Raw genomic sequence first — 55,421 nt, 5'->3', positions numbered from 1 at the left:
GGATTACGCACAGATCAGACAGGAACTCGAAGGTATCTCGCTGGAGGACAATCCGGCTCTGGTACGGCAGAAAAGCCGCGATTTCTACTGGTATTCGCCGATCCTGAAAGAGGAGCTCGACAACGTCACCGCCGACCTCGTCGTCTCGCCGAAGACCGAGGAAGAGGTGATCCGGGCGCTGAAGGTTGCCTTCGCGCATGGCGTGCCGGTTACCCCGCGTGGCGCCGGCACCGGCAATTACGGCCAGGCCATGCCGCTTTCCGGCGGCATCGTGCTGAACCTTATCAACATGAACAGGGTCAAGGAAATCCATCCGGGCCGCGTCATCGCCGAGCCCGGCGTCGTGATCGCTGAACTCGATCGCCAGACCAAAGCCCATTCCGGCCAGGAACTGCGCTTCCACCCCTCGACCGCCCAGACCGCGACGATCGGCGGCTTCGTCGCCGGCGGCTCCGGCGGCGTCGGCTCCATCCACTGGGGCGGCCTGCGCGACCTTGGCAACATCTTGCGCCTGCGCGTCGTCACCATGGAGGCCGAGCCGCGCGTGCTCGATCTCACCGCCTGGGATCTGCAGAAGGTAACCCACGCCTACGGCACCAACGGCATCATCGTCGAGGTCGAGATGCCGCTGGCGCCCGCCTATGACTGGGTGGACGTGCTGGTCGGTTACGACGACTTCATGGACGCGGTGCGTTTCGGCGATGCGATCGCCCACAAGAACGGCATCCTCGTCAAGGAGATCGCCCCGATCGCCGCGCCGATCCCCCACGACTACTTTCCGCGCCACAAGCCCTTCATCCGCCATCGCGGCCAGTCGATCTGCGTGCTGATGGTGGCGCCGCATTCCATGGATGCCTTCACCGCCTTCACCGAACGCCAGAAGGGCGAGATCCTCTTCCGCTCCGACAAGGTGGAAAGCATGAAAGGCATCCCGCACGCCTATGAGCTTGCCTGGAACCACACGACGCTGCGCGCACTGAAGGTCGACCCGAACTTCACCTATCTGCAGGTCCAGTATCCGGGACCGGACCATGTCGCCAAGGTCGGGAAGATGGTGAAACTCTTCGGCGACGAAGTGCCGGGCCATCTGGAATTCATCAGGTTCGACGGCCGCATGCAATGCTCCGGGCTCCCGCTGGTGCGGTATACGACCCGCGAACGGCTGGAGGAGATCATCAAGATCCACCAGGACAACGGCTGCCCGATCTTCAACCCGCACCGCTACACGCTGGAGGAAGGCGGCATGAAGCAGACGGACGTGGTGCAGCTCGCCTTCAAGAAGGAAACGGACCCGAAGGGCCTCTTGAATCCCGGCAAGATGATCGCCTGGGACAACCCGGACTTCGATTTCTCGGCCGGCAAGAACTATCTCTTCCCCGGGCTTGCAGCGGCAGGCGGCTGATGAAGGTCCTGCTCATCCACTCCCACCCGGTCGAGGAAAGTTTCGGCGCCGCCCTGCACCGCCAGACGCGTGAAAGCCTGCGGAAGGCCGGGCACGAGGTGGATGACTGCAACCTCTATGCCGAAGGTTTCGATCCGGTCATGTCCCGCCATGACCGGATGATCTACCACACCTATCCCGACAACCTCGAACTCGTCCGCCCCTATGTCGACCGCCTCCAGCGGGCGGAAGGTCTCGTCATCGTCACGCCCGTCTGGAATTTCGGCTGGCCGGCCATGCTGAAGGGTTATTTCGACCGCGTCTGGCTGCCGGGCGTCACGTTCGAGCTGAAGGACGGCGTGCTGACCCGCAAGCTGCATATCGAGAAAGTGGCGGTGGTGCTGACCTACGGCGCCACCCGCTGGCGGGCGTTCCTCGCCGGCGACCCGCCGAAGAAACTCGCCAGGCGCGTGCTGCGCGCCCAGACCAACCCTGCCCGGTCCGTCAGGTTCCTGGCGCATTACGACATGAACAACTGCACGCCCGAAACCCGTGCGGCCTTCCTCGCCAAGGTCAAACGCGAGATGGAGCGTTTCTGAAGAGGACGCGCGGGGACGCCCCCTCACCCGACGTGGTCGTCCTGATGCTTTTTCCGGATGCGCCCGACCATGAACCACACCACCACGACGACGACGGGAACCGCGGCGCCCGTCAGCGTCTCGGGCGCGATGTCGACGCCGACATTGTGGGCGAGCTTGGCGAGATAACCCGCAAGGCCGATGACATAGTAGGAGATGGCCGCGACCGACAGCCCCTCCACCGTCTGCTGCAGGCGGAGCTGCAGATGGGCGCGCTGGTTCATGGAATCGAGAAGCTTCGTGTTGAACTTCTGGAGATCCACGTCGATCCAGCTTCGAAGCAACGCGGTGGCGCGTGCGAGCTTGCTGGAAAGGTTGGCCTGCCGCTCCTCGACCGACTGGCAGGTCCGCATCGCCGGCGCCAGGCGCCGCTGGAGGAAGACCCCAAGCGTTTCGCTGCCCGGCAAAGCCCTTTCCGCCAGCACGGCCACCCGTTCCAGGACGATGTTGTAGTAGGCGCGGCTCGCGCCGAACCGGTAGAGGCTGGACGCCGCGTTCGCCTCAAGCTCGGCCCCCAGCCGCGTGATCTCGGTGAGCATCGCATCCGCCTCGGCGCTGGCATGCTGCTTCATACGCTGCGTCACGGCCGTCAGGCTGTTTTCGATCCGGCGGATTTCCGGCGAAAGCGTCTGGGCGAGCGGCAGCCCCATCATCGCCAGCGTCCTGTAGGTCTCGATGTCGAGGATACGCTGCACCAATGCGCCGCGCGCGCCGTCGGTCAGGCCGTGGTCGAGAATGAGGAACTTGGTGAGCCCGTCGCCATCCTGGCGGAAATCGGTCGTCACCGTCGCCTGGCCATCGGCGACCATGCTCTGACAGAGGCTGGTCGGATTGAAGTTGGGAATGACCTTGCTCATATCCTCGCTGGCGGGCCGGATCTCGATCCGGACGCCGGAGATGAAGAGGCCCGGCGCCTTGAAGCTGGCGCCGAAGGGATTGACCGGAATATCCCCGCCGAACAGGGCCGGAGCGGGCGCATCCCAGAAATAGGTCGAGAACTCCGTGTGCTTCTCCCACCGAAGCGTCCCGTTGCCCCAGTTCATCGTATGATGGCTTGTGTCGGGCGCCGGCGGGGCGACACCCTGGCCCAGCGACATCTCGGCCAGGATCGACTGGTCGGCGGCAAAATTCGCCTCGGTCAGGAAGGCGACCTGGAAGATCACCCGCGGCAGGGAGACAAGGGTATAGGGACGCGAATGAACTTCACCGAGCGCGCGCGCCCGTATGTCTGCGACAGGAAACGAAAAGCTGCGTTTCGTCATTCATTGCTCCCCGCCAAAACGTGTCGCGAACCTTTCAGATTCGCCCGTCACGCTCCAGGACCTTGTTCTCACATACGTCGTTGCCGCAAACCGCAGCGCACTTTCGCGCAACAATGCTTCAAGCGCCATTGGCATTTTGGCTACTATCAAATGACCGCCCGCATACGAAGCGACCGTTTGACGCAGAAGAGCCGCTTTCCTCGAAGTATTCCGCACAATATTCGTCGGCTTCCGGGAGGACTGACGGCACTGTCGGCATGCCGCTAAACTTTTCCTTAAATTTTACCGGTTATTAATCTCTCGAATACGAGAGAACGAGCGATGCGTATTGCGTTTTTCATCGCCCTCATGGCCCTGACCTTGACCGCCTGCGCGTCCGCGCCGAGCCGGATCACCAACGCGTGCGCGATCTTCGAACAGCGCGACGGGCTGTTCAACAACTGGAGCCGTCAGGCCAAGGCCGTCGAACGGGAATACGGCGTGTCCGTGCCGATCCTGATGGCCACGATCTACGTCGAATCCGGTTTCCGGCCTTATGCCAAGCCGCCGCGCAAATACGTGCTCGGCATCATCCCGTGGGGACGCGTCTCCTCGGCCTACGGTTATGCGCAGGCGCTCGACGGGACATGGTCGACCTACAAGAAGGATACGGGCCGCTGGGGCGCGAGCCGCAGCGATTTCGGCGACGCGATCCATTTCGTCGGCTGGTATCACAACCAGAGCCACGTCAAGAACGGCATCCCGCTCAGCGACAGCTACAATCTCTACCTTGCCTATTATTCCGGCCAGGCGGGATATGAGCGCGGCCAGTTCTCGTCCGGCACGCGGCAGGCTGCCCAGAAATCCGCCGGCATGGCCGCACGATACGAAGCCCAGCTGAGGCGCTGCGGATATTAGCCCTTCAGGGTTCAATCGAAGCGCCGGGGGGCGGCCGTTCAAAACACCCTGGCCGCCGTCACCTCCACCTCGACCAGGAATTCCGCGCGGGTAAACCCGCCCACGACGATCAGGGTCGAGACGGGCTTCGGGTCCAGCGTGTAGCGGTCGCGCACCGCCATATAGGCCGGGAAATCCTCGCGGCTCGTCACGAAGCCGGAAATGCGGATGACATCCGCATAGGTCATGCCCGCCTCTTCGAGGATGGACCCGATCGCCTTGAAGCAGAATTCGGCCTGGCTTGTCACATCCGGCGGAATCCTGTCATCCGGCGAGATACCGAGCTGGCCGGACGTGACGAGCAGGCTGGCGCCCGGCGGCACGAGCAGGCCGTGATTGTAGGCGCCGAACGGTCTGCGGACGGAGGGAGGATTGAACGTCTTAACTGCCATAACCGACGATGCCCTTGATTTCGAGGAAGTCATGAATGGCCCAGTCAGCATATTCACGACCGTTGCCGGACTGCTTGTAGCCGCCGAAAGGCGCAAAAAGATCCCATTCCGGATAGTTGATATAGACGGAACCGGCGCGCAGGCGTGACGCCACCTTGCGGGCATGGCCGATATCTGACGACTGGACATAGGCGGCAAGCCCGTAGGGCGTGTCGTTGGCGATCTCGATCGCCTGTTCTTCGCTCTCGTAGGGAAGGATCGACAGCACGGGTCCGAAGATTTCCTCCCGCGCGATCGTCATGTCGTTGGTGACATGGCCGAAGACGGTCGGACGGATGTAATATCCGCGATTGAGATTTTCCGGGCGGCCCGGCCCGCCGGTCACGAGCGTCGCCCCTTCGCCGATGCCGGCCCGGATGAGCCGCTGGATCTTGTCGAACTGCGTCTGGCTGACGACCGGACCGAGATCGGTGCCTTCGGCGCGCGGATCGCCGGTCTTCAATTTCTCCGCGGCAGTCCTGGCGATCCCAAGCGCCTCGTCGTGACGTCCTGCCGGCACCAGCATGCGGGTCGGCGCATCGCAGGACTGACCGGAATTGCCGAAGCAGGCCGTGACGCCATCCGCCACCGCCTTCTCGAAATCCGCATCGGGCAGGATGATGTTGGGCGACTTGCCGCCGAGTTCCTGCGCCACGCGCTTCACCGTATCGGCGGCGGTCTTTGCCACGATGATGCCGGCGCGGGTGGAACCCGTGAAGGAAACCATGTCGACGTCCGGATGGCCGGCCATCACCTGCCCCACATCCGGGCCGGTACCGTTGACGAGGTTGAAAACGCCTTTCGGGGTTCCGGCGGCCTCCATGACTTCCGCGAATACGATCCCCGAAACCGGCGCGATCTCGGAAGGTTTCAGGACCATCGTGCAGCCGGCGGCAATCGCCGGCGCGACCTTGCAGACGATCTGGTTGAGCGGCCAGTTCCAGGGCGTGATCAGGGCGCAGACACCGATCGCCTCCCTGACGACCATCGTCGAGCCCCGCGCCTCGGTGAATTCATATGTCTCCAGCGCCTCTATGGTCGCGGCGAGATGCCCCCTGCCGGCTGCGGCCTGGGCGTCGCGGGCAAATGCCAGCGGCGCGCCCATCTCCTGCGAGACGGCCTGAGCTATGTCCTCGTAGCGTTTGTCGTATTCGACGAGGATGCGCTTCAGAAGTGCAAGACGCTCCGCTTTCGGCCATTGCGAAAAAGCCGGGAACGCCGCCCGGGCGGCGGCGACCGCCTTGTCCACATCCGCCGTGGAACCGAGCGCGATCTGCGTATAAGCCTCTTCGGTCGAAGGGTCGACGACATCGAGCGCGACGGGAATCTCGGGCTTCACCCAGGCCCCGTCAATGAAGAATTTCAGGTGGTTGCTCATGGAAAGCCTCCCGGGCTGCCAGGGAAATGGTGATCACTATCGGCCATGCCCGGTTCCCCGGCAAGCCCGGGAGGCGATGTCGGCGACGGCTCGATCGGGAGCACGCGGCCAAACGGTTTGACGACCGGCCGAACCGGCAGGATCGGCTGCCCGCCGCCCCCGAAGAGGTTCCGGCGGATCGGGCAGCCGGCATTCGCGGTCTTCACGCCCCGTAGGGCGCGAAGAACTTCTTGGCGGCTTCGATCTCGTTGGCGCGGATCTCATGGCCGCCGATATGCCAGTCGAGCGTCACCTTGTCGCCCTGCCGCTTGTAGTAGTCGGCAAGCTCGACGGTCTGCGGCACGGGGCAGATCGGGTCGTTCTGCCCCGCGGTGATCAGCACATGGGCCGTTTCTTTGGCCTTGCGGTCCTTCGGCCTGAACGGGATCAGCGGATGCATCAGCACGCCCGCCTCGAAGAGGCCCGGTTTCTCGATCATGACATTGGCGAGAATGTTCGCGCCGTTCGAAAAGCCAAGGCCGAGAACGGTCGAGGATTCGTAGCGGTCGCGGTTCGCGGCGACGAATTCGCCCATCCTTTCGGTTGCCCTCGCAAGGTCGTCGCAGTCGTAGACGCCCTCCGCCTTGCGCCGGAAGAAGCGCGCCGCCCCGTGTTCGGACACGTCGCCGCGCGGCGAGATCACCGTAGCGTTCGGCAACAGCCTTCCGCCGAAATCGAAGAACTGGTTTTCATCGCCGCCGGTGCCATGGAAAACGAACAGAATCGGGGTTCCCGGCGCACCGGGCCTCGCCCGATGCACATAGCTGTCGTAGCTCATTTTCTTGTCTCCTGAAACTTTGTCCGGGCGGCGGGCCGAAAACCGGTTCCACGCTTTTCGACCCGCCGCCGACCGGTTACTCGATCGGTTCGAGATGCTGTTCGAGGACTTCTCTCAAATGCGCATGCTGCCTGGGCAGCTTCAGCGCCTCACCGAGGTGAGCGGTATCTTCGTCACGGTTGAAACCAGGTTCGTTCGTGGCGACCTCGAACAGCACGCCGCCCGGCGTGCGGAAGTAGATCGCCCAGAAATAGTCGCGGTCGATGACCGGAGTGACCTGGTAGCCGGTATCCATCAGCGCCTTGCGGACTTCGAGCTGCTTTTCGCGGTTCTCGACCGCAAAGGCGATGTGATGGACCGAACCCGCGCCGAGATGCGCATGGGCGATGTTCGGCATGGTTTCGATATCGATGAAATCCGCGCCGTTGCCGCCGGGAATGCCGAGACGGATCACGCCATCCCTGGCGTCGATCTGCTGGTAACCCATGTATTTCAGCAACTCGGCCGTAGCCCCCTCGTCACGAAGCCTGAGCGACGCGGAGTGGAAACCACGGATCGCATTGTCCTCGCCAACACCGTTGCCGGTCCAGGGCGCACGCGCGTCGTCCTTGACTTCGACGAGCGCGAAGCCGTCGCCGTCCGGACCCGCGAAATGCAGGCGGTTTTCACCGAAGGCGCTGTCGCTCTTGAGACCGTCGACGCCGGCCTTGGTCAGCCGGTCCGTCCAGTAGCCGAGAGAGCCCTCGGGAACGGAAAAGAGCGTCGTGCCGACTTCACCGGTGCCGGGACGGCCACGGGCGATATGCGGGAACGGGAAATAGGTCATCACCGAACCAGGCGTGCCGACTTCGTCACCGTAATAGAGATGATAGACATCCGGAGCGTCGAAATTGACGGTCTTCTTCACCCGGCGCAGGCCGAGCGTATCGGTGAAGAACCTGTTGTTGGTGCCGGCGCTCGCAGCCATCGATGTGACGTGGTGGAGGCCTTTGATCTGGTCGAGCATTTCAAACCCCTTTCTGGCTCAGCGAGCCTTTGTTCTGGGGCAATATTTGGTCCGGCGGGGCCGGATTGGATAGACGGCCTCGCCCGAACGCATTGTTCACTTCATGTAGACGATGAAGGGTTAATTGTTCACAGAAACCCGTTCCGGCAATTGCCAGTCGATCGGCTCCTTGCCGCGGGAGACGAGGAAATCGTTGGCCTTGGAAAAGTGCCGGCAGCCGAAGAAGCCGTTATGGGCCGAAAGCGGCGACGGATGCGGCGACTTCAGCACAAGATGCCTTTTCGTATCGACGAAAGCGGCTTTCTTCTGGGCATAGGAACCCCAGAGCATGAAGACGACGCCATCGCAATCTTCGTTGACGGCGCGGATCACCGCATCGGTGAAACGTTCCCATCCCCGCCCCTGATGCGAGGCCGCCCTTGCCTCCTCCACCGTCAGCACGCTGTTCAGGAGCAGCACGCCCTGTTCCGCCCAATGCTCCAGGAAACCGTGCTTGGCCGGCGGAATGCCGAGATCGCTCTGGAGTTCCTGATAGATGTTGACGAGCGACGGCGGAATGCGCACCCCGGGCCTGACGCTGAAGCAGAGCCCGTGCGCCTGGCCGAAGCCGTGATAGGGGTCCTGCCCGAGGATGACGACCTTCACCTTGTCGAGCGGCGTGAGGTCGAGCGCGCGGAAATATTCGGAGCCCTTGGGAAAGATGCGCTTGCCGGATTCCCTTTCGGCAACCAGAAAACGCCTGAGTTCGCTCATATAGGGGTTCTCGAATTCCGGCCCGAGCACATGCTTCCAGCTTTCCTCGAGCCTGATCTCGCCCTCTGCCATCGCTTGTCTCCTATTGGAACCGGCCGCCTCTTTGCAGGACTTCGATCTTATAGCCATCAGGATCGGTGACGAAGAAGAACCGCGCGAACGGCGCGCCGTCACGCTGCATGTCCACAAGTTTGCCGACCGTCAGGCCGAGATCGGCGAAGCGCCTGTATTCGGCGTCGATATCCGCGACCGATACGGCGAGATGGCCATAACCGTTGCCGGGATCGTATGCCTCCTTGCGGCCGGCATTGACCGTCAGCTCCAGTTCGAACCCCGTTTTCGGATTGGAGAGATAGATCAGCGTGAATCCGTCGAACGGCACCCGCTCGGCGACCTTCAGGCCGAAGGCCTTCCCGTAGAAGTCGATCGAACGCGCTTCATCGAGCACCCGGATCATCGAGTGGATCATCTTCGCCATGGTCATTCCTTATTGGGTGATGTGGTTGCTGCGCGAATGCCAGCTCCAGGCGGAGCGGATGATATCGCCCAGCCCATATTGCGGTTCCCAGCCAAGCACCGCTCTCGCCTTGTCGTTGTTGGCGACGAGCGACGTGGAATCCCCCTCGCGCCGCCCGACATATTCCACGGGGAAAGGCTTTCCGGAAACCTCCGAAATCGCCGCCAGCAATTCCTTCACCGTCGTGCCGGTTCCAGTGCCGAGGTTCAATTCCACCGTCTCACCGCCAGCAAGTAGGTAATCGACGGCGCGCACATGCGCATCCGCAAGGTCGAGAACGTGGATATAATCGCGCACGCAGGTGCCGTCACGCGTGTCGTAGTCGTCGCCGAACACCTTGAAACCCTGGCGGCGGCCGAGCGCCGCCTCGATCGCGAGCGGGATAGCATGCGTCTCCGGCGTATGCCATTCGCCGATCCGGCCTTCGAAATCGGCGCCGGCCGCGTTGAAATAACGCAGCATGACGGATTTCAGGTTTTTGTACTGGCCATAGTCCTTGAGCGCCTGCTCGATGATGAACTTGGTGCGGCCGTAAGGATTGATCGGCGCCTGGCTGTGCGTCTCATCCATCGGAACGCGGTCCGGCAGGCCATAGGTGGCGCAGGTGGAGGAGAAGACGAAGGCCTCCACGCCGGCATCGATTGCCGCCGAAAGCAGGGTAAGAGCGCCGATGACGTTGTTGTCGTAGAAGCCGACCGGGTTCTTGACCGATTCCCCGACCTCGATCAGCGCCGCGAAATGCAGGACCGCGTCCGGCTTGTACCTTGCGAAAACCTCGTCGAGCCGCACGCGGTCGCGGATATCGCCCTGTTCGAGAGGCCCCCAGCGCACGAATTCCGCATGACCGTTGGAGAGATTATCGAAAACGATCGGCTCATAGCCCCGCTCCGCCAGCACCAGACACGTATGGGAACCGATATAGCCGGCCCCGCCGACGACGAGTACTTTCTTCCGCGACATCATTTTCCCTACCGGTTGTTGAAGCCGGCGGCACTATAACGGGCATATGGCGAAAAGCCAGCCGGGCAACAACTCGCTTGCCATATATAGCACTTGGTGCTACACAAGCGGAAATGGTCCATCGCGTATTCAAGACTGCATGGTTCGCCCGAGCGGCGTGTAAAGCGCGGATATCGGATCGCGAACTCTGCAAGGCGATCTCACAGGTTGCCCTGGGCCAGGCGGATGACCTCGGGGCGGCGTCTTCAAGAAACGCCTGAACGACAATCGGCACCGGTCGATCATTCTGGCAAAGGCGGGAGAATTCTGGGTCTATACCTATCTCTTCGCCAAGCAGGATCGAGCCAATATCGATGACGACGAATTGGCCGCATTCAGAAAACTGGCGGAACTCTACCGCAGGAAAACGGCCGACGCTTTGGCCGCCGAATTGAGAAACGGAGCATTGGTGGAGATTTGCAATGGCGACTAAACGGAAATTCAAAAGCGACGCCTTCGAGGCGATCCATAGCGCCGTGGAAGGCATGTATGAAGCCGGGACCATCGACAAGGAAACGATGCGGACCTTCGATGAAACCTGCCTGCCAGCGCCCATGGAGCTTTCGCCTTATGAAATCAAGGCCTTGCGCGAGGACAATCATGTCAGTCAGCCGGTCTTCGCCCGTTACCTCAACACCAGCGAGTCGACGATCCAGAAGTGGGAAACCGGCGCGAAGCGCCCAAGCGGGCCGGCCCTGAAATTGCTGGATATCGTTCGTAGACATGGACTTCAGGTGCTCTCCTGATTCATTTCATCAAAGAGTATTCATGCGTCTCCTTTTTCTCGGTCTCGGCTGGCTTTTTGTGGCGATCGGCGTTGCCGGCGCTTTTCTGCCGGTTCTGCCCACCACGCCCTTCCTGCTCCTTGCGGTTGCCTGCTTTGCGCGCTCCTCGCCGAGGCTCGAAGCCTGGCTGCTCGAACATCCGAAATTCGGCCCGCCGCTCAGGGACTGGCGTGAGAAGGGCGCGATCCCGCGCAAGGCCAAGATTGCCGCAGTCGTCATGATGACCCTGAGCTATGCGATCTTCTGGTTCGGGACATCGCCGCCCTTCTGGCGGGCGGTGCTGGTTGCGGCATTGATGATCGGTCCCGCCATTTTCGTCGTCACCCGCCCGGAACCCGGTGCCTGAGCGTACGAGGCCGGTTACCGATGTCGCGATTGCGGCAGGACGTAGGGAATGTGGGCGGCCGGCAGGCGCCCGACGGCGCCGGCGATGCCGTAAACGCTTGCGATGATCTCGTCGTTGACGGTTTCGGCGCAGGCGCCCTCCGCCACCACCCGGCCGTGGTTTAGCACCACCAGATGATCGGCGAATTCCGCCGCCAGGTTGAGATCGTGCAGGATGGCGAGCACGATGCCGCCGGCGCTCGCGAAATCGCGCGCTATCTCCAGCACCGAAATCTGGTGCCCGAGGTCGAGGCTCGCGGTCGGCTCGTCGAGGAACAACGCCCGCGGCGCGCCGTCGACAACCGGCAACGGCACCTGAGCCAGAGCCCGGGCGAACTGCACCCGCTGTTGCTCGCCGCCGGAGAGCGAAGGATAGGGCCGGCTTTCGAAGCCGCGCAGCCCGACGCGGGCAAGCGCCTTTCGCGCCTCGTCGGCCGGATCGAGGGCCCCTTGCGCCACTGCGCCCATGCGCGCGATTTCGAGCGCCGTGAAGGGAAAGGCGAGCTGCGTCGCCTGCGGCAGCACCGCGCGGCGCCTGGCAAGGTCGGCCGGCCGGCAAAGATCGATGCTCGTTCCATAATAGGAGACGAAACCCGTATCCGGCTTCATCTCGCCGGACAGCACCTTCATCAGCGTCGACTTGCCCGCGCCATTGGGCCCGATGATCACCGTGAACCGGCCGGGCTCGAGATCGATCCCGACATTGTCGATGAGCTTGCGGCCCGCACGGGTCACCGTGATGTGCTCGCCCGAAATCATGGCATGTCCCGCATGTTGACGCCGTTCCTGCCGAGCAGCAGGAACAGGAAGACCGGGGCGCCGAAAAGCGCGGTGATGACGCCGATCGGCAGTTCGGCGGGCGCTGCGGCCGTGCGCGCCACGCTGTCGGCGATCAGGAGCAGCGCCCCGCCTCCGAGCGCCGAACCCGGCAGCAGGAAACGGTGCGACGGCCCCATGGCAAGGCGCAGGAGATGCGGCACGACGATACCGACGAAACCGATCGAGCCTGCAACGGCGACGGTCGATCCACACGCGGCGGCCACGGCGACGATCACGATCTTCTTCAGCCGCTGCACCAGAATGCCCATGTGGAAGGCGGCGGCATCGCCGAGGACCAGCGCATCCAGCCCCCGCGCCACGAAAGGCATGATGACGAACACGGCGGCAATGAAGGGCAGGATCGACATGACGCGGCCGAACGTCGCACCGCCGAGCGAACCGAGGCTCCAGAACGTGATGTCGCGAAGCTGGCGGTCGTCGGCCATGACGATCAGAAGCCCCATGAACGCGGCGGACAGCGCACCGATCGCGATGCCGGAAAGAATGAGCGCCGTGGTCGAGGTCCTGCCGTCCCGCGTGGCGATGAGGTAAAGCATCCAGGTGTTGAAAAGCCCGCCGAAGAAAGCCATCAGCGGCAGGAACTGGTTGCCGAGCAGCATGGCGGCGGGGGCGAGCAATGTGTTGCCGAGCACGATCGCGGCGACCGCCGCAAGCCCTGCCCCCGACGTGACGCCGACAATGCCGGGATCGGCGAGAGGATTGCGGAACAGGCCCTGCATCATGGCGCCGGAAACGGCCAGTCCCGCGCCGACCAGAAGGCCGAGCGCCGTGCGCGGCAGGCGCACCGCTTCAAGGATCACCCTCTCCTGCGTCGAAAGCCCGCCCGCGCCGCCCGTCACATAGGCCCAGAGGTCGCGCAGCCCCACCCCTGTGGGGCCGACGCCGAGCGAAAGCAGGCAGGCGACGAACAGCAGCACGGCCAGAAGACCGAGGACAACCGCCCCCTGCCGTGTCCGGTCGCCGTCGCCAGCGGGGCGCAAGGACATCGCCAGCGTCTTCATCAGTTGATCGCGCCCGGATAGATCTGGGCGGCGAGCGCGCGGGCCGCCTCGGGCGTGCGCGGGCCGAAGCCGAGGAGCAACAGGCCGTCCATCGAAACCAGCGCCTTGCTGGCGGCGGCGGGCGTCGTCTGCATCGAGGGGATTGCGAACACCTGCTCCGGCGTGAGCTGGTGATCGCCCCGCGACATGGAAAGGATGACGTCCGGCTGGGCGGCGATCACCGCCTCGTCGGCGAGAGGCTTGTAGCCGTTGATTGTCGGCGCGGCGTTGACGCCGCCGGCCATCTCGATCACCGCGCCGGCTTCCGTATCGGCCCCACCCGCCATCACGCGGCCGTTGGAAAGCGACAGCACGAAGAGCACCTTCTTCTTCGGCCCGGGGATTTTCGCGACATCGTCGGCAAGCTTCTTGAGACCGTCCTCCGTCCTTGCGGCCAGCGCCTCCGCCTTGTCGGACAATCCGACCGCGGCGCCGACATCGCGGATCTTCTGGCCGATCTTGCCGGCCTCCGGCGGCGTCGGGACGACGACCATGGGCACTTCGCTGGCTTTCAGGATTTCAAGGACCGGCGGCGGACCGGAGCCCTCCTCCATCAGGATCAGGTCGGGCTTCTGGCCGAGAATTCCCTCCGCCGACAGGGCGCGCATGTAACCCACGTCAGGCTTGGAATTGGCCTCGGCGGGGTAGAAACTCGTGGAGTCGCGCGCGACGACACGATCCTGCGCCCCGAGCGCATAGAGGATTTCCGTGATCGTTCCGCCGATCGAAACGATGCGCCCGGCTTCCGGATTGCCTTTTTCGGCGGCCGACGCACCGCCGGCGAAGAGAACGGCGCCGAGGAGAACGGCCGCGAAAAACCCACCGCTCCTGACCCTGCGGAAAACGAAGGAAGACCCCATCATACTCTGCCCTTTCATATCCAGGCGGATAGGCGATATGCCTCGAAATCAGCCGGCTGCCGTCAATAACTTGAGTTGACTACGCAAGTTTTTTGGGCTTTTCAAGGGGAGCGGCCGCAGATATCTTGAGCCGAAAATGACACTTTAGTGAGGGACTGACCAATGTATATCGCCATGAACCGATTCCGCGTGGTGCCGGGTTACGAAGAGGCTTTCGAGAACATCTGGCGCAGCCGCCACGGCCGTCTCGCCGAGCTCCCCGGCTATATCGAATTCCACATGCTGAAGGGCCCGAAGGCGGAGGATCACACCCTCTATGCATCGCACACCGTCTGGGAGAGCTTCGAGCATTTCCAGGCCTGGACGAAGTCCGAGCAGTTCCGTGCCGCCCACGCCAATGCCGGCGATAACCGCGGCAAGGTCGAATACCTCTCCGGCCCCCACTTCGAAGGTTTCGAAGTGATCATTCACGAAGACAAGAACGGCGCGCGCGCCGACGCCGCCTGAGGTCCGCGATGAACGCCGTTTCCGACATCAAGCCGGACCGCCGCGAACGGGCGCTTGCGGCGCTCGCCGAGAAGCCCGACGGCGTCGTCGAGGCGATCGCCTCCAAGGCCGACGTGACGCCGGCCGAGATCCTGGAAATCCTGCCGAAAGGTGCCGCCGTCGTCGCCGGCAAGGAGCATTTCCTGGATATCTGGTCCGCGATGAGCACCTGGGGCGACGTCCTCTTCATCGTCCATACCGAAGATATCGTGCTGGAAGCCGAAGGCAGCCTGCCCGCGGGCTCAGAGGCGCAGGGCTGGTTCAACATCCATGGCGACAGCCCGATCGGCGGACATATCAGGAAGGACAATTGCGCCTCGCTGACCTTTGTCGACCGTGCCTTTCACGGTCGCCGTTCCTGTTCCGTCTGGTTCATGAACGGGAAGGGCGCGGCCATGTTCAAGGTTTTCGTCCGGCGCGACGCGAATCGCGAACTGATCGCCGAACAGCTCGTAAAATTTGAAACGCTGCGAAATCACTACGCTGCATTGTGAATTTTGGTGATTCGGGCATAAAAATCACTGTCCGAATCACTTTTCATGGAACCCTTGGCGATTTCTGGCATTATGTGCTTGTGGCAGGCCCTGTGGAGGAGTTGGCGGCTGACCTTGTGATCGTTTCAGCCAGATGTCGCCCTTCCGGTCATTGTCATTGAGCGAGCCCCGCCGCGCTGTCAGGCGGACCGGTCGATCTCTTCCGGGAGGAAGCGACCAGATGGCGCGGCGAGTCTCTGCAGTGTTTTGGAAGCCCTCACAGGGCCGGTACCCATTTCCAGAAAACGCCCTCCATTCTCTCCGGATAGTATTTGAACTCGCATTCGAACCGGAGACCATAGGCCTCGGCGGCCTTCAGCGCGACATCGCTTGCCGGGTTCATGCCGGTGCCGGACGCAAACCAGTCTTCCAGAAGATCATCGGGAATATAAAGCCCGATCCGGAGCGGCATGGCTGTCAACGCCGCGCCGAGTTCTTCGGGCGGCGCGGCCTCCTCTTGACCGGGACCTTGCGGACGGTTCGACGGCTCCCGTCGCCCGGGCGAGGTCCGACCCGTGCCGGAGGCTCCGGATCGGACGCCGTCAGTGATGCGCGGCATGTTCGGGCTTGCCCTTGCGCTTCGTCGAAGCCATGTTGCGCAATTCCTTCTCGCTCATGGATTTCTCCATGCCCCGCGAAGCGCCCTTGAGCTCGTCCTTCTTGATCTCGCCGCGCTTGGCGGCAAGGGCCGCCCCTGCGGCCTTCTGCTGTGATTTCGATTTCGCCGGCATGTCTTTCTCCTCACGTTGATACAAGACGTTGATACAAGGCACCGAACCTCCGCCGCTCTATTTGGTTCCAGATCCCCGCCATTCGGAACCTGTTCCGGACACGAGGGTTGTCATCACTGAACCGCAAGGCTCCCAACGAGGAAGGAACGACCATGAACGCCGAACACGACAAGATCGGCAGCAACCAGCCCCGGAAGAATGGCGAGGCCGCAGGCCGCATCGAGGACGAACTGCGCGAGCAGCTGGACACGACCAATCCGGAAGCCATCCGGGAAGCATCCCGGCTTGGGACCGAGGATGCCTATCTCGTCGCGGCCGATCTGGAAGACAGTGACCAGCGGGAGGATGACGACCAGCCCGACGGCCGCGCCAGCCCCATGGCGAATGCGGACAACCCGGAGCGCTGAAAACCAGCCCGGACGGAACCTTCGGGCCGTCCCGGGTGTTCCCCTGCGCCGGACAAGATTCGGAGCCGGACGAGATCGGAGCCGGACGAGATCGGAGCCGGACGAGATCGGAGAATGTCGATGAACGCCGATGTCAACGCCGCGCAGAACCTGCCCCGCGAGAAGGCCGCCCACCCCGTCGACACCATGCCCGACATGGAGGTCAAGGCCGCCCCGACGCTGACCGACGCCGAGGCCGAGGCTTTTGTCGCCGAGGCCCTGGAGGACCTTGTCAACTGCCATATCCCGTTCCTGCTGGCGGGCACCTTCGCGATCAGCGCCTATACGGGCATCACCCGCCAGACGAAGGACCTCGACATCTTCTGCAAGGCCGGCGACTACCCCCGCATTCTCGCCCATTTCAAGGAGAAGGGTTACGAGATCGAGGTGGAGGACGACCGCTGGCTGGGCAAGGTGAAGAGAGGCCGCAACTTTTTCGACGTCATCTTCGCCGCCTCGAACGGCACCATGCCCATCAGCGATGCCTGGTTCGAAAACGCCCGGCAGATCGACATGAACGGCCACAAGGTGCGCATCATCGCGCCGACCGAGCTCATCTGGTCGAAATGTTTCGTACAGCTCCGCCATCGCTACGACGGCGGCGACATCGTTCACATGATCCTGCGCGCCCATGGCGAGATCGACTGGGAACGCCTGCTGAACCACATGGAGGTGCACTGGGAAGTGCTGCTGATCCACCTCCTGAACTTCCGCTGGATCTACCCGACCGAGCGCGACAAGGTGCCGGACTGGCTGCTGGACGAACTGCTCGACCGCCTGAAGGCGCAGCGCGAACTGCCCCTGCCGCAGATGAAGGTCTGCCGCGGCCGCATGTTCAGCCGCGTGGATTTCGAAATCGACGTCAAGGAATGGGGTTTCGCCGACGTGGGAGGCGAAGGCGACCTGCGCGAGGAACTGCAAGGAGCATCGACGTGACCGCCAGAGCGACGGACGCAAGGAGCGAGACCGCGGGAGCCGCGAGGAAGACGAACGGCAAGGCGCGGATCGCCGCCATGGGCGATCTGCATGTGAAGGAGAACGGCGGCACGTCCTACAAGGAACTGTTCGGCGAGATCTCGCAGGCCGCCGACATCCTCGTGCTGACGGGCGACCTGACCGACCTTGGCAAACCCCGGGAAGCGGAAATCCTGGCCTCGGAACTGCGTTCCTGCTCCATTCCCGTCGTCGGGGTCCTCGGCAATCACGATTACGAATGCGGCCATGTGGAGGACGTGAAGGCGATCGTCAAGGACGCCGGCATGCAGCTTCTCGAAGGCCAGGCGGTCGAGATCGCCGGCATCGGCTTTGCGGGCGTCAAGGGGTTTGCCGGCGGCTTCGGCCGCTACATGCTCGGCTCCTTCGGCGAGCCGGCGATCAAGGCCATGGTCGCCGAAAGCGTCGAGGAGACGATGCGGCTCGAAAACGCGCTCCGGCAGGTGCGCTCCGAACGGGCGGTGGTCGTCCTGCATTATGCGCCGATCGTGGAAACCGTCGAAGGCGAGCCGATGGAGATCTATCCCTTCCTTGGCTCCTCGCGCCTTGCGGAAACGATCGACCGTTTTCCGGTAAAGGCCGTCGTCCATGGCCACGCGCACCGCGGCAGATATGCCGGCAAGACGCCGGGCGGAGCACCCGTCTACAACGTCGCCTCGCATGTCGAGAAACCGACGGGGAAACCCTATGCGCTGCTGGAGTTGTGAGGGAAGCGGGCCATCGGGAAACATCCGGCCCTCCGGGCCACCTTCTCCCCGTTGGGTGGAATGGGTTACGTGGCGACGCTTCGCCTGCCAATTCGAGGTCGCTGAGTGAACGACGCAATGCGACCATTGCCCTTCTCCCCACCGGGGAAGGTGCCGGCAGGCGGATGAGGGGACCTCGGGGTATCAACTCAATCGTCATCACACATGCAGCGCATGCCCCAGCGCCTTCATCGCAGCCTCCGCAAGACCCTCCGACTGCGTCGGATGGGCATGGATCGTTCCTGCGATATCCTCCAGCCGCGCTCCCATCTCCACGGCAAGCGAAAAGGCCGCGGACAGTTCCGACACCCCTGCCCCGACCGCCTGAATGCCGAGCACGAGATGATTGTCGGCCCGCGCCACGATACGGACAAAGCCTTCCTCCGACGACAGCGTCATCGCCCGGCCATTCGCCGTGAACGGGAACTGGCCGATCTTGACCTCCCGGCCACCCGCCCGCGCCTCGTCCGGCGAGAGGCCGACCGAAACGATTTCCGGGTCGGTGAAGCAGACGGCGGGAATGGCGCGCCTGTCCCAGCTCCGGCGTTTCCCCGAGACGATTTCCGCCACCATCTCGCCCTGCGCCATCGCGCGGTGCGCCAGCATCGGCTCGCCGGTCACGTCGCCGACCGCATGGATGCCGCGCATCGAGGTACGGCACTGCTCATCGATGCGGAGATACCGGCCGTCCATGTCGAGTTCCAGTTCCTCGCACCCCCAGCCTTCGGTCACCGGCCTGCGTCCGACCGTGACGAGCACCTTGTCGGCGGCGATACGCCGCTCCTCGCCATCGCCGGTTTCGGCGAGCAGCGCCTCGCCATTCGAGGACATGCCCTTCACCTGCGTCCCCGGAAGCACGTCGACGCCGAGCACCGACAGCCGCTTCGCCACCGGCTGGGTGAGCTGCGCGTCGTAGAGCGGCAGGATGCGGCCGAGCGCTTCCACGATCGTCACCTTCGACCCGAGCTTGGCGAAGGCGATGCCGAGTTCGAGGCCGATATAGCCTGCCCCCACCACCGCCAGCCTTTGCGGCACGTCGGTGAGCGACAGGGCGCCCGTGGAGGAAATCACCTTGCCGCCGAAGGGCAGCACGGGCAGCTCGACCGGTGCGGAGCCCGTGGCAATGACGATATTCTCCGCCCGGATGACCTGCTCGCCGGTCTCCGTCTCCACTGCCACGGTCTTGCCGTCGCGGAATTTCGCGCGTCCGACGACGATCTTGACGCCGGCCTTCTTCAGAAGCCCCGACACGCCCATGGTCAGCCGGCCGGTGATGCCGTCCTTCCAGGCCATGGTCTTCGCCAGGTCGATCGCGGGGCTCCCCGCCCGGATGCCCATCGCATTGCGGCCCGCCGCCATCGCCATGGCCTTGTGGAAATCGTCGGCCGCGTGGATCAGCGCCTTGGAGGGGATGCAGCCGATATTGAGGCAGGTGCCGCCGGGCTTCGCCATCTCGACGATGACCGTATCCACTCCGAGCTGGCCGGCCCGGATGGCGCAGACATAGCCCCCCGGACCGGCTCCCAAGACGAGAAGCTTGCAGGTGATTTCCTTCATCGTTCTTCTTCCACCTCACTCGCATCCTCCGGATGCACAGGAACGCTCCAGGTCTTTGCGTCCGCGAATTGTGCCTTTTCGAAAACCGGAACCGGTCTCCGGGCCTATTCGCTGACGAATATCAGCGCGGGCGTTTCCAGAAGCGCCTTCAGCCGCTGCACGAAAGTTGCCGCATCCCAGCCGTCGATCACCCTGTGGTCGAAGCTGGAGGACAGGTTCATCATCTTGCGCGGCGTAAATTGCGTCCCGTCCCAATGCGGCCGGATCGCCAGCTTGTTGACGCCGACGATCGCCACCTCCGGATGATTGATGACCGGCGTCGACACGATGCCGCCCATCGCGCCCAGCGAACTGATGGTGATGGTCGAGCCGGTCAGTTCCTCGCGCTGGGCCGTTCCGTTCTTCGCAGCCTCGCTCAGACGCACCACCTCGCGGGCGCAGTCGAATACGTCGCGGGCCTCGGCATGCTTGACCACCGGCACGACAAGGCCCGCCGGCGTCTGCGCCGCAATGCCGATATGCACGCCGCCGAACTGGCGGACGACACCCGCCTCGTCATCGAAATGCGCGTTGATGCCGGGTTGTTCGGCGATCGCCTTCACCATCGCGCGCATCAGGAAAGGCAGGATGGTGAGCTTCGGTCTGCCGGGCTTCAGGTTGCCGTTCAGCCGGCCGCGCAACTCCTCCAGCGCCGTCATGTCCACTTCCTCCACATAGGTGATGTGGGGAATGCGCGACGCCGCAAGCGCCATCTTCTCCGCGATGCGCCGGCGCAGGCCGACGATCCTGATCTCCTGCACGCTCTTGTCCGGTACAAGGCCGGTTGCCGCGCCCGCGCCGCTTTCACGGTTCAGGAAGGCATCGAGGTCCTCATGCGTGATGCGCCCGGCCGGACCGGTTCCGGTGACTTGCCGGAGGTCGACGCCCGTCTCCTTCGCCCGCAGGCGCACGGCCGGCGGCGCAAGCGGCCTTTCGCCCCCGGCGCGCGGCGCTCCATAAGCGGCGGCGCCGGCCTTCGGCGCGGATGCCGCGACCGGCTTCGGTGCGGCAAGCTCCTGCGGCGGTTTCGGCGGCTCGGCGGCTGGCGCCGGCTTCGGCTCGCTCGCGGGCTGTCGCGGCCGTTCCGCCGGCAGCTCGATCTCCGGCTCCTCCCCGCCGCCCTCGCCCGATGTCCTGATCTTGAGGATCGTCGTTCCCACGGGGATCATGTCGCCGATCCCGCCATGCCTCCAGGTGACTTCGCCCTCGACGGGCGAAGGAATCTCGACCGTCGCCTTGTCGGTCATCACGGCGGCGAGCACCATGTCTTCCCGCACGATATCGCCGATATCGACATGCCATTCGACAAGCTCCGCCTGCGCGACGCCTTCGCCGACATCCGGCAGCTTGATGATCTTCTCGCTCATCTCAAGCCTCCATCATTTCGCGCAGCGCGCGGCCGACGCGGGCCGGCCCCGGGAAATAGTCCCATTCCTGCGCATGCGGATAAGGCGTGTCCCAGCCGGCGACGCGCACGATCGGCGCTTCGAGATGATAGAAGCAGTGCTCCTGCACCAGCGCCGCCAGCTCCGCCCCGAAACCGGAGGTCAGCGTCGCCTCGTGCACCACCAGGCAGCGGCCGGTCTTCCTGACCGAGGCGACGATGGTTTCGAGATCGAGCGGCAGCAGCGTGCGCAGGTCGATCACCTCCGCGTCTATGCCGGTCTCCTCCGCCGTCGCCTCGGCCACATGCACCATCGTGCCGTAGGCGAGCACGGTGATCGCGGAGCCGGGACGGCGCACGACCGCCTTGCCGAGCGGCACGGTGTAGTGCTCTGTCGGAACCTCGCCCAGCGGATGCGCAGTCCAGGACGTCACGGGCCGGTCGTGGTGTCCGTCGAACGGGCCGTTATAGAGCCGTTTCGGCTCCAGGAAGATCACCGGGTCCGGGTTCTCGATCGAGGAGATCAACAGGCCTTTTGCATCGTAGGGATTGGACGGCACCACGACCTGCAGCCCGCAGACATGGGTGAACAGCGCCTCGGGGCTCTGGCTGTGCGTCTGCCCGCCGAAAATGCCGCCGCCGGTCGGCATGCGGATCGTCACGGGGCAGGTGAAATCGCCGTTCGAGCGGTAGCGCAGCCGCGCCGCTTCCTGGGTAAGCTGGTCGTAGGCCGGGTACATGTAATCGGCGAACTGGATCTCGACACAGGGCTTCAGCCCGTAGGCCGCCATCCCGATCGCCGCGCCGACGATACCGGATTCGTTGATCGGCACGTCGAAGCAACGCGTCTTGCCGTATTTCTGCTGCAGCCCCTGCGTGCAGCGGAAGACGCCGCCGAAATAGCCGACGTCCTCGCCGAACACGACCACGTCGCCGTCGCGTTCCATCGAGACGTCCATGGCGCTGCGGATCGCCTCGATCATCGTCATGCGTGCCATGGGTAGGCCTCCGATACGGTTGGGCTGGAAAGGGCGGCCCCCTCACCCGGCCTACGCTTCGCTCGGCCACCCTCTCCCCGAGCGGAGAGGAGAATCGAGATGACGCGGCACACTTCCTCTTTTCCAAATTTCCGGGGGGACTGGAGAGGTTGCCGCGTCATCCCTTCTCCCCGGCGGGGAGAAGGTGCCGGCAGGCGGTTGAGAGGGCTCCGGCTAGCAACGTTCAACGAAACCATCCTCACACTCCCGCCTGCTGGCGCTGGCGTTTCAGGTGCGGCGGCATTTCCGCATAGACACCCTCGAACATGTCCCGCATCGAGGGCCGTCCGCCGGAATGGAGCGTGCCGTGGCGCTCCGCCTCCTTCTGCGCCGCAACGACCGTGTCGCGGATTTCCGCCTCCATCTGCGTGTGACGCTCCTCGCTCCAGGCGCCGATGCGGATGAGATGGTTCTTCAGCCGGATGACCGGATCGCCAAGCGGCCAGGCCTCGGACTCCTCCTTGGGACGGTAGGCCGAAGGATCGTCGGAGGTGGAATGGGCGCCCACGCGATAGGTGACGTATTCGATCAGCGTCGGGCCGACGTTGCGCCGCGCCCGCTCCGCCGCCCATTTTGCGACCGCATGCACGGCCAGATAATCGTTGCCGTCGACGCGCAGCGACGGCAGGCCGTAACCGAGCCCGCGGGCGGCGAACGTTCCCGACCCGCCTCGGGCAACCCCCTGGAAGGTGGAGATCGCCCATTGATTGTTGACGACGTTGAGGATGACCGGCGCGCGATAGGTGGAGGCGAAGACGAGCGCCGCGTGGAAATCGTTTTCCGCCGTCGCCCCGTCGCCGATCCAGCCGGCGGCGATCTTCGTGTCGTTCCTGATCGCGGACGCCATCGCCCAGCCGACCGCCTGGATATACTGGGTCGCCAGGTTGCCGGAGACCGTGAAGAAACCGTATTCTTTGGAGGAATAGAGAACGGGAAGCTGGCGGCCCTTCAGCGGGTCGGCGTCGTTCGAATAGATCTCGTTCATCATGTCGACCATCGGATAGCCGCCGGCGATCAGCAGGCCCGCCTGCCGATAGGTCGGAAAATTCATGTCGCCTGGAAGAAGCGCCTTGCGGAAGGCGCAGGAGACCGCCTCCTCGCCGAGATGCTGCATGTAGAACGAGGTCTTGCCCTGCCGCTGCGCCATCAGCATGCGGCTATCGAAGGCGCGCAGCAGCATCATGTGCCGCAGGCCCTCCATCAGCTCCTCGCTGGTCAGCGACCCGGCCCAGGGACCGACGGCCTCCCCTTCCCGGTTCAGGACGCGGATGATCGAGAAGGCGAGATCACGCATCGCTTCGGGGTTCTCGTTCACCTCCGGCCGGCGCACCGAGCCCGCCTTGGGGATCGTCACGTTGGAGAAATCCGGCTTGCCGCCCGGCCTCACCTCCGGTTCCGGCACATGCAGGCTGAGCCTGCCCGTCGGGTTGGAAATCTGTCCGTCCGTCATTCGCTTCTCCTCCCAAAGAACCGAGTGTTTCAGCGCGTCGACGCAGAGCCATTCAACGCAGGGCCATTCAACGCGCAGCCATGCGCAACGCTCCGTCGAGGCGGATCACTTCACCGTTGAGCATCGGGTTTTCGATGATGTCGCGGACGAGGCGCGCGAATTCCGGAGGCCTTCCGAGCCGCGGCGGAAACGGCACCGACTTGCCGAGCGAGGCGCGCACCTCGTCTGAAAAACCCGCCATCATCGGCGTCTCGAAAATGCCGGGCGCGATCGTCATCATGCGGATGCCGTCGCGGGCAAGCTCGCGGGCGATCGGCAGCGTCATGCCGGCCACCGCCGCCTTGGAGGCGGAATAGGCGGCCTGGCCGATCTGCCCGTCGTAAGCAGCAACCGAGGCGGTGGCGACCAGCACGCCGCGCTCGCCCTCCCCGTTCGGCTCTGTCCTCGCAATGGCCTGCGCCGCCAGCCGGATTACGTTGAACGTGCCGATCGTGTTGATTTCCAGCGCACGGGCGAAACTTGCAAGCGCATGCACGCCCTGTTTGCCGAGCACCTTTTCCGAGGGCGCCACACCGGCGCAGCAGATGGCGCCACGGAGCGGCCCGCTGGCGGCCTCGGCGCGGGCGATCGCCCATTCGACCGCCTCCCCGCTGCGCACGTCGGTCCGAACGAAGATCGCGCCGCTGCCGAGTTCATCAGCGCTTGCCTGGCCGTTCGCCTCGTCGAGATCGAGCAGCGCGACGTTGCCACCGGCTTCGACAAGCATTGCAGCGGTCGCAAGCCCCAGGCCCGAGGCGGCGCCCGTGACGAGAAAGTTTCCACCTTCTATCCGCATCCCCACCCTCCTAGTTCGCAAAGCCGCGGGCGATGATGATCTTCTGGATGTCGGACGTGCCTTCGTAGATCTGGCAGACGCGGACATCGCGATAGATGCGCTCGACCGGGAAATCGGAAATGTAACCGTAACCGCCGAGCGTCTGGATCGCCGCGGAACAGACCTGCTCGGCCATCTCGGACGCGAAGAGTTTTGCCATGCAGGCTTCGGAAAGGCAGGGTTCGTCGCGATCCTTCAGCCGCGCGGCATGCAGCACGAGCTGCCGCGCCGCCTCGATCTGGGTCTTCGCCTCCGCAAGCCGGAAGGCGATCGCCTGATGGTCCAGCAGTATCTTGCCGAAGGTCTTGCGCTCCCGGGCATAGGTGAGCGCCACGTCGAAGGCGGCCTCGGCCATGCCGACGCATTGGGCGGCGATGCCGATGCGACCCGCCTCCAGCCCGGAAAGCGCGATCTTCAGCCCCGCGCCTTCCGGCCCGATCCGCTGGCTTTCGGGGATGCGCAGGTTGTCGAACATCAGCGCCGCGGTGTCCGAGGCCCGCTGGCCAAGCTTGTCCTCGATCTTCGAGATCGAAAAGCCGGGCGCGTCGGTGGACGTCACGAAAGCGGAAATGCCACGCTTGCCGGCGGCGGGATCGGTCACCGCAAAGATGATGATCGTGCCGGCGATCTTGCCGGACGTGATGAACATCTTGGAACCGTTGACGACGTAGTCGCTGCCGTCCTTCGCAGCGCGGGTGCGGATCGCGGCCGCATCCGAACCCGTATCGGCCTCGGTCAGCGCGAAAGCGCCGATATGCCGGCCTTCGGCAAGCGGCCGCAGGAACCTTTCCTTCTGGGCATCGGAAGCATGCGCATCGAGCAACGAACAGACGGGAGAGTTGTGGACGCTGACAAGCGTCGAGACGGCGCCGTCGCCGGCGGCGATTTCCATCAGGGCGCTCGCGTAAGCGACGTAGGAACAGCCGACACCGCCCCATTCCTCGCTGGTGCGCATGCCGAGAAAGCCAAGTTCGCCGAGCTGTCTCAGCACGCCCGGCTCGATCGCGTGCGACCTGTCGCGCCGGGCGGCCCCGGGCTTCAGCACCTCGCGGGAAAACTCCGCGGCCGTCGAACGGATGAGCTCCTCCTCATCGGTCAGCATGCAAAGATCTCCTCCTCGAAACCGTCTGCATGACATCTAATCTAGAGCTGGAATCAGCGGCGGACCACTCCCGTGAACTTGTTATTTGTTGCACGTTTCAGCAATTTTATTGCGCGATTGCCGTGCTGTGGAATCACGATGGAACCGAGTGCTCCTTCGGCCGTTTGCCGGTCTCCTCCAACCGGGAACGATCGCTATGTCGGAACTGGACGCCATCGCCGAATTCCGCGCTTTTCCGAAGACATGGGGCGCTGACTATGTCGCGGCCGGCGAGGTCCGCTTCCGTCTGTGGGCGCCGGGACAGAAGACCGTCGCATTGCGCCTCGACGGCGAAGACACCGGGATGAGCCGCAGCGACGACGACTGGTTCGAGCTTTTGGCGACCGGCGTCGCGCCGGGCGCCGAATACAGCTACGTGCTGGCCGACGGCACGGTCGTTCCCGACCCGGCCTCCCGTGGCCAGAAAGACGATGTGAGCGGCCCCTCCCTCGTCATCGACCCCACCAGCTATGCCTGGCAGGACACCGGCTGGAAGGGACGCCCCTGGGAAGAAACGGTCGTCTACGAACTCCATGTCGGCACCTTCACGAAGGAGGGCACGTTCCGTGCCGCGACGGGCAGGCTGGCCCACCTGGCGGAGCTCGGCGTCACGATGGTCGAGATCATGCCGGTCGCGCATTTCGGGGGCAATCGCGGCTGGGGTTATGACGGCGCGCTGCTCTACGCCCCCCATGCGGCCTACGGGCCGCCGGAGGATTTCAAGGCCTTCGTCGATGCCGCCCACGGCCATGGCCTGTCGGTCGTGCTCGATATCGTGCTCAACCATTTCGGCCCGGAAGGCAATTACCTGCCGCTGCTCGCCCCGTCCTTCTTCCACCGGGAAAAGATGACGCCCTGGGGCGCGGCGATCGCCTATGATGTCGATCCGGTGCGGCGCTACATCGTCGAATGCGCGCTTTACTGGCTGGAGGAATTCCATCTCGACGGACTGCGCTTCGATGCGGTCGACGTGATCGAGGACAGGTCCGGAAAGCATGTTCTGGTCGAAATCGCCGAGCGTATCCGGGCCGAGATCACCGACCGGCCGGTCCACCTGACGACGGAGGACAACCGCAACATAATCTCTCTGCACCCCCGTGACGGGAACGGCGGGACGCCCCTCTTCACCGCGGAATGGAACGACGATTTTCACAACGCCGCCCATGTCCTCGCGACCGGCGAGACGCATGCCTACTATCAGGATTTCGGGCATGAGCCTGAAAAGCTGCTCGCCCGCGCACTGGCGGAGGGCTTTGCCTATCAGGGCGATATTTCGCCTCGGACCGGGCAGAGGCGCGGAGCGACAAGCATCGACCAGCCGCCGGCCGCCTTCGTGGATTTCATCCAGAACCACGACCAGGTCGGCAACCGGGCACAGGGCGAAAGGCTGATCTCGCTTGCCGGCGCGGACAGGACGAGGGTCCTGCTGGCCGCCCTGCTCCTCTCGCCCCATGTCCCGCTCCTCTTCATGGGCGAGGAATATGGCGAGACCGATCCGTTCCTGTTCTTCACGGATTTCCACGGCGATCTGGCCGAGGCCGTGCGCGACGGCCGCCGCAAGGAATTCGAAGGCCATGCGGGCCACGAAGACGGCACAGCGGTGCCGGACCCGAATGCGAAGACGACCTTCGATTTCTCCACGCTCGACTGGAACAAGCTTCAGTCGCCCGACGGCAGGGAATGGTACGGGTTCACCAGGGCGCTGCTGGAACTGCGCAGGCAATATGTCGTGCCGCTGCTGGGCGCGGCGCGAGGCCGCTGCGGCAAGGTGGTGAAGACCGACAGGGGCTTCGTCGCGATCGCGTGGAATGTCCCGAAAGCCACGCTCTCGATGGCGTTCAACATCGGAGAAACGGCGCAACCCTTGCCCGATCAGCCCGGCAGGACGATCTTCGCATGGCCGGCACGCACCGAACATCTGCCGCCGAACTCGATCGCGGTACGCCTCGCATCCGCCGGAGAACCGAGATGAAGGTCCCGACCGCCACCTATCGCATCCAGTTCCGCAACGGCATGACCTTCGACCGCGCGGCGGTGCTGGTGCCCTATCTCAAACGGCTTGGGATCAGCCATCTCTACGCATCGCCGGTCTTTGCGGCCACGTCCGGCTCGACGCACGGCTATGACATCGTCGATGCCGGCGAGATCGACCCCGCGATCGGCGGCCGCGAGGGTTTCGACCGTCTGGTCAAGGCGCTCAAGGCCGAAGGCCTCGGCCTGCTCCTCGATATCGTGCCGAACCACATGGCCGCCTCGCTCGAAAACCCCTGGTGGCGCGATGTGATCGAAAACGGCGAGAAAAGCCGCTATGCCCGTCATTTCGACATCGACTGGTCCCGCCGCCTGACACTGCCCTTCCTCCGCGATACGTTCGAAACGGTGCTGAACGCCGGCGAGATTTCGGTGAGGCCCGATCCGAAGACCGGCAAACCGTCCCTCGCCTGTTGCGGGACCTTCTATCCGCTCGCCCCGGCAAGTTATGCTGGCCGCGAAGGCGAAGTCCTCAGGAGCGCCGGCAGCGCCGCAATCGCCCGGCTTCACGACCTGCAGCCCTACCGGCTGATGTCCTGGCGCGAGGCACCGCGCGATCTTTCCTACCGTCGCTTCTTCGAGATCGCCGGCCTCGTGGGCGTCCGGGTCGAAGACGGTTCCGTTTTCGACGACACACACCGGCTCGTCCTCGAACTCGTCCGCACCGGCGCCGTCGATGGGTTGCGCATCGATCATGTCGACGGCCTCGCCGACCCCGGGAGGTATCTCGAACGGCTCCGCCACGAGGCGGGTCCGGACTGCTATATCGTCGTCGAAAAAATCCTCGGCGAGGGAGAGCGCCTCCCGCCCGGCTGGCCGGTTTCCGGCACGACCGGCTACGAGTTCATCGCGACGCTGAGCAATATGCTCGTGGATGGCGGCAACCTCGATACGCTCCGCGAGACCTACAGCAGATGTATCGGCCGGCCCGTCGACATGGAAGCCGGACTTCGCGACGCGAAATTGCTGATGGTGGACAACAACTTCGCAGGTGAAGTTGCAGCGCTCCTGAAGCTTGCCCTGCAGATCGGCCGCGCCGAAGACCGCGAATCCACGCTTTCCGAAGCCGTGGTGCAAGCCGCCTTGAGGGAATTGCTCGTCGCCTTCCCGGTCTATCGCACCTATGGCACGCAGGCCGGTCTGCCGCAGCGCGATCGCGAGATATTGTCGAAGGTCCTCGAAACGGTGCGCAACGGCCCGGATACACCAGACGCCCGGGCACTTGCCTTTCTGGAACGCATCCTGACCGGCGATGTCGAGCAGGCGGCGGCCGGCCGGGCCTCGATCTTCCGCACCCGGTTCCAGCAGCTCACCGGCCCCCTGATGGCAAAATCCGTGGAAGACACGCTCTTCTACCGGCACCATGCGCTGCTCGCGCTGAACGAGGTCGGCGCCGAGCCGCTGGCCCGGTCCCTCTCGCTCGACCGTTTCCATACGGACATGCGGACGCGCCTCGAAAGGGAGCCGGACGCTCTCTCCGGCACGTCGACCCACGATACCAAGCGCGGCGAGGATACCCGCGCCCGGCTCTATGCGATCAGCGAAGCGCCGGAACTCTGGGCCGGTGCGGTAGCCCGCTGGCGCGACATGAACAGGGCGGCCATCACGGCGCTGGACGACGGCCCGGCTCCCGAACCCGCGGTCGAATGGATGCTCTATCAGGCGCTGGCCGGCGCATGGCCGGTGGACCTGCATCCCGGAAACGCGGAAGGTCTGAAGGCGCTGGAAGAGCGCTTCGCGGCATATGTCGAGAAAGCACTTCGGGAAGCCAAGCTGCGCACCAGTTGGGGCAATGTCAACGAAGCCTATGAGACGGCGGTGATTGCCTATGCCCGAAACCTGCTTTCCCCCGCAAACCGGGTTTTCCTGACGGACTTCGCCGACACCCTGCACCCGTTCATCCGCGCCGGTCTGGTGAACGGCATCACCCAGACGATCGTCAAGCTTGCCGCTCCGGGCGTGCCGGATATCTACCAGGGCAGCGAGGGGCTGGACCTCAGCCTCGTCGATCCGGACAACCGCCGGGAACCCGATTTCGAGATGTTGCGGAAACAGCTTTCCGAAAGGGGAGAACTCAGGTCGGCGCCCGAGATGGAATGGCGGAGCGGGCGGCTGAAACAGCATGTCGTCGCCGCCCTGCTGCACCTGCGCCAGGAAGCACCGACGCTGTTCCGGAAGGGCGAATATGTGGCATTGCAGGTGGAAGGCCCGCGTGCGGAACACATCCTCGCTTTTGCCCGCGCCGAATCCGACGACGCGCTGATCGTCATCGCCCCGCGCCTTGTCTTCAGCGCCCTGCAAATGGAGCCAGCGACGCACCGTCCGGAAGGCTGGGCGATGACCGAGGTCGCGCTTTCCGAGAAATTCGCCAACCGACGTTACCGCGACATCTGTACGGGCAAACCGATCGACGTGACGGGCCGGGTAGCGATCGGCGAGGTTTTCGCCGATCATCCCTTCGCGCTTCTCCTGGCCGAATGAATGACAGGCGCATCGGCCGGCGAAGTCAAGGCGCTGCCCGGGGACCGGAGAGCGCCTTGATTCTCTTGAGGAAGTTGAAGTTCCGGCAAAATGCCGAATGAAATCAAGCGAATCCGACGAGATTCAGAATCGCTATGATGATGACGATAGCCCCCACCAACCAGATGATGCTGTTCATCGCATTCTCCTTTCGATCTTGTGGATTGAACGGCGCGAAACGGGAAATGTTCCGGTAAAATACCCCCGGAACAAACCGGTTCCACATGTGTTGAACGAGCGTCATGCGGAGTTTCGATCTCCGTCGAAGGGTGGGGTGAAATGACCGGAGAACCGTCGCGAAACGAAAAGGGGAGCATGCCCCAGGCGAGCATGCCCCAGGCAGGGACGCCGCGCGTGGTCATCGTCGGTGCGGGCTTTGCAGGCCTCGCCGCCGCCCGCGCACTCGGCAATGCCGCGATCGACGTGACGGTTATCGACCGGCGCAACCACAATCTCTTCCAGCCGCTCCTCTATCAGGTCGCGACCGCCGCCCTTTCCCCGGCGGATATTTCCGAGCCGATACGGCGCACGCTCGGGCGCTATCGCAACATCGAGGTCATGCTGGCCGAAGTCACCGGCGTCGACGCCGCGGCAAGGACGGTAAGGCTCAACGGCGGCTCCTCCCTGCCCTACGACCGGCTGGTGATCGCCACCGGCTCGGAATACAACTATTTCGGTCATGACGACTGGCGGACCTGGGCGCCCGGCCTCAAGACCATCCATGAGGCGCGGCTCATCCGCCAGCGCCTGCTCCTGGCCTTCGAGAAGGCCGAGCTCTCCCGGGACCCGGACGAAAAGAAGGCATTGCTGACCAGCGTCATCATCGGCGGCGGCCCCACCGGCGTGGAAATGGCCGGCGCCATCGCCGAACTCGGCCGTTTCATGATCACCCGTGATTTCCGCAAGCTCGAACACGACCAGATGCGGGTGGTCCTCGTCGAGGCAGGCCCCAAGATCCTCGCCGCCTTTCCCGACAACCTCGTGCAATACGCCCTCCGGGAGCTTGAGAAGACGGGCGTGGAGGTGCTGACCAACCTGCCCGTGGTGTCCGTGACCAAGGACGAGGTCGTGGCTGGCTCCACGCGCATCCGCACCGGCTGCGTCATCTGGGGCGCCGGCGTGAAAGCCTCACCGGCCGGCAAGTGGCTCGGCATCGAAGGCAAGGCCGGCGGACGCATTCCGGTCGAGCCGGATCTGTCGATCACCGGTTTCCCGGACATCTTTGCGATCGGCGACACCGCCCTCGGCCTTGCGGAAGACGGCAAGCCGCTGCCGGCGCTTGCCCAGGTCGCCAAGCAGCAGGGCGAATACCTCGGCAAGGCGCTGAAGGAGAAACTGCTGGATGGCAAGGCCGCCGGGCCTTTCCGCTTCCACGATCGCGGCAATACGGCGGTGATCGGCCGGAACGCGGCGATCTTCGACTTCGGCAGATGGACGCTGAAGGGCCACGTCGCCTGGCTGCTGTGGGCGATCGTGCACGTCTACCTGCTCGTCAATTTCGAAAAGCGCCTGCTCGTCAGCATCCAGTGGATCTGGCGCTATCTGACCCGGCAGCGCGGAGCCCGGCTGATCGACGAGAATGCCGCCGCCTTCGTGCCGTCCTCCACGCAAAGGACCGAGACATGAACACAGCCAACCCGCAGCTCGAAGGTCTCTATCTCGCTCTTGCCGCCATCAACAGGCTTCTGGTCGAGAAGGGCCTCTTGTCTAATGTCGAAATCCAGGATGTCCTGCAGACCGCAGAACGTGCGGTGCTGGCCGACGAAAAACAGCTGACCATCTCCAGCTCCCACCAGAAGGCCGTCGCCTTTCCGATCCGCCTCCTCCTCCTGGCAAACGAGGCGCATGAACACGGCGAGACATTCTGTTTCGACGACCTCGCGCGTGAGATAGGCCGGCGAACGTGACCGGCGCGGGGAGCGCGGCCGCTTTCCTGCGTCAGCCGCCTTGCCTGTCGCCCGTCTGGGGATTGCCCGGACCTCTGTCGATCTTGCCCTGCTCGGCCTTGTAGAAATACTGGCTGTTGACGAGCCACCCCTTGAGCGGCCGCAGCGGCAGGACGCAGGTCAGGATCAGCACCGGCAGCGAAATCAGCAAATGCACCCAGAACGGCGGCTGGAACATGACCTCGATCCAGACGGCCAGCGCCACGCTCGGCACGCAGGCGAAACAGATGACGAAGAAGGCCGGACCGTCCGCGGGATCGGCAAAGGAATAGTCGAGGCCGCAGACCTCGCATTTCGGCCTCAGCGTCAGGAAGCCGTTGAAAAGGTGTCCCTGGCCGCAGCGCGGGCAACGGCCGCGAATGCCGGTACTGTAGGGCGAAAGCGGAGCCCAGTTGGCGTCATGTGCCATGACATCTGCCTTTCGTGACAGGATACAATCGGTGGTTCGGCCATACCGTCCAACAGGCTCCCGCAGCAAGACATTCCCTTGACACGCGTCAATTCGCCTCGCCGGGAAGCGGCTTGTGAAAACCGCCCGCGATGGAGCCCCGGCATGAAACTTCTGTGACTGATCTACAGCATCGGCCCGAAAATCGGAATCGATTTTCGGAAAGCACGATGCTTGAATTCAAGAGGGTAGAGCGTCCTTTGTGCGTCCGAAAGGGCGCACGGCGCTTTATGACGGAGGATGCGAAATGCATAGTCTGCCGGCAATCGAATCGTCCCGCAGCTTTTTGACGGAAGCCCATGACATCTGGATTTTCAGGCCTCGGCATCGCCCATCGCGGCCATTTCACCCGGCTCAAATGGCACCGCCTGCGCCGCAGCTTCAACGACCCCCTGTTTTCCGCCGGAGTGATGGCCGAGGGTTTCCGGCTCGGCGCTTCGACCGAACTCGACCTCAGGGTGCGCGCCGATGGCGGCTTCGTCGTGCTGCATGACGAAACGCTCGAAGGCGAAACGAACGGCCACGGCTTCATCGCCGAAACGTCGGCGGACGATATCCGCGGCCTCCGGCTGAAGAGCGGCGGCCATCCCCCGATCCTCAGCGAGGACCTGGCGACGATGCTGGAGACCGCCCATCCGGACGCGCTCCTGCAGTTCGACATGAAGGACACGCTCGCCGTGATCGGCGAACGCGGCTTGGATCACCTCGCCGACCGTTTTGCCGGGGCCGGCGCCTCGGTCATCGTCAGCGGCCACGACCTCAACCTCATCGTCGCGGTCGCGAAACGGCTGCCCGGCCTGAAGCGCGGCATCGACCCGACCGACAAGCTCGGCGAGATCCACGGGGCGGCGGGCTGGGGAGCGGTCGAGAAGGAACTGCTGGCCGACCTGCGCGGCCCCACCGAACCGGACACGATCTATCTTTACTGGCCGATGCTGCTCGATGCCGCCAGGGCCGGGTTCGACATGATCGGCCTCTGCCATGATGCCGGCAAGCTGGTCGACGCCTGGACATTCAACCTCAGGAACCCGGATGCGGGCTTCGACGAGGCCGAAGCCCGCGATTTCGCCGCCCTGATGGCGCTGAAACCGGACCAGATCACCACCGACGAAGCGCCCGCCACCGAACGCGCCTGGTCGAAGATCGCCGGCTGAACCGCTCAATCGTCCCAGAACGGCCCGCGATGGACACGCCGGCTGACCAGCTTCAGGCTGCGGTCGGGCTGGATGATATAGGTCTCCTCGACCCGCTGGCCGAGCTGGTTGCGGAACTCATGCGGCACGATGCTGCCGACAGGCGCCTTGGTGAGGCGGGTCCGCGGCTGGCCCCCGTAGGTGATGCTGCCCGGAATGGGCCGGATTCCCGGCCCCATGTCCAGATAGGCCGTGGTGCCGGAATTGTCGCTGGTACAGCCCGCGAGCAGCATGACGAGCCCGGCGATGGCGATGGTGATTCTCATGGAGTGGTCCTTCCCGGTTTTCCCGCGCGGTGACGGATTTGGCTCAACTCGATGGGCGGACGGAGGTTCCCTTCTTCCGCCCGGCGCATGAATCTTCTACCCATCGCCAAAATATCCGCTACACATTTCAGCCGCCAATGACCGAATGGAGAGGACGAGAACCGTGACGAAATCCTACGGAGCCATGTCGATTGCCGAGCTTTCCGCGCTGATCCAGACGGGAGCGGTCGATCCGCTGGAGGTGACGGAAACGGTGCTCGCCGGTATCGAGGCCCATCCCGACAAGGCGATCTTCGTCTCGCTTCTGAAGGACCGGGCGCTGTCCGAGGCGCGGGCCTCCTCGAAGCGCCTCAGGGAAGGCCGCTCGCTCGGCCTGCTCGACGGCATTCCGATCGCCTGGAAGGACCTCTTCGATATCGAGGGCCTGCCGACCACCGCCGGTTCCAAGGTGTTGAAGACCGCCGCACCGGCCGCAAAGGACGCGGCGATCGTCAATCTGCTGAAGCAGGCGGGCATGGTCGCGGTCGGCCGCACCAACATGAGCGAATTCGCCTTCTCCGGCATCGGCATCAACCCGCATTACGGCACGCCCCGCAACGCGAAGGGCAAGGACGCGCCGCGCATTCCGGGAGGCTCCTCTTCCGGTTCGGGCGTCGCCGTGGCCGCCGGCCTCGTACCGGTCGCCATGGGCACGGATACCGGCGGCTCGATCCGCATTCCCTCGGCGCTGAACGGCATCGTCGGCTACAAGGCGACGCGCGGCCGTTACCGGATGGACGGCGTCTACCCGCTCGCCACCAGCCTCGATTCGCTCGGCCCCCTCTGCCGCACGGTGCAGGATGCGGTCTGGATCGATGCCGCCATGCGCGGGCTTTCCGTGCCGCAGACCGCCCGCAAGCCGACCGCCCCGCTCGATATCGTCATCCCGACCGACATCGTCTTCGACGGCGCCGAGCCGGGTGTGGTGGCCGCCTTCGAAACGGCGATCGGACGCCTGGAAAAAGCCGGCTGCAAGGTAAGCCGCATCGCGTTTCCGGCATTCGGCGAGATCCTGGCGCTGATGGCGAGCCGCGGCGCGCTGGTCAATGCCGAGGCTTTCGCCCTGCATCGCGACCGTCTCCTGGGGCCGGAAGCGGCCGACATGGACCAGCGGGTGGTCGCCCGCACCAGGCTCGGCGAAAAGATCACCCTGCCGGACTATATCGCCATCCGCGAGGCCCGCGCTCGGCTTGTCGCGGAGACGGAGGCGCTGATCGGCGACCGGTTCGTCGCCTTCCCCTCGGTTGCCCATGTCGCGCCGAAGATCGCCGACCTGGCGCAGGACGAGGCTTTCTTCGCCGCGAACGGCAAGACGCTGCGCAACACGCTGCTCGGCAACTTCCTCGACTGGTGCGGCGTTTCGATCCCCTGCGGCACCGGCGATCAGGACATGCCGGTCGGCTTGCTGCTGTCGGCAAACGCCAACCGCGACGAAGCGGTGCTCGAGGCCGCCCTGGCCTATGAGGAAATCGTCAGGGGCTAGGCGATGGCGGCTCTGCCGCCTCCGCTCCTCCCCGCCCCCCGACAGGCACGTCCTCCAATACCCGCCGGGAACGTTTCCCGCCCCGCCCCGTTATCCCGACCGGTCTCGGCGCGGCGATGCGCGGATGCCGTCATGCTCGCTCCTGCGGAAGACAGCCGGCGTGTCGCCTTGGCCGAAAACCGCATGCCGCGAGGGACGGGAGAGAGGGGCGAAAGATGGGAAGGAGCCGGATGAAGAAGCTTTTCACACGCTTCGCGGAAAATACGGCCTATTTCGCCGGGTCCCCGATGACCTTCATCCTTGCCCTTTCCGCCGTCCTCATATGGGGCGTCACCGGACCGTTCTTCGGGTTCTCCGAGGTCTGGCAACTGGTGATCAATACCGGAACCACGATCGTCACCTTCCTGATGGTGTTTCTCGTCCAGAATTCCCAGAACAGGGATGCCGCCGCGATGGAGGCCAAGCTCGACGAACTGCTGCGCGCCGTCGAGCAGGCCCGTTCGGACTTTATCGGGATCGAGCATCTGACCGATGACGAGATCGAGAAGATTCGTGCCCGCCTTGAGAAAAGCTGCGGCCGCCAGGATGACGAGCCGAGACCTCACAGCGCCGTCGGACGCCTGCTTTCCCGCCGATGAACCTCCGGCGCGACGTCACGGGCCAGCCCTCAAGAAGACCTACGCATATGCCCCGGCATCGCCGCGGCGGGCCAGCGCCGAGCCCGATTGGTCGAAGGCGTGAAGATCGGCCGGATCGGCGGTCAGATGAAGGGCCTCCCCTTTCTTCAGATCCTGGGTGCGCTCCAGCTTGACGGTCACGGAGATATCGCCGGGCAGCCGCAGATAGGCGATCGTCACCTCCCCCAGATGCTCGACCAGATCGACCGCTCCGGAAACCAGCGCCTGCCCGGCGGAACCGATCCGCAGATGCTCGGGCCGGATTCCGAGAGTGCCCCGCTCGCGGCCCGCGCGGCCACCGGCGGCGAAACGGGCGAGCGGCAACGGCCTGCCGCCGTGCTCGATACGCGCGGCACCGCCCTCGAAAGCCAGATCGACCGGCAGGAAGTTCATGGCCGGCGAGCCGATGAAACCGGCCACGAACATGTTCCGGGGGGTATCGTAGAGCTCGACGGGCCGGCCGACCTGTTCGATGCGGCCACCGTTCAGGACGACGATCCGGTCCGCCAGCGTCATCGCCTCGACCTGGTCGTGGGTGACGTAGATCATCGTCGTGTCGGGAAGCCGTTCCTTCAGCCTCGCGATCTCGATACGGGTGGCGACCCGCAGCGCCGCGTCGAGATTGGACAGGGGTTCGTCGAACAGGAAGACCTCGGCCTCGCGCACGATGGCCCGGCCGATGGCGACACGCTGGCGCTGGCCGCCGGAGAGCTGGCGCGGGCGGCGCTTGAGATAGGGGCCGAGCTGCAGCATGTCGGCGGCGATGCGGACGCGGCGATCGATCTCCGCCCTGTCGATACGGGCGATCTTCAGGCTGAAGGCGAGATTGTCATAGACATTCATATGCGGATAGAGCGCATAGGACTGGAAGACCATGGCAATGCCGCGCTGCGACGGGGGGATGTCGTTGGCTCGCATGTCCCCGATCAGCAGATCGCCGGAATTGATACCTTCGAGACCCGCAATCATCCGCAGCAGCGTTGACTTGCCGCAGCCGGACGGGCCGACGAAGACGACGAACTCCCCCCGCTCGATATCGAGGTCGATATTGCTGATCACTTCCAGCGAACCGTATGACTTGCGGATGTCCTTGAGGCTGATCGCCGTCATTGTCCTGCTCCAGCATTGTCGTCGCCATCGAGCCAGTACCATCCGTGCTCGGCGACCTTCGGGATGTATTTCGCGCGCGGAAGGCTGTCCTCCGTCCGGATCGTCCAGGACAGCAGCGCCTCCAGCATCTCCGTCCTTTTTGCGGCGTGGCCCGGATCGCCATAGAGATCGTGAAGCTCGCCGGGGTCCCGGCTGAGGTCGAAAAGCCCGCCCCGCCCCATGACGTCGAAGGTCAGCTTGAAATCGCCCTTGCGGACCATCTTCAGGTTCCCGCTCTGTGTCGCGGCATTCAGCTCGTCCAGCTTTCGGCCCTCATAGGGGAAATGCAGCTCCGGCCGCTCTCCCGGCCCGTAGGGCAGGTCGCCTGTTCCCAGTTCGGAATAGATGCTGTCGAATTCGCGCTTCGGATAATCGGCGCCCGTCAGCATCGGCCACAGGCTCCGCCCCTGGACGCCGGCGGGGATCGGCGAGCCGATCATCTCGCAGACGGTCGGGAAGATATCGACAAGCGATACGAAGTCGGTGCCGTTGTCCCGCGCGACGACGCCGGGCCCGGTGAACGACATCGGCACGCGGATCAGGCATTCCGGCAGGCCGGCCCCCTTCCGCTGCAGGCCGTGATCGCCGGCATAGTCGCCGTGATCGGAAACGAAGATCACGACGGTGTCCTCGGAAAGCCCCTTCGCATCGAGGTGATCGAGGAAGCGGGCTATCTGGTCGTCCAGCATGCGGATCATGCCCGCATAGACCGCCCGATAACGCCGCCAGTCGGCGTCGTAACCGGGCCGCTTCCGCTCGAAGAGGTCTGCGAGCCATCGCCATTGGCCTCCACGGGCGATGGTGCTTTCGCGTGAGCCGAGACGGCCGGGCATCTCCCCGGGCGAAAACATCGAAAAATACGGCTCCGGCGCCTGATAGGGATTGTGCGGCTCCGGAAAGGAGAGCCAGAGGAAAAAGGGGGCTTCGCCGTTATCGTCCACGCAGCGTATGGCATCGTCCACGATGCGCGAGCAAAGCTGGGTCGACAGCGGGAATGGCGTCGGCTCCGTCGAGACGTGATGGTCAAGATCGAACAGCCATTGATCGAACTCCCGCTCCAGCGGCGTCGCCCGGTCGGCGGGACCGTCGGTGTGGCTATAGGGGCCGCCGTGGAAATCGAAGTCCTCCGGAGCGAGATGGCTATGGTTCTTGCCGGCCAGGTTGATCGTATAGCCGGCGGCGCGGAGAACCCGGGGCAGGTCGACGGCATAGGTGACGTTCTCTCTGGGCGACCAGTTCTGCTTGACGCGCGTCGCCTTGGGAAAACGCCCCGTCATCAGGCTTGCACGGGCCGGCGTGCAGACCGGTGTCGGCGTATAGGCGTGGCGAAAGCGCATGCCCGACCGGCCGAGCGCCTCGACGCGCGGCATGGTGTCGACGGGAAAGCCTTCGGAGGCGAAGAAGTCCGCCCTTTGCTGGTCGGTCATGACCAGCACGATGTTGGGTTTGCTGTTCATGGAAACATGCTCCATTGATGGGGCGGACGGCGGCCGCCGCCGCCCGCCGTCGTCACGTCACCTGAGGATGGAGACCGCCTGCGAGAAGAAGGTGTCCGCGGCGTCCTTGGGGGTGGTCTGGGCAAAGCCGATCGACTCGTTGAGGCGCTTCAGGAGCGATTCCAGTTCCCCATGGCCGGCGATCCAGCCCGGCGTCTTCTTCGACGCCCGCGGCCGCAGGTCCTTCAGATAGTCGAGGACCAGGCCGCTCGTCTTGTCGACCGATTTCGACAGGATATCGGAGGCCTTGTCCGAGGCCGGTCCGCCGAGCGTCAGCCCCAGAATCCCGATCGCTTCCTCGTCGTTCAGCAGGAAATCGATGAGCTTCGCGGCCTTGTCGATATTCTTCGAACGCGCCGGCACGACCCAGAAATCGAGCGCGCGGATGAGATGGCCATTGTCGGCCGCCCCTGCGGGGCTCGGGCAGGCGCGAATGCCGAGCTCCTGCTTCATCAGCGCCTGGAAGAAGACGAGTTGCTGGCACCAGCCCGTCTGCATGGCCGCCATGTTGCGCACCATGGGTGCGTTCTGGAAACCGGCGCTCTCCGAGGTGATGGCGGGCGGCGGCGCACCTTGTTCGTCCCGCATGGATTGCCAGAAGGCGTACCAGTCGACGAGATCCTGCCGTTCGAAGCCGAGCCCGTCATCCACGTAGAGCGACTTGCCGCGCTGGGTCACGAACAGTTCGAGAAACGCCAGGATGCCGCCGCCGTCATTGGTCCCGTAGTGCTGATTGCCGCCGGCCTTGCCGAGCGCGACGGAAATGTCCCGGAACCCGTCCCATGTCAGGCCGTCGAGCTTGCCGGTGACACCGGCCTTGTCCAGCTTTTCCTTGTTGTAGAAAAGCGCGAACGCGATCTGGTTGTTGCCGATCGCATTGGTCTTGCCGTTCCTCGTTCCGATCTCGACAACGCCGGGATAGAGCTTGGAAATGTCGATCGTCGAGCCGATATGGGGCGTGAGGTCGGCAAGCAATCCGCGCTTGATGTAGCTGTAGAGATAGGTCATCGAGTGCCGGTGCATGTCCGGCGCCCCGCCGCCCGCATATTGTACCGGCAAACGATCCCAGAACTCGTTGAACGGCGCGAATTCGACCGTGGTCGGAATGTCCGGATTCTTCTCGGTGAACAACTTGAGCGCCTTCTGCATGCGCTCATGCGTATCCTGCCCCCCGTACCAGGATACTTTCACCGCGCCGTTCGCGGCAAAGGCCTGGTCGCCCAGCCCCAGCCACAGCGCGGTCGTGCCGCCGATGCCCACCTTCAGCAATTGTCGCCGTTCGAGGGAAAAGCCAGATTTCTTCAAGCGCATTTCACTCCTCCTCCTCATGATGATGCGTTTCGCCGGACCTAGCCCTTGAGGCCGGTCGTCGCGATTCCTTCCGCAAGCTGCCGCTGGAACAGCATGAACAGCACGAAAAGCGGCAGCAGGGTTATCACCGACATCGCAAAGAGCATGCCCCACGCGGACTCCCCGCTCGTTGCGTCGATGAACAGATTGAGAGCCAGAGGCGCCGTGTAGTTTTCAGCGGAGCTCAGGTAGATGAGCTGCGAAAAGAAGTCGTTCCAGGTCCAGAGAAACGAGAAGATCGCGACGAGGACCAGGGCCGGACGGCAGACCGGAAAGATGATGTACCAGAAGATCTGGTACTTGTTGCACCCGTCCATCTCGGCGGCCTGGTCCAGGTCGCGTGGGATGCCGCGGATGAACTGGACAAGCAGGAAGACGAAGAAGGCGTCGACGGCGAAGAACTTCGGCAGGATCAACGGCAGGATCGTATTGACGGCGCCGATGCTCTGGAACGCTATATACTGCGGCAGGATGGTGACATGCATCGGCAGCATCAGGGTCAGCAGCATGACCGTGAAGGCCGCCCTGGAAAAGGGAAAGTGCAGCCGCGCGAAAGCATATGCGGCAAGGGAGCAGGAAAAGAGGTTCCCGATGATCGCAAGAAGGCAGATGAACGCCGAATTCAGCATGAAGACGCCGAACGGCATGCCGAGCTTGTTCCAGCCCTCGACATAGTTCTGAAAGGTGAAATGGCCGGGATCGAGGCCCGCATCGCTGAAGATGATGCTTTCCGGCTTGAACGAACTCGATAGCAGCCAGAGCAGCGGATAGCTCATCAGCAATGCGATGCCGGCAAGCAGGATGATGCGGACGACGCGACGAGCCGGGGTGGAGATGTTGATGTCGGTGATCGTGCTCATCTCTCGTCAACTCTCGTAATGGACCCAGAAACGCGAGGCGTAGAAGGAGATCGCCGTGAAGACGGCGATGATCACGAGCAGCACCCAGGCCATCGCCATGGCATAGCCCATGCGGAAGTTCCGAAACCCTTCGACGTAGAGATAAAGCGTGTAGAAGAGCGTCGAATCGACCGGCCCGCCAGTGCCGTCGCTGATCACGAAGGCCGGGACGAAGGCCTGGAAGGCATTGATCGTCTGCATGACGAGATTGAAAAGGATCAGCGGGCTCAGAAGCGGCAGCGTGATGCGGAAGAACCGCTGCACCGGGCTTGCGCCGTCCATGATGGAGGCATCGACGATCTCCTTGGGAATCTGCCGCACGCCGGCGAGAAAGATCACCATCGGCGCGCCGAACTGCCAGATATGCAGGATGATGAGCGTCCACAGCGCATAGCGCGGATCGCCGATCCAGCTGGTGGTTTGGAAGCCGAGACCGCCGAGCATCATGCTGACGAGGCCGTTGCTGCCGAAGATCTGCCGCCACAGCACGCCGATCGCGACGCTGCCGCCGAGCAGCGAAGGCAGGTAGAAGACGCTGCGGAAGAGGTTGGCGGTGGGAGTCTGGTGCGACAGGGCGACTGCGATCACCAGCGCCACGGCGATGGAAAGCGGGACCGACACCAGCACATATGTCGTCGTCACCTCGAGAGACTTCAGATAGCGAGGGTCCTGCGTGAAAAGCCGCTCGTAGTTTTCCAGCCCGATCCACTCAGGCGGGGAAAGAAGGTCATAGTGGCTGAAACTCAGGACGAAGGAGCCGATCATCGGAAGCGCGGTCAGGAAGACCAGCCCCACCAGCCACGGCAGAAGGAAGACGAATGCGGCGCGCGCCTCCCCGCGGTGAGACGGCGCGAGCGCATCGGCCGGCGCCGGCCGGCGCCTGTAGAACCATCTGGATGTCTTCAACGTCTCCATCCCCTCGCCTCCCGCAACATCCATCGGACTATTCGTGGCCGGCGGCCTTGCGCGCCTGGCGGCGGGCGTTGTCGATCTTCTCCTGCGGCATGATGGCGGCGGGCATCGTCGTGATGTCGCGAATGGTCTCCAGGGGAAGTTTCGGAACGCGGGCGGCGGTCAGCAGCCCGTTCGCCTCCTGCTCCGTATCCGTCACCTGCGTATAGCAGTAGCCGGCCAGATTGGAGCTTGCGGCAATCGCCGAGAACAGGTCGCGCAGGCGGGTTTCGAACTCCTGCGGATCGCTCACGGTGGAATAGCCGTGCCAGTTGTCCCCCTGCTTCGGCATGTAGCTGAGCCCGCCGAATTCGGTCAGCATGACCGGCCGGTCGCCAAGCTCCCGTTCGCCGAGCACAAGGCGGCGGCGTGCCGGCCCCATGCCTTTCAGCATGGCTTCCATGCCCTCCCGGTCATGGAAGCGGCTGCTCAGCCCCTCGCCGTCGGGCGCGTAGTCGTGAACCGACCAGATGTCGCTTTCGACCAGTTCCCAACCGTCGTTGGAGATCGCAGGCCGGCTCGGATCGAGCGCCTTGGTCATATGATAGAGCGCCGATGCAAAATGCGCCTGGTCCTCGCGCACCGCGATATGGGACACGCCCCAGCTCTCGTTCAACGGCACCCAGGCGACGATGCACGGGTGGCTCCTGTCGCGGCGGATCGCCTCCATCCACTCCTGCGACAGGCGCTCCATCATCGAACTGGAGAAGGCGTAGGCGCTCGGCATCTCCTCCCAGACGAGCAGGCCGAGCACGTCGCACCAATGGAGGAAACGCGGATCTTCGATCTTCTGGTGGATGCGAACGCCGTTGAAGCCCATGGATTTGATGAGCTCGACTTCCTTGCGCAAGGCATCCGGACCTGGCGCGGCGAGATGCGATTCCGGCCAGTAGTTCTGGCCGAGCACCATCCGCAGGTAGTAGGGATGTTCGTTCAGCAGGAAGAGGCGATTGCCGATCCCCACGCTGCGCAGCCCGAAATAGCTTTCCACCCGGTCCGGGGTTTCCCCTTCGAGGATGATCTCGGCCGCGACGAGATTGGGCTTCTCCGGCGTCCACAGAAGGTGGTCGCGATAGGTCCCATGCTCGATCTGCGGTATGGAGATATCGAAACGCAGCTCGCTGTCGGCCAGCATGACGCTCTGTTCCGCGAGAGGCTTTCCTTTCGCCCCGAATTTCATCGTCAGCCGGACCGGCCTGGACGGCATGGCGTTGAGGCGGACCTCGCAACGGACCCGGGCGTTCACGAGGTCGGGAGTGAAATGGATATCGGTGAGATGCAGGGCCGGCACGACGCTCAGCCAGACAGGCTGCCAGATCCCGCTGGTGCGGTGATACCAGATGGCATGCGGCTCTTCGAGCCAGTCCTGTTTGCCGCGCGGAATGCGCACGTCGAGCGGCTGATCCTCCGCCCGGACGACCACCGTCTGCTCGCCCTCGCCGCTTAATGCCCCGGTGACGTCGGTGGAAAACGGCACATGCCCGCCGCGATGGGTCGCCACGCACTGGCCGTTGACCCACACGCTCGCGGCATAGTCGACGGCGCCGAAATGGAGGACGAGGCGCTCATCCCGGCCGAGCTTCGGGCTCACGAAGGTGCGGCGATACCAGATCACCGGATGAAAGCCGGAAACGCCGATGCCGGAGAGTTTCGATTCCGGCGGATAAGGCACCGTGATCGTCCTGTCGAAAACGTCGGCGCGTTTCCACCAGCTTTCCAGCATGCCGAGATCGGCGTCGTCGAAGGCAAAGCCCCACTGGCCGCAAAGATCGGCCAGGCCCTCCCGATGGAATTGCGGGTTGGGCGCGAATGCAGCCGTCACGGGTGATTGAATCGTCACGATATGTCCTCCTCCAGCCCCGAGGACGAGCAAAACCCTCCGCGCAAACGTCTGTCTGCGTCGTTCGTTCGCCCAGCGGGAAGATATGAAACCGCCCCTCCAGAGCGGTTGCTAAATTTGTTTAGCAACCTGCTTGACGAAAATCCTGTTGTCAAGGAGGTTATGCAAAACGGGGGGCGGCATGAAAAAACGAGTCAAGATGGTTGATGTGGCGCGGGCGGCGAACGTCTCCCGCACGACCGTATCGCTCGTCCTGAACGGCATTCCAGGCGTGCGGATTGCGGAGACGACGCGTCAGCGCGTCCTGCAGGTTGCGCGCGAACTTGGTTATTCGCCGGGTCCCCTGATCGAAAACCTCGATCCCGGGCGCAAGCGGCTGTTCGGCGTCATGATCAACGAAATCTCCGCCGCCTATCCTATCGACTTGATCTACGGCCTGCAGAACTGGGCGGATGCGCACGGGCTGCAGATCGTTATCCAGGTGACCGACAGCGCCGCCGATCATGAGATCGCGGCACTTGAAAACTTTGCCCGTTTTGGCGTCGAGGGCGTCGTCTATGCCAACACGTTCACCGCCATCGTTTCACCGCCGGTCTCGCTCGGCAACTTCCGTCATGTCCTGCTCAATTGCCGCCGCGAGGACAGCAGCGGTTTCGCCGTCCTGCCCGCCGAAAGGCACGGCGGCATGCTGGCGGCCGATCATCTGATCGAGACCGGCCGCAGGCGCATCGCGACCATCACCGGCGACCCCTGGCAGCTCGCCAGCATCGAGCGCCTGGCCGGCTATCATCGCTCGCTCAACCGGGCCGGCCTCAACCACGGCGCCCGGTTCGAGCGCGTCAGCGATTGGGGTCACGCCAGCGGCCACGCTGCGGCGCGCGAACTGCTTTCTCTTTCCGCGCCGCCGGACGCGCTTTTCTGCCACAACGACATCGTGGCGCGCGGCGCCATGGCGGCGGTCCATGAAATGGGGCTGAAGGTGCCGGAGGATCTCGCGATCATCGGTTATGACGACCGCGAATTCGCGCGCGACCTCGGAATCTCCAGCGTGACGCTGCCCCTCGCCGAGATGGGAGAGCGGGCCTTGTCCGAACTGGCGGGCGAGTCGGTCCCGGCCGACAGGACGGTGACCGTTCAGGGCAGGCTCGTCGCGCGCATGAGCACCGGGGCGTCACGCTAGCGCAATTCCAGCAAAAGTGGGAAAGCGGCTCAGGCGGGGTCCCTTTCCCAGTACCACGCCACATACATGTTCTTCTTGTCATGCCGGCGGCTCTTCAGGAGGGTGCGGATGGAGCGCACGTCTTCCTTTTCGCAGGCGAACCAGACGAAGGTTCCGTCGTCCATTGCCGCGATCGCCTTCCCGGTTTCCTCCGCAAGAATGCTCCTGATGCCCGCCGGATAGTCCTTGCGATGCAGCCAGCGGACATCAAGCGAACCCGGCGAGGGCAAGGGCTGCTCCTCGGCTCCGTCCTGCACCTCGATGATCGCCTGGACCCGCGTACCCGCCCGCACTTCGGCGGCAATGCGGGCGATGGCGGGAAGAGCGCTTTCGTCCCCGGCCAGAAGGATGGACCCCGCTGCCGGCAGGCTGCCGCCTCCCGGCCCGAGCAGCGCGGCCTTCTCCCCGGGCTGCGCATCGCGGGCGAAATCGGCTCCCGGAGTTTGCACGCCGGACATGGGGTGCTGCAGGAAATCGACCCACAGTTCGTTGCGTTCGGTATCGACGGCCCGGATCGTATAAACACGGACCAGGAGTTCGTCCTCGCCCTCCGGCCAGGCGATGCGGCCGTCCTCGCGATACCGCGGCCAGACCGGCGCCCTGCCCTTCGGCGGCACGAGGAGACGGACATGCATGTCGCCTCCGATGAACGGCGTGACATCCGCGCAGGCAAATTTCACCCGCCGCATGTGGGGCGTCACGTCTTCAGCGGAAACGACCGTGACCTCGTGGATATTCGGCAGCACCGACAGCGCCGCCGGCTCGGACCAGGTCAATTCGAGCTTGTCGTCTCCGGCAAAGTAGAACATGTGTTCCGCAATGCTGGTGCGGCTCATCTGAAGCGTCCGCTCCGACGGGCAGTCCAGTTCGATCAGGAGCCTCTGCTCCTCCACGCGAATGCTCGCGGTCCCGAACCTGCTTGTCAGCAGCGCGAAATCCGCGGTCCGCTGCACGTCGGCATGTTCCACGAAGTGCTCGCAGATCTCGTCGAGCATGTGCACCGCGTCCTTTACGAGCGCTATGCCCGAAAGCTTGAATTCCTGAACCGCGTTCATGACTGGTCCTCCTTGACGTCCTGCTGCGTTGCCATGCGATGCCGGCCGATCGGAAGCATGATCGGACGGCCCGAAGTGGGATCGGTGACGATGCGGCTTTCAAGACCGAAGACCTGCCGCACGTTCTCTTCCGTCAGCACCTCCTCCGGCCTGCCGGAGACGTGCACGCGTCCTTCCGCCATCGCGACGAGGTGGTCTGCGTAGCGGGCCGCGAGGTTGAGATCGTGCAGCACCATGACGACGGTGGTGCCGCGCGAATGGTTGAGATCGGTCAGCAGGTCCAGCACCTCGACCTGATGGCTGATGTCGAGAAATGTCGTCGGCTCATCCAGAAGCAGAACCTCGGTCTGTTGAGCCAGCGCCATGGCGATCCAGACCCGCTGGCGTTGCCCGCCGGAAAGCTCGTCCACCGGCCTTTCGGCAAGTTCCGAGGTTCTGGTCGCGGCAAGCGCACCGGCCACGGCTTCGTCGTCCTGCCGCGACCAGCGCGAGAACAGGCCCTGATGCGGGTGTCTCCCCCGGCTGACGAGATCGGCAACCGTGATGCCTTCGGGCGCGGTCGGTGATTGGGGAAGCAGGCCGAGTGTCCGGGCCAGCTCCCTGGGCGGCGTCCGGTGGATCGACCTGCCGTCGAGCAGCACATACCCCCGGCTCGGCGAAAGCAGCCGCGACATCGCGCGCAGCAGCGTGGACTTGCCGCAGGCGTTGGCCCCGACGATTACTGTGATCCTGCCGGGCGGCACGGCGAGATCGAGCCCGTGCAGGATTTCCGCATCGCCGTAACCGGCCGAAAGGCCGCTGGCTGTCAGGGCGTGAACGGTCATAGCGAACCTCCGGTCCGGTTGACGCGGACGATCAGGAAAATCAGGTAGGGAGCGCCGAGCGCGCCGGTCACCACGCCGACGGGATAGCGGCTCGGCAGCAGGAATTGCCCCACGTAATCGCCGGCCAGAACCAGCACCGCGCCGATCAGGGCCGAGGGGACCAGCAGCGACCCGCTGTTTCCCACGATACGGGCGGCGATCGGGCCGGAAAGAAAGGCGACGAAAGCGATCGGGCCGGTCACGGCTGTCGCCGATGCGATGATCCCGACGGCCCCGACGATGGCCATGATTCGCGTCGCCGCGACCCGGACCCCGAGGGCGGCGGCCGTATCGTCCCCCAGCCGCAGCGCCTCAAGGTCGCGCGCGCGGCTCAGCAGAAGCCCGCCGAAGACGGTGAGTGCCACAAGAAGCGGGAGCGCCTGCCCTAGCTGCGCGCCATTGACGCTGCCGGTCAGCCAGCGGATCGCCTCCTGCAGGCTCCAGGCCGGGGCCTGCGAGAGGATATAGGCGACGAAGCTTTCCAGCATCGCCGAAACGCCGATCCCGACAAGGATGAGCCGCGTCCCCGCGACACCGTTCCTGGACGAAAGCGCATAGACGAGGAGCGCAACGCCCAGGCCGGCGACAACCGCAAAGATCGAAACGACCGGCCCTTTCATCGACAGCACGACGATGGCGAACACGGCGGCGGCGCTTGCGCCCGAACTGATGCCGATGATGTCCGGGCTGGCCAGCGGATTGCGCAGCATGATCTGGAAGGCCACGCCACCGAGCCCGAAACTCAGGCCCGCAAGCACCGAAAGCACGGCCCGCGGCAGCCTCAATTGCCCGACGGCAAAGGTCGCCCCCCGGATGTTCTCGCCAAGCAGCACGCGGACGACGTCGCCGGGGGGTGTAAAGGATTGCCCGAGCGACAGGGCCAGGGCGAAAATCGCGGCCACCAGGGCCAGCAGGATGACGACCGCGAGCGCCTGCCTGCGCTGACGGCGGCGGCGACTGCCGACGATGAGAGGAAGCGTGGAGGAGAGCATGGTCACAGTTCACGCACCCGTTGACGCCTGACGATCCAGATGAAGAACGGCGCCCCGACGAGCGCAGTCACGATGCCGACGTCGAGTTCGGCCGGTCTGGCGACGATGCGCCCAACGATGTCGGCGGCCAGAAGCAGGCAGGCACCGCCGAGCGTGGAAAGGGGCAGCAGCCACCGATGATCGACCCCGACCAGCAGGCGGCAGACATGCGGAACGACCAGCCCCAGAAAGCCGATCGGTCCGCAAACCGCGGTGGTCGCACCGCATAACAGGATCGCGCCAAGCGCGGCGACGGCGCGGGCCACCGCGACGCGCTCGCCAAGCCCGGCCGCCAGCTCGTCGCCCAGGGCGAGCGAATTCAGCTTTCGCGCCAACAGAAGGCTGATCGCAAAACCTGCCGCAAGAAACGGCAGCACCGGGAAGATGCGCTCGAAGGTCGCTCCGCCGACGCCGCCGATCTGCCAGGAGCGGATGCCGCCCGCGATATCGGCTCGCGGCAACACCACGGCGATCACCATCGAGGAGAACGCAACCGATGTCGCCGCGCCGGCAAGCGCCAGCTTAAGTGGCGTGGCCCCGCCGCGCCCCAGCGAGCCGATGACGTAAACGAAGACCGCCGAACATCCGGCGCCCAGGATCGCGGTCCAGATATAGGCGTCGGCGGAGGCCATGTCGAACCACGCGACACCCACGACGACGGCAAGCGACGCCCCCATGTTGACGCCCAGTATGCCCGGATCGGCGAGAGGATTGCGCGTCACGCCCTGCATGATCGCCCCGGCAAGCCCCAGTGCCGCCCCGGCGAGCGCGGCAAGCAGGGTGCGGGGAATACGAACATTGACCGCCGCCTGGCCGATGCTGTCGAGCTGGCCGGCCAGTCCCGCCACGATATCGGCCCAACCCACCTCGCGCGTGCCGACCGTGACCGAAAGCCCGCACAGCAGGGCCAGAAGCGCGACCATGCCAATCAGCCAGAAGCTTCGCGTCCGGTTCGACCGCAGGGAGACAGGCCGGCGGGTGGGCGATTTCACGCCGGCGATTGTCATTTGGACTTTCTGGCGGCATCGCCAAGCAAGGCCACATAGTCTTTCAGGACCCACGGGATCGAAAGCGGCGTCGGATTGGCCGCCGTGCCGACCGGGTTTCTGCCCAGCATGACGAGCGCGTCCCTGGAGACGGCCGGCATTCTGGTCATCAGCGGGTTCGCCGCCAGCGCATCGAGCAGCTGCCGGTTGCCATAGGTGACGACGATGTCGACGTCGTCGAATGCGTCGATGCGTTCAGCGCTGATGGAACCGGAGAATTTTCCCGGAGCCGAAGCCTCTACGACGCTTTTCGGCGATTTCAGACCAAGGTCGGCGAAGAATTTCACGCGGGTGTCGTTGGTCGTGTAGAAATTGACGATGCTCAGGTCCGATGCGCTGAGATGGGTGATGAACATCGCCGATTTGCCCTTGAGATCAGGATGTCCGTCGACCGTTGCCGCAATGTCGGCCTCGATCTTCCCGATCAGGGCCTCGCCCTCGGCGGCCATGCCGAGACCGGCGCTGTTGAAGCGGATCATCTCGCGCCAGTCGGTCGACCAGGGTGCCTCGGGATAGGCGACGACGGGCGCGATCTGGCTCAGCGTATCGTAGTCGGATTGGCTGAGGCCGGAATAGGCGGCGAGGATGACATCCGGCCGGGTGGCGGCGACCGCCTCGAAATCGATGCCGTCTCCTTCATCGAAAAGCACCGGCTTGCCGGCATGAAGCTCTGACAGCTTCCCGGCCACCCAGGGCAGCAGCCCGTCGCCGTCATCGTCACCGAAATTGGCTGCGGCAAAGCCAACGGGCACGATGCCGAGCGCCAGTGGCACCTCATGGTTGGCCCATGCAACCGTCGCCACCCGCCCGGGCTTGCCGGGGATGATCGTCGTGCCGAGAGCGTGCTTGATGGTGATCGGATAGGACGTGCTCTCCCCTGCCCGGGCATCGCTGAACGCGATCATCGAAACGCATGCCACCGCCACCTTCACGGCAGAAAGCAAGAACCGTAGCATCGTGGAAACTCCGCCAAACGTTTAAGTGGACTTCCACTTTCAGGTTAATCGACCGGCGTCAACGGCCATGCCGGCGCGGAGAGGCAAGAGCATTGAGATTCCCATAGTATCCTACAAAACTCCGGAAATTTACAATACTGGATAACTGTACTCAAGTTAGTAGCCTCGCGGGGATTATCAAGCCAGACCATTTGCTGCCCGAGGGGCCGGGAACCGATCTCGCCCGTCGGGCCTCCGGGATGCGCTTCGGGATGATGCCCTGCCCGGCGCCGAAATCGCGTTGCCGGTCGAAGCCTTGAACAGTCACGTTAACGGTTGGAATTTGAAAATGGACATCGAAAGAACAAGCGCTCGCCCGGGACAGGCCTCCATCCGCTACCGGAATGCGGTCCTTCTGGCTTGCACGGCGCTTGTCGCCTTCACTCCGACTTTCTCATTCAGTCAGCAAGCCGATGATTCAAGTTCCGATACCACCCTTAAACCGATCGTCATCCAGGGCAGCGGCAACGCCGGCGTTCTCGATACCGGGAATGACTCGAAATCGATCGTTGCGACGGAAACGACGGCCGTCGGCAAGATGCCGTCCGATATTCTGGAAACGCCCGCCTCGGTCTCCGTCATCACATCCAGGGAGATCGAGGAGCGCGGCGCAAACAGCATCGAGCAGGTGGTGCAATATACCGCCGGCGTGGTCACCGACTATTACGGCTCGGATGACCGTTACGACTACTTCAAGATCCGCGGTTTCGCGCCCTTTACCTATCGCGATGGCTTGGCCATGGGCAGAAGTTGGGGCGGGATTCTGGAAGAGCCCTATGGCTACGAGCGCGTCGAGGTCCTGAAAGGCGCCAATTCCACGGGCTTCGGAGTTTCCGATCCCGGCGGTTCGGTGAACTATGTGACAAAGCTGCCGAAAAGCGAGCGTTTCGGCGAGGTGTATGGTACGGGTGGTTCGTTTGCGCACAAGGAAGCGGGTTTCGATTTCGGCGACAACATCACCGAGGACGGCGCCCTTTCCTATCGCCTGACGGGCAAGCTCCAGCGATCAGACGCCGAATACGACTATTCCCGGGATGACGAAAACTTCATCATGGGCGGCATTACCTGGAGACCCACGGATGCGACCAGCCTTTCGTTCGTCTTCGATCATCTCGACCGGGATGGCACGCCGAGCGGCGGCGGCCACCCCAGATTCACGGATTTTGACAGGGACAAGTTCTTCGGCGAGCCGGACTATAACTACGACAAGACGAACAGGAACACCTACAGCGTCCTGTTCAATCACGATTTCGAAAACGGCCTGACCTTCAATTCGAGCGCGCGATACAGCAAGTCGTCGAACAGGTTCGGCTATGCCTATATCTATGATGCGCTGGGCGCCAGCGATCCGGCTGACACGACGGTGGACCGCATTTTCTTCGGAGGCGACGGCAAGGACGAGCAATTCGTCATCGACGCACATCTGCTCTATGAGGCGAACTTCGATCAGGTGGAAAGCCGCACGCTTTTCGGCGTCGACTACAAAACGATCGAGTCCGTCAGCAACACATATGTTCTGTATCCGCCGGTCTGGGGCGGGACGGCGCCCGGCATCGATTGGCGGAATCCGGTTTATTCCGGGTTGCCCGGTCCCATTCCGCTCGCTGAAAGCAAGACAAACGACCAGAAGACGAAAGCGATCTACCTTCAGGAGGATCTGGTCTTCTTCGACAAGCTGACCGCGAGCATCGGACTGCGCAACGACTGGCTCGATCTTGACGAAACGAGCACGGTTACCGGCGCGAAGGCGGGTGATTACAGTGAACTGACCAAGCGCTTCGGCCTGAGCTACAAGATCACCGACGAACTCGCAGTCTATACCAGTTATGCCGAATCCGTCGCGCCCCCGAGCACGGGGGTCGAACCGACGACCGGCAAGCAATACGAAGTCGGCGTAAAATATCGTCCGGATGCCTTTCCCGCCTTGTTCACCGCTTCCGTCTACGACCTGACGATGGAGAACATCACGACGCGCGAGGCGCCCGCGTATCTGGCCTCGACGGTTGACAAGGTGCGGCATCGCGGCATCGACCTCGAAGCCAAGATGGAGGTGACGAACAATATCAACCTGATCGCCGCCTATGCCTATATCGACTCCAAGATCGTGGAACCCGGCAACGATACCGGCTTGAATGGCAAGCGCTTCGCGCAGGTTCCGGAACACATGGCTTCGGTGTGGGGCACTTATACGCTGGAAGGCAATGGAAGCCGCGGCGACATGACCTTCGGGCTTGGCGCCCGCTATGTCGGTTCGTATTACTTCGACAACGCAAATGCGCGGAAGTCGGATGGTGCCGTGGTATTTGACGCCGCCTTTACCTACAAAATCCAGGAAAATACGACATTCCAGGTGAACGCCAGCAATCTGTTCGACGAGAAGCATATCGCCAATGATGACGGCGGCGCATATTATTACAATCCCGGCCGCGTGATCATGGCGACGCTGCGCCAGACCTGGTGACGACACCGTCCCGCCCGCAATCCTGCCGGGTGGGGCATACGTCCGAAATTCGGCGGTGCGAATTCAGCGGGCCTGCTGCATCCTGCGCCATGCCGCAGGCGTCTCGCCCGTGATCTGCCGGAACACCTTGGTGAAATGGGCCTGGTCGGAAAACCCGAGCTGGGCTGCGATGCCCGCCACCGTCAGATCGCTTTCGCGCAACAGTTCTTTGGCCAGGTCGGTGCGCTTGCCAAGCTGCCATTGAAGCGGCGTCTTGCCGGTTGTCTGCTTGAAGACATTGGCGAACCAGCTTTCGGACAGACCGACGGTCGCCGCCATCTCGGCAACGGACATCCGGCAGTCGGCAAGGCTGTCCATACGCGAAACGAGCTTGTTCATCTGAGCCTGCGTCAGCCTGCCGCCGGCCTTTTCGCTGTCGTGCTCGGGAATATCGAGAAGGCCCGAGACGATGCTGCCCACAAGGCTTTCGGCATAAACGGCATGTTTCGAGGGGCTCGATATTTCATCGACCAGCAGGCCCGCCAGGGTTTCGATCGCCCCGACGTCCTGGATTTCCACCGGGCGGCGCAATGCCGTCTGCGCCGCCGAACTTCCCACCGAAGGCGACAGAAACCTCAGCAGCCGATCCCTGTGCAGGTGCAGATTGAGATGGGAGAAACGGTGCGCGGATTTGCTGCTGGTCCACATGGGCACGCCGGCCGGGACATAGACCGCCCGCGTCATCGGGCGAGAGTGTTCCGGCAGATCGCCGTCCCGGTTCGATATGCGGATGCGCGACGAAACGTCGTTGAAGAAAATCATGATGCGCGGATCATCCGCCAGATAGTACCCCCTGGCGCCCGGCTGGCTTTCAGCCTCCCAGAAAGCGCCCACGAGGCCATCCAGGCAGCGCCACCTGACCGGAGCGACCACCCGGATACCCTCGGTGTGCCAGACCATTGAATGCCAGAAACTCAACGTTGAAATTCGCCCGCGCTTTCAGATAACCCCTAAAATCATGAGAAAAAATATCATGTTTTTCCGAGATGGCAAGCCATCCGCCTGACGCCGGAAAGCGTGCTGCAACGCAACGGAGGACCGAAAGTGTCAGAACGAAAGTCACCGCCCAGATGCAGCAAGAATTCAAATCTGCTCTATATACCTAAAAATGTGGCAGCAAACCGTTTGCTCAGCCCCATACAATTGGAATGGGGGTACGATGGTAGCGGGAGGCAGAATTGAACTGCCGACCTTGGGGTTATGAATCCCACGCTCTCACCAACTGAGCTATCCCGCCACAAGGACTGCGGAGAAGCTTCCTGAGAGCCTGTCCGCGTCGGTCGTGCGGCTTATAAGTCGCCCGTCACCAAAGTGTCAAGCACGGTTTTGGCAAATCCGGCGGCTATTTTGACTGCCGCGGGATATGGGCGGTTCAGGCCGCCACGGGCGCGGAAAGCAGCGCCTGCAGGGATGCCTCGGCGGCCGGGGCGCGCTCGGAACGCTCGATGAAACCGCCGCCATAGACGCGCGCGTCCGGGCCGTCGGCCGAATAGAGCACGCAGGCCTGACCGGGCGCCACGCCCGCCTCGCCGACCGCCAGATCGACATAGACGCCCCGGCTGTCGCAGTGCACGGTCGCCGGCGCCGGCGGACGCGTCGAGCGCACCTTGGCGAAGCAGGCGAAACCATCCCTCGCATCGACGTCCAGAGCCCCGTCGCCGATCCAGTTGACGTCGCGCAGGTAGACGCGGTGCGTGTCGAGCGCCTCCTTCGGGCCGACGATCACCCGGCGCGAGCGGGCGTCGAGATAGACGACATAGAGCGGCTCGCCCGTCGCCACGCCAAGCCCCTTCCGCTGGCCGATCGTGTAGTTCACGATGCCCTGATGGCGGCCGAGCACCCGGCCGTCGATATGCACGATGTCGCCCGCAAGCGCCGCATTCGGCTTCAGCTTGCTGATGATGTCGGTGTATTTGCCCTGCGGCACGAAACAGATGTCCTGGCTGTCCGCCTTCTTCGCGACGACAAGCCCCATGTCCTCGGCAAGCGCCCTCACCTCGGCCTTGGGCATGCCGCCGAGCGGAAAGCGCAGGTAGTCGATCTGCTCCTGCGTGGTCGCGAACAGGAACCAGCTCTGGTCGCGGTCGCTGTCGGCCGGACGGAACAGCGCCCTGCGGTTCGGATTGGCGGGCGTCGGATTCGGCCGCGAGCGGATATAGTGGCCGGTCGCCAGCGCGTCGGCGCCCAGCTCCTTGGCCGTCGCCAGCAGGTCGGCGAACTTGACGGTCTGGTTGCAGGCCACGCACGGGATCGGCGTTTCACCCATGGCATAGGCTTCGGCGAACGGGTTGATCACCGTTTCACGGAACCGCTTCTCGTAATCCAGCACATAATGCGGAATGCCGAGCGTCTCGGAAACCCGGCGCGCGTCGTCGATGTCCTGCCCGGCGCAGCAGGAGCCGGCGCGATGCACCGCCGCGCCGTGGTCGTAGAGCTGCAGCGTGATGCCGATGACGTCATAGCCCTGACGTTTGAGCAGGCCGGCGACGACGGAGGAATCCACTCCCCCCGACATGGCAACGACAACGCGTGTGTCTTCCGGCCTCTTGTCAAAATCCAGCGTATTCACGGGTAACTCTCTCGGTATCTCAGGCCGCGATGCGAAAGCAGCAAGGCGGAACGTCGGACCCGGCGCGGGATCGGCCGCAATCCGGGCAATTCCTGGCGGATATAGAAAGGATTGGGCTCCGGCGCAAGGAGGCTGGATATTTCAGCGGCACCGCAGGCTCTCTCCCCTCCTCCGTGGACGCGCTTCGCATCCCCTATCGGACCGAATGACGGCCCGGTCGGTGGGCGGATTCCGCCCTTGGCGATCCCGGTTGATTTTCTCTCCCGGTTTGACCGGGGGCAAGGTTTCGGCCGGGACACGTCGAGTGCCTCGTATTGAAATTGATAAGTGACACGCGACGTGTCCCGTTCG

54 protein-coding genes, 1 tRNA gene and 1 pseudogene (1 of these 56 running past the window's edge) are annotated in these 55,421 nt (G+C 63.9%); 20 read left to right on the top strand and 36 right to left on the bottom strand.

The window, feature by feature from the left end:
- Positions 1–1,402, top strand: the 3' portion of a protein-coding gene (locus ACFFP0_RS02415; RefSeq protein ID WP_377255598.1) for an FAD-binding oxidoreductase. 5 nt of this gene lie to the left of the window's left edge; the window shows 1,402 of its 1,407 coding nt (coding positions 6–1,407); the start codon falls outside the window, past its left edge; the stop codon is at positions 1,400–1,402.
- Positions 1,402–1,980, top strand: a complete 579-nt coding sequence (locus ACFFP0_RS02410) for an NAD(P)H-dependent oxidoreductase (RefSeq protein ID WP_377255595.1) — start codon at positions 1,402–1,404, stop codon at positions 1,978–1,980. Before ACFFP0_RS02415 ends, ACFFP0_RS02410 begins: the two co-directional genes overlap by 1 nt.
- A gap of 23 nt (positions 1,981–2,003) precedes the next feature.
- Here ACFFP0_RS02410 and ACFFP0_RS02405 read toward each other — a convergent pair whose 3' ends face one another.
- Positions 2,004–3,281 carry a DUF3422 family protein gene (locus tag ACFFP0_RS02405; RefSeq protein WP_377255592.1) on the bottom strand — a complete coding sequence of 426 codons (1,278 nt, stop codon included), beginning with the start codon at positions 3,279–3,281 and terminating at the stop codon, positions 2,004–2,006.
- A 321-nt stretch (positions 3,282–3,602) separates the two neighbouring features.
- Here ACFFP0_RS02405 and ACFFP0_RS02400 point away from each other — a divergent pair, with 321 nt between their 5' ends.
- Positions 3,603–4,178 carry a transglycosylase SLT domain-containing protein gene (locus ACFFP0_RS02400; protein ID WP_377255589.1) on the top strand — a complete coding sequence of 192 codons (576 nt, stop codon included), beginning with the start codon at positions 3,603–3,605 and terminating at the stop codon, positions 4,176–4,178.
- A gap of 38 nt (positions 4,179–4,216) precedes the next feature.
- Here ACFFP0_RS02400 and ACFFP0_RS02395 read toward each other — a convergent pair whose 3' ends face one another.
- The 7 genes from ACFFP0_RS02395 to galE form a co-directional block, all read right to left on the bottom strand.
- Positions 4,217–4,609 (bottom strand): RidA family protein, encoded by a 393-nt coding sequence (locus ACFFP0_RS02395; protein WP_377255586.1) that lies wholly within the window; start codon positions 4,607–4,609, stop codon positions 4,217–4,219.
- The gene (locus tag ACFFP0_RS02390) at positions 4,599–6,026 is read right to left on the bottom strand and encodes an aldehyde dehydrogenase family protein (protein ID WP_377255583.1); all 1,428 of its coding nucleotides are present in this window, start codon (positions 6,024–6,026) and stop codon (positions 4,599–4,601) included. The genes ACFFP0_RS02395 and ACFFP0_RS02390 overlap by 11 nt, the downstream gene beginning before the upstream one ends.
- A gap of 202 nt (positions 6,027–6,228) precedes the next feature.
- Complete coding sequence (locus ACFFP0_RS02385; protein ID WP_377255579.1) at positions 6,229–6,843, bottom strand: alpha/beta hydrolase; 615 nt, start codon at positions 6,841–6,843, stop codon at positions 6,229–6,231.
- Positions 6,844–6,919: 76 nt separating this feature from the next.
- Complete coding sequence (locus ACFFP0_RS02380; protein WP_377255576.1) at positions 6,920–7,849, bottom strand: VOC family protein; 930 nt, start codon at positions 7,847–7,849, stop codon at positions 6,920–6,922.
- 120 nt (positions 7,850–7,969) lie between these two features.
- Positions 7,970–8,674 carry a uracil-DNA glycosylase gene (gene ung, locus ACFFP0_RS02375; protein WP_377255573.1) on the bottom strand — a complete coding sequence of 235 codons (705 nt, stop codon included), beginning with the start codon at positions 8,672–8,674 and terminating at the stop codon, positions 7,970–7,972.
- 10 nt (positions 8,675–8,684) lie between these two features.
- Positions 8,685–9,080: a VOC family protein gene (locus ACFFP0_RS02370; protein WP_377255570.1), complete on the bottom strand. Its 396-nt coding sequence runs from the start codon at positions 9,078–9,080 to the stop codon at positions 8,685–8,687.
- A 9-nt stretch (positions 9,081–9,089) separates the two neighbouring features.
- Positions 9,090–10,079: a UDP-glucose 4-epimerase GalE gene (galE, locus tag ACFFP0_RS02365; RefSeq protein WP_377255567.1), complete on the bottom strand. Its 990-nt coding sequence runs from the start codon at positions 10,077–10,079 to the stop codon at positions 9,090–9,092.
- A 113-nt stretch (positions 10,080–10,192) separates the two neighbouring features.
- Between galE and ACFFP0_RS02360 the strand changes: the two are divergent.
- The 3 genes and pseudogenes from ACFFP0_RS02360 to ACFFP0_RS02350 all read left to right on the top strand — a co-directional run bounded on the left by ACFFP0_RS02360 (position 10,193) and on the right by ACFFP0_RS02350 (position 11,249).
- Positions 10,193–10,551, top strand: a pseudogene (locus ACFFP0_RS02360) (type II toxin-antitoxin system RelE/ParE family toxin).
- Positions 10,541–10,864 (top strand): helix-turn-helix domain-containing protein, encoded by a 324-nt coding sequence (locus ACFFP0_RS02355; protein ID WP_377255565.1) that lies wholly within the window; start codon positions 10,541–10,543, stop codon positions 10,862–10,864. Before ACFFP0_RS02360 ends, ACFFP0_RS02355 begins: the two are co-directional and overlap by 11 nt.
- A 22-nt stretch (positions 10,865–10,886) precedes the next feature.
- Positions 10,887–11,249, top strand: coding sequence for a YbaN family protein (locus ACFFP0_RS02350; RefSeq protein WP_377255562.1), 363 nt, complete (start codon positions 10,887–10,889; stop codon positions 11,247–11,249).
- A 14-nt stretch (positions 11,250–11,263) separates the two neighbouring features.
- Here ACFFP0_RS02350 and ACFFP0_RS02345 read toward each other — a convergent pair whose 3' ends face one another.
- Genes ACFFP0_RS02345 through ACFFP0_RS02335 form a run of 3 tightly spaced genes read right to left on the bottom strand, consistent with a single transcriptional unit; the run spans position 11,264 to position 14,027 of the window.
- A complete protein-coding gene (locus ACFFP0_RS02345) occupies positions 11,264–12,046 on the bottom strand; it encodes a heme ABC transporter ATP-binding protein (RefSeq protein WP_377255559.1) in 783 nt (260 codons plus the stop codon).
- Positions 12,043–13,128 (bottom strand): FecCD family ABC transporter permease, encoded by a 1,086-nt coding sequence (locus ACFFP0_RS02340; RefSeq protein ID WP_377255556.1) that lies wholly within the window; start codon positions 13,126–13,128, stop codon positions 12,043–12,045. The genes ACFFP0_RS02345 and ACFFP0_RS02340 overlap by 4 nt, the downstream gene beginning before the upstream one ends.
- Positions 13,128–14,027, bottom strand: a complete 900-nt coding sequence (locus ACFFP0_RS02335) for a heme/hemin ABC transporter substrate-binding protein (protein WP_377255552.1) — start codon at positions 14,025–14,027, stop codon at positions 13,128–13,130. The genes ACFFP0_RS02340 and ACFFP0_RS02335 overlap by 1 nt, the downstream gene beginning before the upstream one ends.
- A 162-nt stretch (positions 14,028–14,189) precedes the next feature.
- On the opposite strand from ACFFP0_RS02335, the gene hmuQ reads away from it, so the two are divergent.
- Both hmuQ and hutX read left to right on the top strand, forming a co-directional pair.
- Complete coding sequence (gene hmuQ / locus ACFFP0_RS02330) at positions 14,190–14,534, top strand: heme-degrading protein HmuQ (protein WP_377255548.1); 345 nt, start codon at positions 14,190–14,192, stop codon at positions 14,532–14,534.
- An 8-nt stretch (positions 14,535–14,542) separates the two neighbouring features.
- Positions 14,543–15,067 (top strand): heme utilization cystosolic carrier protein HutX, encoded by a 525-nt coding sequence (gene hutX / locus ACFFP0_RS02325; RefSeq protein WP_377255545.1) that lies wholly within the window; start codon positions 14,543–14,545, stop codon positions 15,065–15,067.
- 256 nt (positions 15,068–15,323) lie between these two features.
- Here hutX and ACFFP0_RS02320 read toward each other — a convergent pair whose 3' ends face one another.
- Positions 15,324–15,518 carry a hypothetical protein gene (locus ACFFP0_RS02320; protein ID WP_377256031.1) on the bottom strand — a complete coding sequence of 65 codons (195 nt, stop codon included), beginning with the start codon at positions 15,516–15,518 and terminating at the stop codon, positions 15,324–15,326.
- A gap of 130 nt (positions 15,519–15,648) precedes the next feature.
- A complete protein-coding gene (locus ACFFP0_RS02315) occupies positions 15,649–15,837 on the bottom strand; it encodes a DUF3008 family protein (RefSeq protein ID WP_377255542.1) in 189 nt (62 codons plus the stop codon).
- A gap of 152 nt (positions 15,838–15,989) precedes the next feature.
- Here ACFFP0_RS02315 and ACFFP0_RS02310 point away from each other — a divergent pair, with 152 nt between their 5' ends.
- From ACFFP0_RS02310 to ACFFP0_RS02300, 3 genes are all read left to right on the top strand, one after another.
- Complete coding sequence (locus tag ACFFP0_RS02310) at positions 15,990–16,244, top strand: hypothetical protein (protein WP_377255539.1); 255 nt, start codon at positions 15,990–15,992, stop codon at positions 16,242–16,244.
- A 195-nt stretch (positions 16,245–16,439) separates the two neighbouring features.
- On the top strand, positions 16,440–17,219 hold the full coding sequence (locus ACFFP0_RS02305; protein ID WP_377256028.1) for a nucleotidyltransferase family protein: 780 nt from the start codon (positions 16,440–16,442) through the stop codon (positions 17,217–17,219).
- Between the two features lie 77 nt (positions 17,220–17,296).
- Positions 17,297–17,983 carry a metallophosphoesterase family protein gene (locus ACFFP0_RS02300; protein ID WP_377256025.1) on the top strand — a complete coding sequence of 229 codons (687 nt, stop codon included), beginning with the start codon at positions 17,297–17,299 and terminating at the stop codon, positions 17,981–17,983.
- A 198-nt stretch (positions 17,984–18,181) separates the two neighbouring features.
- On the opposite strand, the gene lpdA is transcribed toward ACFFP0_RS02300, so the two are convergent.
- From lpdA to ACFFP0_RS02270, 6 genes are all read right to left on the bottom strand, one after another.
- The gene (lpdA, locus tag ACFFP0_RS02295) at positions 18,182–19,579 is read right to left on the bottom strand and encodes a dihydrolipoyl dehydrogenase (RefSeq protein ID WP_377255534.1); all 1,398 of its coding nucleotides are present in this window, start codon (positions 19,577–19,579) and stop codon (positions 18,182–18,184) included.
- 104 nt (positions 19,580–19,683) lie between these two features.
- On the bottom strand, positions 19,684–20,985 hold the full coding sequence (locus ACFFP0_RS02290) for a dihydrolipoamide acetyltransferase family protein (RefSeq protein ID WP_377255531.1): 1,302 nt from the start codon (positions 20,983–20,985) through the stop codon (positions 19,684–19,686).
- A gap of 1 nt (position 20,986) precedes the next feature.
- Positions 20,987–22,000 (bottom strand): alpha-ketoacid dehydrogenase subunit beta, encoded by a 1,014-nt coding sequence (locus ACFFP0_RS02285; RefSeq protein WP_377255528.1) that lies wholly within the window; start codon positions 21,998–22,000, stop codon positions 20,987–20,989.
- Positions 22,001–22,238: 238 nt separating this feature from the next.
- Positions 22,239–23,489, bottom strand: coding sequence for a thiamine pyrophosphate-dependent enzyme (locus tag ACFFP0_RS02280; protein ID WP_377255525.1), 1,251 nt, complete (start codon positions 23,487–23,489; stop codon positions 22,239–22,241).
- Between the two features lie 67 nt (positions 23,490–23,556).
- The gene (locus ACFFP0_RS02275) at positions 23,557–24,324 is read right to left on the bottom strand and encodes an SDR family NAD(P)-dependent oxidoreductase (RefSeq protein ID WP_377255523.1); all 768 of its coding nucleotides are present in this window, start codon (positions 24,322–24,324) and stop codon (positions 23,557–23,559) included.
- A gap of 10 nt (positions 24,325–24,334) precedes the next feature.
- Entirely contained in the window at positions 24,335–25,465 is a 1,131-nt protein-coding gene (locus ACFFP0_RS02270; RefSeq protein WP_377255520.1) for an acyl-CoA dehydrogenase family protein, read from the bottom strand.
- 196 nt (positions 25,466–25,661) lie between these two features.
- Between ACFFP0_RS02270 and treZ the strand changes: the two genes are divergently transcribed.
- Both treZ and treY read left to right on the top strand, forming a co-directional pair.
- Positions 25,662–27,476: a malto-oligosyltrehalose trehalohydrolase gene (gene treZ / locus ACFFP0_RS02265; RefSeq protein ID WP_377255517.1), complete on the top strand. Its 1,815-nt coding sequence runs from the start codon at positions 25,662–25,664 to the stop codon at positions 27,474–27,476.
- Positions 27,473–30,016, top strand: a complete 2,544-nt coding sequence (treY, locus tag ACFFP0_RS02260; protein WP_377255514.1) for a malto-oligosyltrehalose synthase — start codon at positions 27,473–27,475, stop codon at positions 30,014–30,016. Before treZ ends, treY begins: the two co-directional genes overlap by 4 nt.
- Positions 30,017–30,119: 103 nt before the next feature.
- On the opposite strand, the gene ACFFP0_RS02255 is transcribed toward treY, so the two are convergent.
- Positions 30,120–30,299 carry a hypothetical protein gene (locus tag ACFFP0_RS02255; protein WP_377255511.1) on the bottom strand — a complete coding sequence of 60 codons (180 nt, stop codon included), beginning with the start codon at positions 30,297–30,299 and terminating at the stop codon, positions 30,120–30,122.
- Positions 30,300–30,370: 71 nt separating this feature from the next.
- On the opposite strand from ACFFP0_RS02255, the gene ACFFP0_RS02250 reads away from it, so the two are divergent.
- Both ACFFP0_RS02250 and ACFFP0_RS02245 read left to right on the top strand, forming a co-directional pair.
- The gene (locus ACFFP0_RS02250) at positions 30,371–31,681 is read left to right on the top strand and encodes an NAD(P)/FAD-dependent oxidoreductase (protein WP_377255508.1); all 1,311 of its coding nucleotides are present in this window, start codon (positions 30,371–30,373) and stop codon (positions 31,679–31,681) included.
- A complete protein-coding gene (locus ACFFP0_RS02245; protein WP_377255505.1) occupies positions 31,678–31,962 on the top strand; it encodes a hypothetical protein in 285 nt (94 codons plus the stop codon). The genes ACFFP0_RS02250 and ACFFP0_RS02245 overlap by 4 nt, the downstream gene beginning before the upstream one ends.
- A gap of 31 nt (positions 31,963–31,993) precedes the next feature.
- Here the strand turns inward: ACFFP0_RS02245 and ACFFP0_RS02240 are convergent, their stop codons facing one another.
- Positions 31,994–32,410 carry a DUF983 domain-containing protein gene (locus ACFFP0_RS02240; protein WP_377255502.1) on the bottom strand — a complete coding sequence of 139 codons (417 nt, stop codon included), beginning with the start codon at positions 32,408–32,410 and terminating at the stop codon, positions 31,994–31,996.
- 338 nt (positions 32,411–32,748) lie between these two features.
- Here ACFFP0_RS02240 and ACFFP0_RS02235 point away from each other — a divergent pair, with 338 nt between their 5' ends.
- Positions 32,749–33,603 (top strand): glycerophosphodiester phosphodiesterase, encoded by an 855-nt coding sequence (locus tag ACFFP0_RS02235; protein WP_377255499.1) that lies wholly within the window; start codon positions 32,749–32,751, stop codon positions 33,601–33,603.
- 5 nt (positions 33,604–33,608) lie between these two features.
- Here the strand turns inward: ACFFP0_RS02235 and ACFFP0_RS02230 are convergent, their stop codons facing one another.
- A complete protein-coding gene (locus tag ACFFP0_RS02230; RefSeq protein WP_377255496.1) occupies positions 33,609–33,908 on the bottom strand; it encodes a hypothetical protein in 300 nt (99 codons plus the stop codon).
- A 163-nt stretch (positions 33,909–34,071) separates the two neighbouring features.
- Here ACFFP0_RS02230 and ACFFP0_RS02225 point away from each other — a divergent pair, with 163 nt between their 5' ends.
- Both ACFFP0_RS02225 and ACFFP0_RS02220 read left to right on the top strand, forming a co-directional pair.
- The gene (locus ACFFP0_RS02225) at positions 34,072–35,430 is read left to right on the top strand and encodes an amidase (protein ID WP_377255493.1); all 1,359 of its coding nucleotides are present in this window, start codon (positions 34,072–34,074) and stop codon (positions 35,428–35,430) included.
- Between the two features lie 230 nt (positions 35,431–35,660).
- A complete protein-coding gene (locus tag ACFFP0_RS02220) occupies positions 35,661–36,068 on the top strand; it encodes a low affinity iron permease family protein (protein ID WP_377255491.1) in 408 nt (135 codons plus the stop codon).
- A gap of 39 nt (positions 36,069–36,107) precedes the next feature.
- Here ACFFP0_RS02220 and ACFFP0_RS02215 read toward each other — a convergent pair whose 3' ends face one another.
- The 6 genes from ACFFP0_RS02215 to ACFFP0_RS02190 are packed head-to-tail and all read right to left on the bottom strand — an operon-like array spanning position 36,108 to position 43,792.
- Complete coding sequence (locus ACFFP0_RS02215; RefSeq protein WP_377255488.1) at positions 36,108–37,217, bottom strand: ABC transporter ATP-binding protein; 1,110 nt, start codon at positions 37,215–37,217, stop codon at positions 36,108–36,110.
- Positions 37,214–38,713 (bottom strand): sulfatase family protein, encoded by a 1,500-nt coding sequence (locus ACFFP0_RS02210; RefSeq protein WP_377255485.1) that lies wholly within the window; start codon positions 38,711–38,713, stop codon positions 37,214–37,216. Before ACFFP0_RS02210 ends, ACFFP0_RS02215 begins: the two co-directional genes overlap by 4 nt.
- A gap of 57 nt (positions 38,714–38,770) precedes the next feature.
- On the bottom strand, positions 38,771–40,063 hold the full coding sequence (locus ACFFP0_RS02205) for an ABC transporter substrate-binding protein (protein ID WP_377255482.1): 1,293 nt from the start codon (positions 40,061–40,063) through the stop codon (positions 38,771–38,773).
- Between the two features lie 38 nt (positions 40,064–40,101).
- On the bottom strand, positions 40,102–40,962 hold the full coding sequence (locus ACFFP0_RS02200; RefSeq protein ID WP_377255479.1) for a carbohydrate ABC transporter permease: 861 nt from the start codon (positions 40,960–40,962) through the stop codon (positions 40,102–40,104).
- A gap of 6 nt (positions 40,963–40,968) precedes the next feature.
- On the bottom strand, positions 40,969–41,916 hold the full coding sequence (locus ACFFP0_RS02195; protein WP_377255476.1) for a carbohydrate ABC transporter permease: 948 nt from the start codon (positions 41,914–41,916) through the stop codon (positions 40,969–40,971).
- A 28-nt stretch (positions 41,917–41,944) separates the two neighbouring features.
- Entirely contained in the window at positions 41,945–43,792 is a 1,848-nt protein-coding gene (locus ACFFP0_RS02190) for a glycoside hydrolase family 2 protein (RefSeq protein WP_377255472.1), read from the bottom strand.
- 181 nt (positions 43,793–43,973) lie between these two features.
- Between ACFFP0_RS02190 and ACFFP0_RS02185 the strand changes: the two genes are divergently transcribed.
- Positions 43,974–44,972 carry a LacI family DNA-binding transcriptional regulator gene (locus ACFFP0_RS02185; RefSeq protein ID WP_377255469.1) on the top strand — a complete coding sequence of 333 codons (999 nt, stop codon included), beginning with the start codon at positions 43,974–43,976 and terminating at the stop codon, positions 44,970–44,972.
- Between the two features lie 29 nt (positions 44,973–45,001).
- Here ACFFP0_RS02185 and ACFFP0_RS02180 read toward each other — a convergent pair whose 3' ends face one another.
- Genes ACFFP0_RS02180 through ACFFP0_RS02160 form a run of 5 tightly spaced genes read right to left on the bottom strand, consistent with a single transcriptional unit; the run spans position 45,002 to position 49,911 of the window.
- Positions 45,002–46,066 carry a DUF2218 domain-containing protein gene (locus ACFFP0_RS02180; RefSeq protein WP_377255466.1) on the bottom strand — a complete coding sequence of 355 codons (1,065 nt, stop codon included), beginning with the start codon at positions 46,064–46,066 and terminating at the stop codon, positions 45,002–45,004.
- Positions 46,063–46,890: an ABC transporter ATP-binding protein gene (locus ACFFP0_RS02175; RefSeq protein WP_377255463.1), complete on the bottom strand. Its 828-nt coding sequence runs from the start codon at positions 46,888–46,890 to the stop codon at positions 46,063–46,065. The genes ACFFP0_RS02180 and ACFFP0_RS02175 overlap by 4 nt, the downstream gene beginning before the upstream one ends.
- Positions 46,887–47,921 carry a FecCD family ABC transporter permease gene (locus tag ACFFP0_RS02170; protein WP_377256022.1) on the bottom strand — a complete coding sequence of 345 codons (1,035 nt, stop codon included), beginning with the start codon at positions 47,919–47,921 and terminating at the stop codon, positions 46,887–46,889. The genes ACFFP0_RS02175 and ACFFP0_RS02170 overlap by 4 nt, the downstream gene beginning before the upstream one ends.
- Positions 47,922–47,923: 2 nt before the next feature.
- The gene (locus ACFFP0_RS02165) at positions 47,924–48,967 is read right to left on the bottom strand and encodes a FecCD family ABC transporter permease (protein WP_377255460.1); all 1,044 of its coding nucleotides are present in this window, start codon (positions 48,965–48,967) and stop codon (positions 47,924–47,926) included.
- The gene (locus ACFFP0_RS02160) at positions 48,964–49,911 is read right to left on the bottom strand and encodes an iron-siderophore ABC transporter substrate-binding protein (protein WP_377256019.1); all 948 of its coding nucleotides are present in this window, start codon (positions 49,909–49,911) and stop codon (positions 48,964–48,966) included. The genes ACFFP0_RS02165 and ACFFP0_RS02160 overlap by 4 nt, the downstream gene beginning before the upstream one ends.
- A gap of 379 nt (positions 49,912–50,290) precedes the next feature.
- On the opposite strand from ACFFP0_RS02160, the gene ACFFP0_RS02155 reads away from it, so the two are divergent.
- On the top strand, positions 50,291–52,462 hold the full coding sequence (locus ACFFP0_RS02155; RefSeq protein ID WP_377255457.1) for a TonB-dependent siderophore receptor: 2,172 nt from the start codon (positions 50,291–50,293) through the stop codon (positions 52,460–52,462).
- A gap of 63 nt (positions 52,463–52,525) precedes the next feature.
- On the opposite strand, the gene ACFFP0_RS02150 is transcribed toward ACFFP0_RS02155, so the two are convergent.
- The 3 genes from ACFFP0_RS02150 to mnmA form a co-directional block, all read right to left on the bottom strand.
- On the bottom strand, positions 52,526–53,419 hold the full coding sequence (locus ACFFP0_RS02150; RefSeq protein ID WP_377255455.1) for a helix-turn-helix domain-containing protein: 894 nt from the start codon (positions 53,417–53,419) through the stop codon (positions 52,526–52,528).
- A gap of 242 nt (positions 53,420–53,661) precedes the next feature.
- Positions 53,662–53,738, bottom strand: a tRNA-Met gene (locus ACFFP0_RS02145).
- A gap of 135 nt (positions 53,739–53,873) precedes the next feature.
- Positions 53,874–55,070 carry a tRNA 2-thiouridine(34) synthase MnmA gene (mnmA, locus tag ACFFP0_RS02140; RefSeq protein ID WP_377255452.1) on the bottom strand — a complete coding sequence of 399 codons (1,197 nt, stop codon included), beginning with the start codon at positions 55,068–55,070 and terminating at the stop codon, positions 53,874–53,876.
- Positions 55,071–55,421 lie beyond the last annotated feature (351 nt).

The organism is Neorhizobium puerariae (assembly GCF_042429745.1).
Taxonomy (GTDB): Bacteria; Pseudomonadota; Alphaproteobacteria; order Rhizobiales; family Rhizobiaceae; genus Neorhizobium; species Neorhizobium puerariae.
This window is presented reverse-complemented; position numbering and strand designations above follow the sequence as displayed.

Coding starts and splice junctions, on each gene's coding strand:
- ACFFP0_RS02410 (WP_377255595.1), top strand. CDS start 1,402: ATGAAGGTCCTGCTCATCCACTCCCACCCGGTCGAGGAAAGTTTCGGC.
- ACFFP0_RS02405 (WP_377255592.1), bottom strand. CDS start 3,281: ATGACGAAACGCAGCTTTTCGTTTCCTGTCGCAGACATACGGGCGCGC.
- ACFFP0_RS02400 (WP_377255589.1), top strand. CDS start 3,603: ATGCGTATTGCGTTTTTCATCGCCCTCATGGCCCTGACCTTGACCGCC.
- ACFFP0_RS02395 (WP_377255586.1), bottom strand. CDS start 4,609: ATGGCAGTTAAGACGTTCAATCCTCCCTCCGTCCGCAGACCGTTCGGC.
- ACFFP0_RS02390 (WP_377255583.1), bottom strand. CDS start 6,026: ATGAGCAACCACCTGAAATTCTTCATTGACGGGGCCTGGGTGAAGCCC.
- ACFFP0_RS02385 (WP_377255579.1), bottom strand. CDS start 6,843: ATGAGCTACGACAGCTATGTGCATCGGGCGAGGCCCGGTGCGCCGGGA.
- ACFFP0_RS02380 (WP_377255576.1), bottom strand. CDS start 7,849: ATGCTCGACCAGATCAAAGGCCTCCACCACGTCACATCGATGGCTGCG.
- ung (WP_377255573.1), bottom strand. CDS start 8,674: ATGGCAGAGGGCGAGATCAGGCTCGAGGAAAGCTGGAAGCATGTGCTC.
- ACFFP0_RS02370 (WP_377255570.1), bottom strand. CDS start 9,080: ATGGCGAAGATGATCCACTCGATGATCCGGGTGCTCGATGAAGCGCGT.
- galE (WP_377255567.1), bottom strand. CDS start 10,079: ATGTCGCGGAAGAAAGTACTCGTCGTCGGCGGGGCCGGCTATATCGGT.
- ACFFP0_RS02355 (WP_377255565.1), top strand. CDS start 10,541: ATGGCGACTAAACGGAAATTCAAAAGCGACGCCTTCGAGGCGATCCAT.
- ACFFP0_RS02350 (WP_377255562.1), top strand. CDS start 10,887: ATGCGTCTCCTTTTTCTCGGTCTCGGCTGGCTTTTTGTGGCGATCGGC.
- ACFFP0_RS02345 (WP_377255559.1), bottom strand. CDS start 12,046: ATGATTTCGGGCGAGCACATCACGGTGACCCGTGCGGGCCGCAAGCTC.
- ACFFP0_RS02340 (WP_377255556.1), bottom strand. CDS start 13,128: ATGAAGACGCTGGCGATGTCCTTGCGCCCCGCTGGCGACGGCGACCGG.
- ACFFP0_RS02335 (WP_377255552.1), bottom strand. CDS start 14,027: ATGGGGTCTTCCTTCGTTTTCCGCAGGGTCAGGAGCGGTGGGTTTTTC.
- hmuQ (WP_377255548.1), top strand. CDS start 14,190: ATGTATATCGCCATGAACCGATTCCGCGTGGTGCCGGGTTACGAAGAG.
- hutX (WP_377255545.1), top strand. CDS start 14,543: ATGAACGCCGTTTCCGACATCAAGCCGGACCGCCGCGAACGGGCGCTT.
- ACFFP0_RS02320 (WP_377256031.1), bottom strand. CDS start 15,518: ATGCCGCTCCGGATCGGGCTTTATATTCCCGATGATCTTCTGGAAGAC.
- ACFFP0_RS02315 (WP_377255542.1), bottom strand. CDS start 15,837: ATGCCGGCGAAATCGAAATCACAGCAGAAGGCCGCAGGGGCGGCCCTT.
- ACFFP0_RS02310 (WP_377255539.1), top strand. CDS start 15,990: ATGAACGCCGAACACGACAAGATCGGCAGCAACCAGCCCCGGAAGAAT.
- ACFFP0_RS02305 (WP_377256028.1), top strand. CDS start 16,440: ATGGAGGTCAAGGCCGCCCCGACGCTGACCGACGCCGAGGCCGAGGCT.
- ACFFP0_RS02300 (WP_377256025.1), top strand. CDS start 17,297: ATGGGCGATCTGCATGTGAAGGAGAACGGCGGCACGTCCTACAAGGAA.
- lpdA (WP_377255534.1), bottom strand. CDS start 19,579: ATGAAGGAAATCACCTGCAAGCTTCTCGTCTTGGGAGCCGGTCCGGGG.
- ACFFP0_RS02290 (WP_377255531.1), bottom strand. CDS start 20,985: ATGAGCGAGAAGATCATCAAGCTGCCGGATGTCGGCGAAGGCGTCGCG.
- ACFFP0_RS02285 (WP_377255528.1), bottom strand. CDS start 22,000: ATGGCACGCATGACGATGATCGAGGCGATCCGCAGCGCCATGGACGTC.
- ACFFP0_RS02280 (WP_377255525.1), bottom strand. CDS start 23,489: ATGACGGACGGACAGATTTCCAACCCGACGGGCAGGCTCAGCCTGCAT.
- ACFFP0_RS02275 (WP_377255523.1), bottom strand. CDS start 24,324: ATGCGGATAGAAGGTGGAAACTTTCTCGTCACGGGCGCCGCCTCGGGC.
- ACFFP0_RS02270 (WP_377255520.1), bottom strand. CDS start 25,465: ATGCTGACCGATGAGGAGGAGCTCATCCGTTCGACGGCCGCGGAGTTT.
- treZ (WP_377255517.1), top strand. CDS start 25,662: ATGTCGGAACTGGACGCCATCGCCGAATTCCGCGCTTTTCCGAAGACA.
- treY (WP_377255514.1), top strand. CDS start 27,473: ATGAAGGTCCCGACCGCCACCTATCGCATCCAGTTCCGCAACGGCATG.
- ACFFP0_RS02255 (WP_377255511.1), bottom strand. CDS start 30,299: ATGACGCTCGTTCAACACATGTGGAACCGGTTTGTTCCGGGGGTATTT.
- ACFFP0_RS02250 (WP_377255508.1), top strand. CDS start 30,371: ATGCCCCAGGCGAGCATGCCCCAGGCAGGGACGCCGCGCGTGGTCATC.
- ACFFP0_RS02245 (WP_377255505.1), top strand. CDS start 31,678: ATGAACACAGCCAACCCGCAGCTCGAAGGTCTCTATCTCGCTCTTGCC.
- ACFFP0_RS02240 (WP_377255502.1), bottom strand. CDS start 32,410: ATGGCACATGACGCCAACTGGGCTCCGCTTTCGCCCTACAGTACCGGC.
- ACFFP0_RS02235 (WP_377255499.1), top strand. CDS start 32,749: ATGACATCTGGATTTTCAGGCCTCGGCATCGCCCATCGCGGCCATTTC.
- ACFFP0_RS02230 (WP_377255496.1), bottom strand. CDS start 33,908: ATGAGAATCACCATCGCCATCGCCGGGCTCGTCATGCTGCTCGCGGGC.
- ACFFP0_RS02220 (WP_377255491.1), top strand. CDS start 35,661: ATGAAGAAGCTTTTCACACGCTTCGCGGAAAATACGGCCTATTTCGCC.
- ACFFP0_RS02215 (WP_377255488.1), bottom strand. CDS start 37,217: ATGACGGCGATCAGCCTCAAGGACATCCGCAAGTCATACGGTTCGCTG.
- ACFFP0_RS02210 (WP_377255485.1), bottom strand. CDS start 38,713: ATGAACAGCAAACCCAACATCGTGCTGGTCATGACCGACCAGCAAAGG.
- ACFFP0_RS02205 (WP_377255482.1), bottom strand. CDS start 40,063: ATGCGCTTGAAGAAATCTGGCTTTTCCCTCGAACGGCGACAATTGCTG.
- ACFFP0_RS02200 (WP_377255479.1), bottom strand. CDS start 40,962: ATGAGCACGATCACCGACATCAACATCTCCACCCCGGCTCGTCGCGTC.
- ACFFP0_RS02195 (WP_377255476.1), bottom strand. CDS start 41,916: ATGGAGACGTTGAAGACATCCAGATGGTTCTACAGGCGCCGGCCGGCG.
- ACFFP0_RS02185 (WP_377255469.1), top strand. CDS start 43,974: ATGAAAAAACGAGTCAAGATGGTTGATGTGGCGCGGGCGGCGAACGTC.
- ACFFP0_RS02180 (WP_377255466.1), bottom strand. CDS start 46,066: ATGAACGCGGTTCAGGAATTCAAGCTTTCGGGCATAGCGCTCGTAAAG.
- ACFFP0_RS02175 (WP_377255463.1), bottom strand. CDS start 46,890: ATGACCGTTCACGCCCTGACAGCCAGCGGCCTTTCGGCCGGTTACGGC.
- ACFFP0_RS02170 (WP_377256022.1), bottom strand. CDS start 47,921: ATGCTCTCCTCCACGCTTCCTCTCATCGTCGGCAGTCGCCGCCGCCGT.
- ACFFP0_RS02165 (WP_377255460.1), bottom strand. CDS start 48,967: ATGACAATCGCCGGCGTGAAATCGCCCACCCGCCGGCCTGTCTCCCTG.
- ACFFP0_RS02160 (WP_377256019.1), bottom strand. CDS start 49,911: ATGATCGCGTTCAGCGATGCCCGGGCAGGGGAGAGCACGTCCTATCCG.
- ACFFP0_RS02155 (WP_377255457.1), top strand. CDS start 50,291: ATGGACATCGAAAGAACAAGCGCTCGCCCGGGACAGGCCTCCATCCGC.